A 57671-nucleotide genomic window follows, 5' to 3' on the forward strand; every position below is an offset into this window, starting at 1 on the left:
GGTGTTGGTCATGTCGATTCCTCCTGAATTAAAGGCAGGACTCAGTGTGACGAACTCCGATGTTCAGAAACAGATGCGGTTTTATTGGCACTTACTCAAGCTCGACCGCAATGGCCTGCAGTTTTTTTATCGCCATACGCTCGATAAACAATGGCAGTGGCTCGACATCGTCAAACCGCCACAGCTCACCACCTTGCCCGATATCCTCTCACCCGCCGAAGTCGGCCTGCTGATCAGCATGACCCGACAACGCCGCTACCAGATGTTCTTCTATACCCTCTATAGCCTGGGGCTGCGGCTTGGCGAAGGACTGTCGCTGACCGTGGCCGATATTGACAGCGCTCAGCAACAAGTACATATCCGCAATGCCAAGGGCGGCAAAGACCGCCTGGTCCCCTTGCCCAACAGGACATTGCGCGCCTTGCGTTCACATTGGCAATCCCACCACCATCCACGGCTGCTGTTCCCCGGCACGAGGAAAGGATCCGAGTCACCGATGGATCGGGGCGGCGTGCAAAAGGCCATGAAACAGGTCTGCCGCGACTGCGGGATCCGCAAATCCGTCAGCCCGCATACCCTGCGCCACTGCTATGCCACCCACCTGCTGCAGCAGGGGCTGGACCTGCGTTCACTGCAAACGCTGCTCGGTCATGCCAGCCTCAATACCACTGCCCGTTACACCCAGCTCACGGCGGCCAAACGGTCGTGCGCGATGACCGCGGTCAATCAATTGGCTGACACGCTGACGGTCATGTGGGAGGTGTCATGAGTACCTTTATCTCGCTGCTGCGTGCGCACCATGATGCGTTGATGACGGCCAGCCACGCGCCGGTGTCGCCCGACATGAAACGGGCGATCGCGGCGATGGAAAGCTGTCAAACCGAGGCCGCCGGCTGGTCGCAGTGGTACTGCCGGCATTGCCATCATCATGACCGGCTATGTATGAGTTAACTGTGTCTATCCGTGTATCAGCCTTAGAGTAGGCTCTTTCGTGCTTACATTAACTCCAATAAAAACAGGTTATTGCCGAATCAGACACACTGAACTAGTACATAGCCATCATGACCAATCCCCGCTCTCGTGCGGGCACCGGCTCTGCCCGCAGTGCCAGCACCGAACCAGCGCCACTTGGCTCGCCCGTCAGCAGACCAAGTTACTGCCGGTTCATTATTTCATGATCACCTTTACCTTGCCGGCCGAGCTGCGTGGCCTCGCCCGTGCGCGGCCCAAGGCGCTGTATCGCATCATGTTCTCGGTTGCCGCCTCGCTACTCAAGGACTTCGCCCAGCGTCGGCATGGTGGTCGCAGCGGCTTTACCGCGATACTGCATACCCACAGCCGACGACGGGATCTGCATCCTCATCTGCATGTCATGGTACCGGCAGGCTACTACGATCCCGCACGGCGCCAGTGGCACAAGGGCCCCAAGCGTTACCTTTACCCTGCTGCCGCACTGGCCAAGGTATGGCGGGGCCGGCTACTGGCCGCCATTCACCAGCACCCCCAGCTCTACCTGCCAGCCAGACTACCGGCGCAATGGGTGGTGGACTGCCGCCCTGTCGGCCGGGGCCTACCCGCCCTGAAATACCTGTCCCGCTACCTGTACCGTGGGGTACTGCCCGACCGGGATATTATCGGAATAGACGGTGACCAGGTGACCTTCCGCTACCGCGAGGGGAAAACCAATCACTGGCAACACCGCACCTTACCCATCGTCAGGTTCCTGGGGCTGATACTGCAACACGTCTTGCCCAAGGGGCTGCAACGAGTACGGGACTACGGGCTGCTGCACGGTAGCGCCAGGGCGGTGCGCTTGATTATCCAATTGTTATTGATGCGACTGGGATGGCGAGGGCTACCAGGGGAGCCGGTAACGATGACCAAAGCCAGCCGCAGTTGCCCGCACTGCGCACAAAGCATGGTGTGCACCGGCATCATCCGAACGAGATAGCCGAAAGGCGTGCACAATAAGGATAATGGCCTCAACAACAGCAGGAGAAGCACGACCGTCACTCACAGTTCACTGTAACTAGCTGAAGTTATTAGTCTTCTAATCGCTTAGCGGCCAGCTATGGCTGCAGAAAATAGCAGCCTCACCGCCCACCCCATGCTCAACCGAGCAATTTACTTAATAAAGGCAGCTTCGGGCTTGTTCAACACCCGGATGAAGTGTCGGCTGCGCGACACTTATCCTTATTTGTTATGACCTTTCCTTTGCGTATTCAGTGATATTTCTAATTATTCTATCTTTGCTATCTTGAGGGTACCTCGAAAGGTCATTTTCAATGGCTTGGATAGCATCTGAAATATTCCCCTCAGCTGCAAAAACATAAGCCCTATATCTATTTAACGTTCTTGATGATATATCCTTCCTCTTATTAATTCCTTGAAGTTTTGAAAAACCATCTCTGAGTAAATCAATGTCTCTATACTTAATCGCCAGATCACACATGGCCAACAATGGATAGTGATTTTCTGGCCGCATGTCTACACAGTCACGTATCTTGTCTAAAGCTGCCACCTTATCGTCATCAATTTTGGCCAAAAAGACTGCTTCTGATATATCAGCCATTTCATTAGACTGATCGGAATCGATCAGCCTCATGTTTTGTATCAGCTTTTTCAATTCTTCAGATTGTTGCCTTGCATTTACAGAGTTAACAAGACAATTGAAATAGGCTTGTGTATGAAACTGATTTCCACGATTACCTTCGTAATTGTTCTTGGCATAACCTAAAGCACGTTCATATTCTTCGAGCTGCACATAGACTTGTACTATTTCGCGTTTAGCCCTATGTCCTACATATTTTCCATCTACAATACTTTCAAATTTTTCTAGGGATTCTTTTAGGCGACCACAAAGCCTGTAATAGAATCCAAGCAAGAACGTATGTTCATCCCCTCTGATATTCTGAACTTCCCTAAGAACCCTGCGATCTTTCTTTTTTGCCAAAGCTAAACACAAATAGTAACGAATATCCTGCAGAACTCTATACTCGATAGTTTTTTCTTTTTGGAGAATAATATCAGCTAGTTGAATTATTCTATCGAGGTTTCCCTTGCTGTAATAGAGATCCTTCATGCACCGGAGATAATGGGAAGGAATCAATAATTTTTCATCGATTTCTATGTTGCTTCCAAGCGCTTCTTTTAGAGCAAATATATACTCTGACGAATCCAGCTCGAAAATGTCGTCAGATTTTACAATGCTCTCTACTTGAGCATGGATTTTGCTTGAAAAATCTTCTCTCAGCTTAATTCTATTTCGCTTGATGTAGTCGCGAACAATATCATTAAGCCTTATTATTTCACCGTCAAGGCCAATTAATTCGACTATGTGCTCAGAATACAGTTCTTCAAGAATAGGATAGTAGTCTTCTTCTGAAACTAAAGAAAAAACAAAGTCAGAGCTAATGACTTCGAATTGCGCTAAGAGCCTTATGAAATCAAGAGTTTCTTCTTGCTCATCGTACTTGCCAAGAAGAGCTGATGCTTTGTCAGTATTGAATTCAACAATTATTGGTATCTTGTCGGACACTTTCGTAGTCGGGTCTTCCTTTAGAACATCAACAGCAAACATTGCTTGGTCTGGAAATCCTGAAAGTAATGCTGATACATCTTCAAAGTTTTTCTTTTCTAAACTAATTCCATATAAATCCAAAAGTTGTTTGAAAAGCCTCTTTCTTTCATTTGGATTGAGTTCATTTAACTCTACAAAGTAAAACCTATCGTTCCTTGGCCTGTTGCTGAAATTGACATTGTATCTTGATGCAATACAGAAAATAGGAAAATCCTGCTTGCTATAAGACTCAACCGTATTTAAAAACCATTCTGATACACGCCTCTCGTAATTCACTATACAGCCATCATCAACAAGATAAACCAGCTCTTTTGAGCTGTACGCTGCATCCATTACTCTGTGTATAATCTTGATTTTTTCATCTAATGTCTTATCAGTCAGAGAAAGCAATTGATCCCCGAGGTCAATTAAGCCAAGGTCATTGATCTTTAGTATAAAATCTTCAATGGAAACATTTCTGTCAAGAAGAATAGAAGATGGTTTGCTTGCACATTCTGTAATGTTTGTCTTGTAGAGGGCCCTGTGTAGAAATGTCCTTCTTCCTACACCTGGAAAACCAGATGTGATTATTGTGATTGGTTTATCCTTATCAAAGTCGTGAACTCTTTCTTCAAAACTCTCTTGATGGGCGTTTCTTCCTACAAATATTTCATTTCGCTTTTTAAGCTGCGGATGTTTTGACCAACTTAACTCCCTTAGTTTGTTGTGTATTCTTTTAGCTGAAACCTGCGCTCGCTTAATCGGCTTTAAATTGTAATTATCTTTTAACCAATTAGGAATGCGAGAGTCTTCGTAAGTGAGCCTGTCGTCGATAATAATTGGAAAAACCTTATTCAGGCTTTCATCATCCAATCTGACCTTGGCTTCAACTATTTCTTTTTGTACCCATGGCGAAGACAATGCATGCTCAGATAAAAAAATCACAAATAGACTGGATTTGTCTAATCCTTTAATAATTTCATCTAACGGCCTCTCCCCTTCTTCAAAGGTAAACTCATCGTAGATGATGTTGTCTTTTCCCAACCAGTTAGCCACACCCCTAACATAACTATCTTTATCTTTGCTTGAGTGTGATAAGAATGCCCTGATCATTTTCATCTCCATTGTAACTTTTTGGCCGAGTCATAACGCTTTGCTCACCGGAAAATTGGGAGCGCAGCGAGTAATTTTTCCGCGTGCAGCAACTTGTTATGCTTGGCTGTACTCCAACATGTAGCGGTCTGAGTAACGACGCCATAGAATATGTAAGTTATCGAACTTAAATGTACCGTTAGGTTTTAGAATATCTAAACTCCCTAGCTTCTCTCGGTCATATGCTGTTGATTCGATATTTTTACCATGTTGAGCAAACTGGGAAGACTTTTTAGGGATGGGATACCTGCCATCCCACACAACAAATGCACTAAGGACCGTTAAGATTTTATTGTCTTCTTTATTTAAGCTAAACCCTGCTATTTTCGCAATTTCCGCTAGATCATGTGAACTCTTCAAACGATCGTTTTCAATACCTTGTGCGACACAGTGAGCCTTAAAGAGAACTTCGAAAGACATACCCATTAACATCAAATATGTTGAATGACTTGTTATTCTTGCTTGGCTGTTATTTTCCATTGCATCCCAAAGGATTTTAGCTGAAGCCCAAAGATCACATGCTTTATTGTGCCAATATGTTGATATTGTTGATTTTCTCTCGTATGCACCAGGTAACGGGCTCATTTAATTACTCCTAATTTGCTAACTAAGCATAACATTTTGATAGTACGCACGCTCATATTTCTGCCATCACACCAGTTCAAAATTCACTTATAAGCCATTGATAATAGATAAATTACCATTAATCAGCCGTGTTTAGTGATGAGCAAAAACGCGCATGCGCGATATCTACGGCCACTTGCGCACTATCCACAAGCCCCTGTCGTAACTTGCTCATATTATTAGCACCTTTGAGCCGAATTTGTTGTACACGCGCATGGGGTGTTGATAGTGAGCACAATGGCGGCAAGCTCGTCAATACGCTGTATAAAACATCAGTTTTTTCTTCATGCAGGCTACCGCAGGATCTTGTGGGCGACCGGGCCACTTTCACCTTGTGCCGGCTATGGTTAAAGCAGCTATTGTGCCTCTTCGCGTGAAAAATTCAAATGGAACCTTTGCAGAGTGGGAGTTTTGCGTCGCTTTTTGAACCAAGACCCATTTAAATAAACATCTGATTATGTTGACCGCCGAGATCAGAGGCAACACAGCCGGTATGCTTGATGAATGACAAGATAGAGGATCTATGCTTATGGCTTACCTGAAACAGACGGTGTGGATCACGCTGGCAATAATGATAGGGATGGGCAATTCGATGGCAACCGAAGAAGCCGAATACCGGGTGATACGTCAGGACAACCGCTTTGAGCTGCGCGAATATGCGCCCCACATTATTGCCGAAACCCTGGTCGGCGGAGACTTCGATGACGCCGGCAGCAAGGCGTTTGGCCGGTTGTTCAAATACATTTCCGGCAACAACACCACCAGCCAGAACATCGAGATGACCGCCCCGATCAGCCAGCAGACGGAAGGCGAAAAAATCGACATGACCTCTCCCGTGGGTCAGCAGCGGGTAAACGGCAACTGGGCGGTCAGTTTCATGATGCCCGCCTCCTATTCGCTGGAAACACTGCCCACCCCCAGAGATCCGAACATCACATTGCGGCGAGTACCCGCACGTCACATGGCGGCGGTCACCTATTCGGGGTTGTGGAACGAAAAGAATTACCGGCAAAACAAAGAGCGGCTGGACGCCTGGATCAACAAAAACGGCTTCAGTGTGATAGGTGAGCCCATCTGGGCCCGTTATAACCCGCCCTTCATGCCCTGGTTTTTGCGCCGTAACGAAATTCTGGTGCCCGTCGCCCCGCCCGAGAACCCGTAAGAATTACGGCCATGATCGACCAGCCGAACGTCTTGCTCTGCTGCCGGTATTACCTGTAAGAGGAGCCAGCTGTGACGCTTAATATCACCATCAAGGCGTTTGTGCTGTGGTTGGTTATTCTGGTGCTGGCCATCATCAATGGCGGGTTGCGAGAGGCCCTGCTCATGCAGGTGTTCGGCCACTCGCTGGCATTGCCGCTTAGCGGCATGCTGCTGTCTGTGCTTATTCTCGCCGTAACCTGCCTCGCCCTGCCCTGGTTTGGGCGTTTACCCGCAAGAGGTTATGCCGCCATTGGCATGGGATGGCTATGCCTGACGCTGGTGTTTGAATTCGGCTTCGGCTACCTCATTCAGGGCAAGTCGTGGCCCCAGCTGGTTGAAGCCTATACATTTAGGGACGGCAACCTGTGGCCCATCGTGCTGCTGGTGGTGGCCTCGGCCCCCTATGTGGCAGCAAAAATCAGACACCGGGTTTGATTCTCGACTTCAGTTTACTGATGCAACATCCAGCTTGCCTGTCGCCGCTCCAGCTCGGTGCCTTGGGGTCCCCGCCCCTGTTCGGTAATGGCCACCCTGCCCTGCTCTACACACAGCACCGTTTGTGCGCGCGTGCCGTAGTCCGGACTTTGAATGAAGATGGACGACAGCAGACTTTCCCACTCTGGTCCCACGCCGGTGTTGGGCAGTTGCTCCAGCGCGGCCCGGGTGTCGTCATCCAGCAGCCCGAAGGCCGTGCCTTCATGCACAGGCCCCAGCTCGGCCAGCCCCTGCTTGAGTCGCTCTACCTTGGGCCAGGGGGTATCGAGCATGGCGTTGGACAGGCCATAGAGCCCCGCCCCCAGCCGGCGGGCATCCGCCCCCGAACGGTTGCCGCCATACCATAGCTCGCCCCGGCTCAGATCCCCCACCAGCAGGTTGAAACCGGCATAATCACCGCCGTGGGCCAGCTTGTGACGTAAATAGGACCCGGGCTCCTGCTCGCCGGCCAGAAAATCGGCCACCAGCTCGCCGCGACTGTGCCCCCCGGAGCGGGCCCCGCCTTCCCGCACATTGGTCAGGGCCGCAAAACGCCCGGTTCGGGTCATGCCCAGCCAGGTCCCCCCGGCCTGCAGATCCCGGCCGGCCCAGATATCGGGATGATCCGGCCACCAGTGGGCCGGCGCCGTGGGGCGGGCATAGAATTCGTCCCGATTGGCCAGCAAATGCAGACGGCCCGGTTCAGGCTGCCACGAAAAGGCAATAAGACACAAAAGCGGGCTCCTCACTATGCTCTCGACAAGGCGTTACTTTACTCCCGAGCGAGCCGCCATGCCAGAGTCAGGGCCGCTCCGGCTCGTCGTTTCTCACTCGCACGAAGCTGGCAAATCGGGGCAGTCGCTGGCCGGTTTCACCCCGGTAACGGTAGGTCACCACAGCGCCCACCGCCGGCGGCGCTTGCCGCTGCCGATCGCTGAAACCGGTGCCCAGTTTAAAGCGGCGGCCATCGGCGGTTTCCACCAGCAGGGCGCCCATCATGCCCGCGTATTTACCCTGCCCGGGCAGGTGCGCCAGCACCCGGGCTTCCGCATCCTGAAATCGCTTGAGCTTGAGCAGGTCCCGGTTGCGCGTCGGCAGATAGCGGCTGTCGCGATGGCGCAGCATCAGCCCCTCGCCGCCCAGGGCTTCCACCTCGGTCAGATAGGCGGCCAGGGCGGTATTATCGGGCAGCCGTCGCTGTTCGAGTCGCTCAATATAGGGGGAGTCAAGATGCGAAAACAGGCGTTCCAATGCCGTTAACCGCGCCTCGAACGGCAGCTCGCTGGCGGGCAGGTCGAACACCATAAAGCGGATCTGTCGCCATTCGGCCTCGTCGGGCCGGTAACGGCGTACCGCGGCCGACAATTCTTCGAACCGCCCCCGGCCCAGCCAGAGTTCGCCGTCCAGCGGCGTATCGGGAAAGCCGGCCACAAACCAGTCGGGCGCCGCAAAACGATGGCCGCCGCGGGACACCAGCTCGCGCCCGTTCCACCAGGCGCGCACCCCGTCCAGCTTTTCGCTGACCCGGTAATGGGCCACATCCTGCTGTTGATAGTCCGATGCCAGCTGCAGCGGCGGCGACGCTATGCCCTCTGCGTATCCGGTACCCGGCAACAGCGCCAACGGTAGCCATAGCGGTAATCTGTTCATGCTCAACCCTCCTTGGCGGAAACACGACTGCATGAAAATCAATCGACAATCACCAAGAATAGCCCTTAGGGCAACGGTAGGCACTGCTTCAGCTGTGCAATGTGGCGAAGCCACATCTCAACACCCATGTTTCATATATCTCCGTATTACCTGACCCCGTGCACCCGTTCGGCGTCAGGCGGTTTCTCTCTCGCCTGCCGGCCGCTCCTGATCCGGTACCACGTTGGCAGGGCGAGCGGCAGACCAGCCAAACCCACATTGCGCCAGCTGCAGCGCCATCAGCAGCAACAATGCCCACTGCCAGTTGCCGCCGATATCGCGCAGCAGGCCCAGCGACACAGGCCCCAGCGCCGCCAGCAGATAACCGATGCTCTGGGCCATGGCCGACAGCGCCGTGGCCTGGGCGGTGTTGGTCGCCCGCAGCACGAAGAACGACAGGGCCAGGCTGAGCGCACCGCCGCACCCCATGCCAATCAAGGAGGCCCACAGCAGCGGGGCGGCGGTGGGTTGCCACCAGATGCCGGCGATGCCAGTAAACGACACCACAAAGGTGCCCAGTACCAGCGAGCGCTGGCTGCGCATCTTGGCCGCCATTATCGGCACCAGCAGGTTGAAGGGAATACTCACCAGGTTGATCAGCGCCGTGGCGGTACCGGCTTCATTAGCATCCAGGCCGCTCTCCAGCAGGATTTTCGGCAGCCAGGTGGCCACGGAATAAAAGAAGAACGACTGCAACCCCATGTAGAAGGTGATGGACCAGGCCAGCCGGTCTCGCCACAGGCTGACACGCACCGGATTGACGGGCCGCCCCACCCCCTTCACCCGGAGCATCGGCAGCCAGAACAGCAGGCAGAGCAGCGGCAGTAGCGCCCACAGTGCCACCGGATAGCGCCAGCTGCCAAACTGCTCCAGCAGAGGCACCGCCAGATACACCCCCATGCCCGCCCCCAGGCTCAGGGTAACGGAATACAGGCCGGTCATCAGCCCGACCTGCCGGGGGAAAAAGGCTTTCACCAGTCCCGGGATCAGCACGTTGAGCAAGGCAATGGCCAGGCCCAGCAACAGGGTACCGAGGATCACCAGCGGATAATGGTCTACCAGCCGCAGGCCCACCCCCAGGCTTATTACCAACAAGCCGGCAATCGTCAGCCACTGGGGCGCCCAGCGGCGGGTCAGCCAGGGCACACAGACGGACATGGCGCCGAAACACAGCAGAGGCAGGGTAGTCAGCAGGCTGAAGGCACTGGCGCCGATATCCAGTGCGGCGCGAATTTCCGTCACCAGTGGCCCCACCACCACCAGGCCACCACGCAGGTTGGCGGCAGCCAGCATCAGCGCCACCATGGCCAGCAAGGCAATAACGGGGCGGCCGCGGAAGGGGCCGTCGAGCGAAGTTGTTGTCATTATTATCCCTTGGGGTGCGATGGCGGCGTCGTTGAAAACAGACCGAACGGCAAGGCGCATCGACGATGATTGTTGGCATTGGTATGAAGAACGCCCATGTTAGAATTAGCGTCCGAAGAGAGCAAGTCCCACAAAAATATCAATGACTTGATTTAGCTCCTGCCCCACGCGGTGATATGGTTACTATCAACGATAAGCTGCAATGACTGGAAATATCATGCTGGATCCAAAAGATATCACCGCCGTTATTCTGGCCGGAGGCCAAGGCCGACGCATGAGGGGCGCCGACAAGGGGCTGCTGGCGTTGTGGGGCAAGCCACTGGTCGTTCATCTGCTGGAACGGCTCGGCCCTCAGGTGGGCAGGGTGCTGATCAATGCCAACCGCAATCTGGAGCGTTACCGGCAACTGGCGCCCGTGGTGCCGGATAACGACGCCGGCTATGCCGGTCCCCTGGCCGGATTCGAGGCCGGACTGTTCCATGCGCCCAGCGAATGGGTGCTGTTCGTGCCGTGCGACAGTCCGCTGGTGCCAACCGATCTGGCACCTCGTCTGTGCGCCGCCATACGACGCCACGATCAAATCGCGGTGGTGGACGATGGCACCCGGCTCCATGCCGCCACCGCCCTGGTGCACCAGTCATTGCTGCCCTCGCTGTGCAACTACCTGGATGGCGGCGACCGCAAGCTGCAACTCTGGTATGAACGCCACCAGCTGGTGCCGGTAGACTTCAGCGATCAGGCCGACGCCTTTATCAACCTCAACACCGAAGAAACCCTGCAACAGCTGGAGCAACGAGGACAGCAATAATAAGTGACGATAATCCTGCTCCTTATCCTGCCCCTTATGCTCGCCTCCGCTCGGCTTAATTCGATGTTAACAAACCGTTAAAATCACAACCAACAAACACTTCACTTTTTTATATTAAATGGTGTAATGTGTATCGCATATGTTTTGCTGTTGTTATCTTATGTCGAACGGGAGAGGGTTATGAAGAGTATATGGATATCACTGTTTGCCGCCGCCGGACTCTGGCATGGCCAGGCTACCGCCACTACCACCATGCGGGTTGCCACCTGGCTGTCGCCTACCAGTGAAATGAATACCACAGTGCTGCCGACCTGGGGAAAGTGGATTGAGGAAGCCACCGAGGGGCGGGTGACACTCAAGCTGGAACACGATCTTGGCGCGCCTCAGAGTATGATAGATCTGGTTCAAGACGGCGCGGTAGATGCTTCATGGACGTATCATGGTTACTTTCCTGGTCGTTTCAAGCTGACCACCATCGCCGAGTTGCCCAACCTGGGTGCCGGTGCCGAAGCCGCCTCGGTGGCGCACTGGAAGATCCATGAAAAATACCTGGCCAAAGCCCACGAACATGGCGAGGTGGTCGTGGCCGGCCTGTTCACCCACGGCCCGGGCGAAATCCACATGCGCGAGCCCATCAACAGCCTGAACGAGCTGGCCGGCAAGAAAATCCGCATCGGCGGTGGTGTACAAAACGCCATCGGCGAAACACTGAACATCACCGGCGTGGCCGCCCCCACCACCAAGGTCTACGAAATGCTGACCCAGGGCGTAGTGGATGGTGTATTCAACCCCATGAACACCAAGCGCAGCATGCGCTTCAAGGAAGTGGCTCCCTATACCCTGAAAATGCCCCACGGCCTGTACCTGGGCAGCTTTGGCATCTTTATCGGTGAAGACTTCTTCGACCGCATCTCCAATGAAGACCGGGAGGCCATCATGGCGGTATCCGGCGAGAAGCTCTCGGCCATGGCCGCCCGCGCCTGGGTCAAGGCCGACCGGGAAGCCGAACAGGATGCTCTGGAATACGGCAATACCATCACCCCGGCCAGCGAGCAGGATGTACAACGGTTTACCGAGCTGACCCGGAACATTGAACAGAACTGGCTGAAGGACGTGGCCGAGCGCAAGGTAGATGCTCCCCGGGCCCTGCAGGAATTCCGCCGGATTGCCCGTGACTATCAGGCCCAACTGGACTCCCAAGGATAACCATCATGATTGCCCATGTTTCCCGGCTGTGGTGCAGCAGTGCCGCCGCCTTCAAGCGGCTGCTCAACCTGCTGGCCGGCCTGATGCTGTTGCTGATGATGCTGATCACCGCCGTCGATGTGATTGGCCGTTACCTGTTCAACCAACCGCTGGTGGGGGGATCCGAGCTTATCGAGATCATGCTGGCCGCCTCCATCTTCCTGATCCTGCCCACCATCACCTGGCAGCAGGAGCATGTATCGGTAGACTTGATTGAGCCCCGATTACCCCGCTGGCTGCGTGCCGTCCGCGACAGGCTTTACCATCTGTTCATGACGGTGGGTTGTGCCTATATGGCAATGACGGTGTGGAAGCTGGCCGAGCGGGCCGCTCGCTACCAGTCGGTGAGCGAATACCTGGCCATTCCCAGCGCTTATGCCATGTACCTGATCGGCATCAGCCTGTGGCTGACCGCCCTGACCTTTCTGGTGATGACGCTGCTCGGTGATCCCGAGGCTCATCACACCTCCGTGACCAATTCCGCCCAGGAGGCACCGGCGTTATGATGGAATCCCTGCTTGGCTTCGGCATACTGCTGTCGCTGATTTTTCTGCGCGTCCCCATCGCCTTTGCCATGGCTGCCGTGGGTGTGGTGGGCTATGCGGCCCTGATGGACTTCAACTTCAATGCCGCCCTGTCGATCAGCGCCCGACGGCTGCTGGATACCGCCCAGGATTACGGCCTGAGCGTGATCCCGCTGTTTATTCTGATGGGTAACCTGATCAGCCGCTCCGGCCTGTCCAACGAGCTGTTCACTGCGTCCCATGCGCTGGTGGGCCATCGCAAGGGTGGCCTGGCCATGGCGGCCATTACCGCCTGCGGTGGCTTTTCCGCCATTTGCGGCTCCAGTCTGGCGACCGCCGCCACCATGTCGCGGGTGGCCATACCACCGATGCGCAAATACGGCTATGCCGACAGCCTGGCGTCCGCCGCCATCGCCGCCGGCGGTACCCTGGGCATACTGATCCCGCCCAGCGTGGCGCTGATCATCTACGGTATCCTTACCGAGCAGAGCATTCGCGATCTGTTCGCCGCCGGCTTCATTCCCGGCGTGCTGGGTGTGCTGCTTTATCTGGGTGCGGTACGCTATGTGGTGTGGCGCAATCCCAAGGCCGGCCCACCCGGCAAGGCCATGAGCCGCGCCGAAAAATGGCAGGCATTCAAAGGCGTAGGAGGCATTCTCGGCCTGTTCACCCTGGTGATGGGCGGTATCTACCTTGGGGTGTTCACCCCCACCGAGGCCGCCGGCATCGGTGCCGCCGGCTCTCTGGTCATCGCCCTCAAGCGCCGTCGTCTGAGCCCGCAGGACTTGAAAGAGGTACTGATAGAAACGGCTCGTACCTCGGCCATGCTGTTCTGCGTGGTCATCGGCGCCCTCATCTTCTCGAACTTCGTCAACCGCGCCGGCCTGCCCGATCATCTGGTGGAGCTGATCACCAGCTTCTCGGTATCGCCCATGACGGTGTTGCTGATGATCATCGCCATCTACCTGGTGCTGGGTGCGGTATTCGAGAGCATGTCGATGATGCTGCTCACGGTGCCGGTGTTCTATCCCGTCATCCACAGCCTGGGCATGGATCCCATCTGGTTCGGCATTATCGTGGTGGTGGCCACCGAGATCAGCCTGATCACCCCGCCGGTGGGCATGAATGTGTTCGTGCTGACCGGCATGGTCAAGGATCTCAACAGCGCCACCGTGTTCCGCGGCGTCACTCCCTTCTGGTGCGCCGACATAGTGCGCCTGGCGCTGTTGATCATGCTACCGGCCCTTACCCTCTGGCTGCCGGAGCTGCTGTACCGCTAATACCCTTCACAGGCCCGCCGTGCCGGCCGGCCTGTTTTCATTTGTTGGCCGGCTGACTCCCGGCCACTCCTGTTCACACTTTTTCATGTTTCGGGATTGTCACTATCAAGGAGCACACCATGAACTTATATCAGGATATCTGCCAGGAACTGGACGACTTTACCGCCCTGCGCCGCCACTTGCACCAGCATCCGGAGCTGGGGTTTGAAGAGCATGCCACCGCCGCCCTGGTGGCGGACAAGCTCAGGGAGTACGAGGTGGACCAGGTGCATACCGGCATTGGCGGCACCGGCGTGGTGGGTATTATCCAGGGCCGGCCGGGGGAGGAACGTATCGGTCTGCGGGCCGACATGGACTGCCTGAGCATGACCGAAGAAAACACCTTTGCCCATGCCTCCTGCCACCAGGGCAAAATGCACGGCTGTGGCCACGATGGCCATACCACCATCTTGCTGGCCGCGGCCCGGCACCTGTGCCGGCACCGGAACTTCAGCGGTCAGGTGGTGCTGATCTTTCAGCCGGCGGAAGAGGGCCTGGGCGGCGCCCGCGCCATGATCGACGACGGCTTGCTGGAGCGCTTTCCCTGCAAGCGGGTGTATGCGTTACACAATTTTCCGCGCATTCCCCAGGGGCACATTCACCTCCGCCCCGGGCCCATGATGGCCAGCTCCGACAACTTCCATATTCGCATCATCGCCCAGGGCGGGCACGGTGCCATGCCGCACCTGGCCAACGATCCCGTGGTGATCGCCGCCAACCTGATACTGTCGCTGCAGACCATTGTCAGCCGCAATATCGATCCCATTCAGCCCGCCGTGGTGTCCTGCACCATGATGCACACAGGTGAAGCCACCAATGTGATCCCCGACTCGGCCACCCTGCAGGGTACCCTGCGCGCCTTCAGCGCCGAGAACCGGGCGCTGATCAGGGAGCGAATCGAGACCCTGGCCCACCATATTGCCGCCGGTTTCGGTGCCAAGGCCGAGGTGGGTTTTAACCAGGGCAAGCAGGTCGGCTACCCGCCCCTGGTCAATGAGGAGCAGGCCACCCGCATCGCCCTGCAGGCGGCCGAAGCCGTGGTGGGCAAGGACAGGGTGCTGGATAAGGTAGCGCCGGTACCGGGCAGTGAGGATTTCAGCTATATCGCCGAGGCCGTGCCCAGCTGTTATGTGCTGCTGGGCAACGACCGGGATCACGACAGCCCTCACAACGAGGTGTTTCTGCACCACCCCAGATACGATTTCAACGACGCCATCATTCCGGTGGGTGCCAGCTATTTCGTCAAGCTGGTGGAGCTGGAGCTGGGCTAAGCGGATTTGCCCGGATAACTCCGGGCATGCCGGCCTCAGGCCTTGTATTTGGGCAGGTAGTCGGCGTGTTCAAACAGCCGGGGGCGGTGGGGCTCCACCGCCGTCAGCGGGGTGACCGGATGCAGGCTGTGCAGGCAGCGGCCCACCAGGTCGATGTAGGTCTGGGTGCCCTGGCGTTTCCATTCGATTTCGTCTTCCCTGAGCTCGCGCAGCACCCGGGCAGGAGTACCGGCCACCAGTACCCTGGCCGGTATCTGCATCTCGGCCTTGACGAAGGAATGGGCGGCAACAAAGCTGTACTCGCCCACCCGGGCGCCGTCCATCACCACCGCATTCATGCCCACCAGGGCGTTGGCTTCCACCACACAGCCGTGCAGTATGGCACCGTGGCCCACATGGCCCCAGGGCTGCACTAGGGTGTCGGCGTCGGGAAAGCCGTGCATCACGCAGTTGTCCTGCACATTGGCGTTTTCCATCACGTGAATGCGACCGAAGTCGCCCCTGAGCGAGGCCAGCGGGCCGATATAGACACCGTGCTCCACGATCACATCGCCGATCAGCACGGCAGTGGGGTGCACATAGGCCCCCTCTTCTACCACGGGGCGGATCCCGTCTATTTCATAGCAGTGCATCTTGTTACTCCATTTATGAAAGAATTATGAAAACACTGTGAGAGCGTTGTGAAGGCGCCGCGGCTAGCGTCTCAAGCCGCCAAAACGCAGATAAAAACCGGCATCGGCCGGTGGCAGCGGCCCTTCCGCGGTACGTCCCCTGCTCCAGATGTAGTCCTCCGCCGCCGGGTACACCAGGTTGTAGATATTGGCGCACAGGGTTCGGGCCGCCATGCTCGGCCAGCCCTGGGGCAGCAGCGCCGGCGGCAGCTGCGGGTCGCGCAGCTGTAGCCGACGATAATGGTGAATAAGCAGGATCCGCAATTGAAAGGCCTGTCCCGGATCCAGCGCCGGGCTGTCTTCCAGCAGCGGCAACAGCGGCCGGTAAAGGGCCAGAAATTCCTCATATCGACGGCTGATGTCTTCCAGCGGCCAGTTGACACTGACCATGCGCGGCAAGGGTGGCGGCGCGCCCAGCCCCAGATCCAGGGTGTCGGCCTGAAACACCACCACCTGCTCACCCATCTTCAGCTCGCGCAGCAACTGACGAAGCTTGCCCTGATCCAGACCCGGATAGGCCATCAGGTTGGGGGCAATACTGGCGCAGCCCAGCCACTCCAGCTCTTTCTTCAGGTGTGCCTTGGCCTCCAGATCCAGCGAGCTGAGCAGCACCAGATCCCAGCGGCCGTCCCAGCTTTTCTGTTTCATATCGTAGATGCGCGTCTCGGCCTGCCGGAAACGGTGCGCACTGCGCTCGGTTATCCGGTAGAAACTCAGCCGCCCGATGCGTTCCGAGCTCAGCCACTCGTCCTTGGCCAGGCGAAAGACAGAGGTGCGCACAAAGCGTTCGCTGAAGCCGAAGTCGGAGAGCATGTCGATCAGGCTGGCCAGGCTGATGCAACCGCCACGGTGGGCGATGGCGTCACCGAAGATGGTCATGATAAGCGAAGTGCCGCTGACGGTTTCGTAATCCAGGGCTTGCTGGATAAGCGGATTGAGTCGGGAGTCCATAGAATCTTGATTACCAAATTCGTGAGTTGTAGGCATTGTCTGTGTCGTCGGGCCCCGGCCCGACCGTGTTTCTCATTACACCCCGTTTAACCGAGTCATATCAAACAAAAAGTGGCGTTGCCGCCACTTTTATGTATCAGTCCTTTCAGGCGCTTTGGCGCAGATCCAGTACCCGCTGGGCCTTGCCGGCGGAGCGCGGCAACTGGCCTTCGGCCACTATGTCTATCTGGGTGGAAATGCCGATCATCGCCTTGATGCGGTGCTTGAGATGATGCTCGAGCGAGTGCAGATCGGCACTGGCGTGATCGGTGCGCAGCTCGACCTTGACCCGCAGCGAGTCCATATGACCGTGACGGCTGACTTCCAGCTGATAATGGGGCGTCAGCTGGGAGAACTGCAGGATCTGCTCCTCGATTTGAGAAGGGAACACGTTGACGCCACGGATGATCAGCATGTCGTCGCTGCGCCCGGTGATCTTGTCCATGCGACGCATGGTACGGGCGGTTCCCGGCAGCAACCGGGTCAGATCCCGGGTGCGATAGCGGATCACCGGCATCCCTTCCTTGGTGAGCGAGGTAAACACCAGTTCGCCCAGCTCGCCGTCGGCCTGCACCTCGCCGCTGTGGGCATCGATGATCTCGGGATAGAAGTGATCTTCCCAGATGGTGGGGCCGTCCTTGCTTTCCAGGCACTCCATGGCCACGCCCGGCCCCATGACTTCCGACAGGCCATAGATATCCAGGGCATCGATGCCCAGTCGCTGCTCGATTTCCTGGCGCATGGCGTTGGTCCAGGGTTCGGCGCCGAACACGCCGATTCGCAGCGAACAGCGGCTGGCATCACCGCCCATCTGTTTTTCCAGTTCGTCGATGATGTTCAGGCAGTAGGACGGAGTCACCATGATGGCGTCGGGCTGAAAGTCCTGGATCAACTGACCCTGCTTCTCGGTCTGGCCGCCGGACATGGGAATGACCGCCGCCCCCAGGCGTTCGGCGCCATAGTGGGCCCCCATACCGCCGGTGAACAGGCCATAGCCGTAGGAGATATGGATCTTGTCCTTGTTGCTCAGGCCGCCGGCCCGCAGCGAACGGGCCACCACGTCGGCCCAGGTGTCGATATCCTGCTGGGTGTAGCCCACCACGGTCGGCTTGCCGGTGGTGCCGGACGAGGCGTGCAGGCGCACGATTTGCTCCATGGGCACGGCAAACATGTTGAAGGGGTAATTGTCGCGCAAGTCCTGCTTGGTGGTGAACGGAAACTTGTTCAGATCCTCCAGGGTCTTGCAGTCGGACGGATGCACCCCGGCCTCGTCAAACTTGCGCTTGTACATGGGCACGTTTTCATAGGCGTGATGCAGGGTTTTCTGCAGCCGCGCCAGTTGCAGGGCCTGCAGTTCGTCTCGTGAAGCCTGTTCGATATGTTCCATTTTAGTCATGATTGCCTCCTCCCTTTGGCTTGATTCAGTCGATATTTTCCACGATCAGCGCGACACCCTGGCCAACGCCGACACACATGGTACAGAGGCCATAACGCCCCTGGGTGCGTTTCAGTTCATTCACCGCCGCCATCACCAGCCGTACCCCGCTCATGCCCAGGGGATGCCCCAGGGAAATGGCGCCGCCGTTGGGGTTGACCCGGGCATCGTCATCCTGCAGACCCAGCTCGCGCAGCACCGCCAGCGCCTGGGCGGCGAAGGCTTCGTTGAGCTCGATCACGTCCATATCATCCAGCGACAGGCCGGTTTTCTCCAGCACGGCACGTACCGCCGGCACCGGGCCTATGCCCATGTATTTGGGCTCGACCCCGGCGCTGGCCAGGGCCAGTATCCGTGCCTTCGGCGTCAGGCCATAATCGGCTACCGCCTGGCTACTTGCCAGCAGGGTACAGGCGGCGCCGTCGTTGACGCCCGAGGCATTACCCGCGGTCACAGAGCCACCGGCCCGGAACGGGGTCGACAGCCGGCTCAGATCCGCCAGTGTCGTTTCGGCGCGGGGATGTTCATCCCGGCTCACCTCGGTGACCTTACCCTTGCGGCCCGGGATCAGCACCGGCACCATGCCCTGGGCCAGAATGCCGGACTGGCGCGCCTGCTCGGTTTTCTGCTGGCTGCGCAGGGCAAACAGATCCTGATCTTCCCGGCTGATATTGAAACGCTCGGCCACGTTCTCGGCGGTTTCCGGCATCGAATCGGTGCCGTACTGCCGCTGCATCAGCGGATTGACGAAACGCCAGCCGATAGTGGTATCGAATACCGACGCCTGGCGGGAAAACGCCGTTTCCGCCTTGGGCATCACCAGCGGCGCACGGGACATGGACTCGACCCCGCCGGCCAGTACCAGGCTGGCCTCCCCGGCCTTGATGGTGCGGGCGCCGAAGCCGATGGCATCCAGGCCCGAGCCGCACAGGCGGTTGACGGTGGTGCCGGGCACCGTGGTCGGCAGACCGGCCAGCAGGGCGGCCATGCGTGCCACGTTGCGGTTGTCTTCACCGGCCTGGTTGGCACAACCCATGATCACTTCATCGATCTTGTCCCAGGGCAGCTGCGGATGGTTTTCCTTCAGCCGGCGCAGCGGGATGGCGGCCAGATCGTCGGCGCGCACCGGGCTCAGGGCGCCGCCATAGCGGCCCACCGGGGTTCTGACCATGTCACACAGATAGGCGTCAGTCATTGTTTTCTTCCTTTAAAATGCTTCCCTTGACCTGATAGGAACGCCCCCGGAACAGGGCCAGCGTTTCTCCCGCTTCGTTTTCCAGCACCACATCGTAGGTGCCGGTACGGCCGCCCCGGTGCAGCTCCCGGGCTCGGGCCCGCAGAAACTCGCCGGCAAAGGCGGGCTTGAGGTAATCGATGGTGCAGCCCTGGCCTATGGTCACCTTGTTGTAGCCGTTGCAGGCAAAGGCGAAGGCCGAATCGGCAAAGGTAAACAGGATGCCGCCCTGTATGCTGCCGTGGCCGTTGAGCATCCAGGGCTGTACCCGCATGGTCATCACCGCCTGGCCGGGGGCCACGCTTTCGATTTCCATGCCCAGATGCCTGCTGCAGGGATCGGCCGCAAACATGGCCTCGGCGCACTGGCGGGCCAGCTCGTGACTATGCTGCTCGTTCATATTGCCTCCTCGGTGATCGCCCAGTGGCGCAACTGCAGCGAGGGCCGGTACTTTTCCTCGCCGTAGACGGCCTTGAGGTGGTCGAGCAGGGTCACCAGCCGCCGGTAGCCCACCTCGGCGCCCCAGGCCACTGGACCCTTGGGATAGTTGACGCCGAAGCGCATTGCCAGGTCGATATCGTCGGCACTGGCCACCCGGTGCAGACAGGCTTCCGCCGCCTCGTTGACCAGCATGGCGATGGTGCGCAGCACCAGCATGCCCGGATGATCCGGCAGCAGTATCACCTGCTTTTCCAGGCTCTGGAAGAAGCCGACCACGGCCGCCACCTGCTGCTCGGTGCAGTATTCGGACACCCCCAGGGCAATATGGCTGGCGCCTTCGTAATCGTCGGCCCAGTCCAGCGCCATGGCGGCCTGGCCCGGATGACGCAGGGCACAGCTACGGCCATCGGTCAGCTCGAGCCGCACGCCGTCGATCAACAGCGCCGGGCTGCCGTCGCGCCGCTCAAGCTCGCCCTGATAAGCAGCCAGCAGGGCCTCGATGCCCTTGAGTTCGGACCAGTCACCGAGGACCAGCACCCGGTCAGGTGTCTGCCCGACCGGCGCCGGCAAACAGCCGAGTTCGGCCTTGCCGGCCTCATAGGAATAAAAACCCTGGCCACTCTTGCGGCCGAAGCGACCCGCGTCCACCAGCGCCTGCTGTACCAGCGACGGTCGATAGCGCGGCTCGTCATGAAAGGCGCGATACACGCTGGCACTCACCGCAAAGTTCACATCCTGACCGATGAGATCGGTCAGCTCGCAGGCCCCCATGGGGAAACCGGCGCTGCGCAGCAGGGTGTCCAGCAGTTGCGGACTGCCGCAGCCTTCCTGCAGGGCGCGCAGGGTTTCGCCGTAAAAGGGGCGGGCGATGCGGTTGACGATAAAACCGGGGGTAGAGCTGGCATGGACCGCCACCTTGCCCCAGTCCCGGGCCAGGCTCAGCAGGGTGTCACGCACATCGACGGTGGTGGCCAGACCGGAGATCACCTCCACCAGCTTCATCACCGGCGCCGGATTGAAGAAATGCAGGCCGGCCAGCCGCTCGGGACGAGACAGGGCCGCGCCGATGGCGGTAATGGAAATGGAGGAGGTATTGGACGCCAGTATGCACCGCTCGCCGCAGATGCCTTCCAGCTCGGCAAACAACTGCTGCTTGATGTCCAGCCGCTCGATAATGGCCTCGATCACCAGATCAGACTCGGCCAGCTCGCTCAGGCGCTCGGCCGGGCGGATGCGGGCCCGCAAGGCGGTGGCATCCTGTTCGCTCAGCTTGCCGCGCGCCACCCGACCGGCCAGCCGGCTGGCAAAGTCGTCCAGCGCCCGGGCGGTCTGGGCCGGGTTGGTATCATACAAACGGACCGCATGGCCGGCCTGGGCCGCCACCTGGGCGATGCCCATGCCCATGGTGCCGGCACCGATCACCGCCACCTGTTGAATAGTGAAGCTGCTGCTCATGTTAACGGCCCTTGTATTCGGGGGTGCGCTTGTTGAGGAAGGCATCCACCCCTTCCCGGTAGTCTTCACTGCGGCCGGCCAGGCGCTGCAGGTCCCGCTCCAGCTCCAGTTGTTGGTTCAGGCTGTTGTCGGCGGCACTGTTGATGGCCTGCTTGATCAACCCCAGGCCATAGGTGGGCTGACGGGACAGCTGCAGGGCCTGCTGCATGGCCTCGCTTTGCAGCTGCTCATCTTCCACCACCTGCCAGATCATGCCCATGTCCCGGGCCTGATCGGCGCTGACCTTGTCGCCGCGCAGGGTCAGCGCCATGGCGCGGGCCCGGCCCACCAGACGCGGCAGCAACCAGGTGCCACCGGAGTCGGGTACCAGCCCCAGGCGGCAGAAGGCCTGAATAAAGGAAGCACTGCGAGCGGCGATGACAATGTCGCAGGCCAGGGCGATATTGGCACCGGCACCGGCGGCCACGCCGTTGACCGCACAGACAACCGGTTTGGGCATATTGGTGAGACGCTTGATCAGCGGATTGTAGTAACGGTCGATGGACTGACCCAGATCCGGCGCGGCATCGCCGCTGTTGACGGCCCGATCGCCCAGATCCTGGCCGGCGCAGAAGCCACGGCCGTTGCCGGTCAGCAAAATGGCGCGCACCTCCGGATCCTGTTCCCAGTCCTTGAGCACGGCGGCCACTTCCTGGTGCATGGCCTCGTTAAAGCTGTTGAGCTGGGCCGGGCGGTTCAGTACCAGCACGCCGACGGCGCCTTCCCGATGGCATTCGATATGTTGATATTCCATTATTTCCCCCGATACTGCGGTGCACGTTTTTCGAGGAAGGCATTGATGCCTTCGTTTCTGTCTTCGGTGCCGGCCAGCCAGACAAAGGCCTGACGTTCCTGGCGCAGTCCCTGACTCAGGCTGGTTTCCTGGCAGGCCTTGATGGCGCCCTTGGCGGCCTGTACCGCCAGCGGCGCCTGGCCGGCAATCTGCCGGGCCAGCTGGTGCGCATATTCGTCGGTCAGTGCCGGCACACACAACTGGCTGACCAGCCCCAGCTCGTAAGCGCGCTCGGCGCTGATCGGCTCACCGGTGAGCACCATCTTCATGGCGGTCTGCTGGCCAAGCTGGCGGCTCAGTCGCTGGGTGCCGCCGGCACCGGGCATGATGCCCAGCTTGATTTCCGGCAGACCGAAAAGCGCACCCTCGCCCGCCACCACCAGGTCGCAGTGCAGCACCAGCTCCAGGCCGGCGCCCAGGGCATAGCCGTTGACGGCGGCAATCAGCGGCTTGTTGAAGTCATCGATACGCTTCCACAGCGAGGGGCGCACGTCCTGCTGCAGGCCGACCGCGTCCAGGTGGCGCATTTCTTCCAGATCGGCACCGGCGGCGAAGCAACGGAGGTTGCCACCGACAACCACGGCTCTCACCTCGGGGTTGGCGGCGGCGCCTGCCAGCACCTCGCCAATCTCGGCCAGGGTCTGGTTGCGCAGCGCATTGCGTCGCTCGGGCCGGTTAAGGCTGATGGTCAATACCCCGGCATCTACCGGGCCGACGAGAATATCCTGACAGTTCATCGTTTTTCCTTAGTCGTCGAAGCTGATGCGTACCACACCGTTTCTGGGGCGGGCCTGGCAACTCAGTACATAACCCGCATCCAGCTCGTCCTGCTCCAGGCTGTAGTTGAGCGCCATCTCGACCTCGCCTTCCACCACCTTGCATTTGCAGGTGGCACAGACGCCGCCCTTGCAGGCATAAGGCAGGTCGGCACCGGCATTGAGCGCCGCATCCAGAATGCTGTCGTCTTCCGCCCGCACCTCTATCTGCATTTCCCGGCCGTCGAGGATGATGCTGACTTCCCCCTGGCTGCGGCCGGCGCGCTCCTCCGCGCTGAGCGGACGGGCCGGGCCCGTGTTGAAGCGCTCGGTATGCACCCGCTCCCGGGCCAGGCCGTGTTCCGGCAACACCAGTTCGACCGCGTTCATCATCTCTTCCGGGCCACAGGCGAAGCAGTGATCGACCTCGGCGGACAAGAGCTTGTGCTCGAGCAGGGCGCGGATCTTGGCTTCGTCCAGACGGCCGTTGAGGATGTCGCTCTCGCCCTGCTCACGGCTGAAGATACAGACAAACTGGAAGCGGGTCGGATAGGCGTCTTTCAGATCCGCCAGCTCGTCGGCAAACATGGTCTGGCCCCAGCTGCGGTTGCCGTACACCAGGGTGAAGCTGGCATCCGGCTGGCTGGCCAGCAGGGTCTTGACGATGGACAGCAGCGGGGTAATGCCGCTGCCGGCGGCAAAGCCCAGATAACGGGCGCCACCCAGTTTTTCGGCCTGCTGGAAGAACACTCCCTGGGGCGGCATCACCTCCAGCACATCACCCGGCTTGAGGTGGTCGTTGACCCAGTTGGAGAAACGACCGTCGTGAATGCGCTTGACCGCTATGGTCAGGTCTTCGTGGCCTTCCCGGCTGCAGATGGAGTAGCAGCGGCGCAGCTCTTCACCCTCATGCTGGTGTTTGAGGGTCAGGTGCTGACCGGGCTTGAACCGGAACCGGCCCTGATTGTCACCGTCCAGCTCGAAGGCAATAGCGATGGCGTCGCGGGTCTGCGCTTGTACGGATTTAACCCGCAACGAATAAAATTGATTCATGACTCTGCTCCCTGTGCGTCGAGGGTTAAATGCACTTGAAATAATCGAACGGCTCGAGACAGTCCCGACACTGGTACTGTGCCTTGCAGGCGGTCGAGCCGAATTCGCTGATCAGTCGGGTATGGCCGCTGTCGCATTGCGGACAGGGCACCCCGTCGGAGGGGATCAGGTGCGACCCGCAGGCCGGCCCCTGGGGCGGCGCTATGCCGTATTCCCGGAGCTTGCGCTTGCCGTCGGCGCTCATCCAGTCGGTGGTCCAGGCCTCGGACAAGTCAAGCTGCACCCGGGCCGGGCCCAGTCCGGCACCGTCCAGCGCGGCGAGAATATCCGCTTCCAGCATGTCGGTGGCCGGACAGCCGCTGTAGGTCGGCGTCAGACGAATACTCAGCTTGCCGTCTTCGCCGATATCCACGCCCCGGATCATGCCCAGATCGGTGACCGACAAGGCCGGTATCTCGGGATCGGACACGGTTTTCAGCACTTCCCAGCAACGGGGAAGTCGGTGATCGGAAATCTGCACCTGAAACCTCCTTACCAGCTCATGTCGGGATAGCTGCGCTGCACGCTCTGCATTTCCGCCAGCAGGTAGCCCAGGTGCTCGGTGTGCAGGCCCTGTTTGCCGCCCTGACGATAGGCCGCCTGCTCGGGCAGGGTCAGTTCTGCCTGTTTGGCCTGCTCGGCGACCCGGCTGGCCCACTGGGGCGCCAGCTCGGCCAGGCTGGGGATAAGGCCGGCCGCGGCCAGGGTGTCTTCCACCTCGTCGGTGACGAACAGCTCGCCGGTAAAGCGCCACAGTTCGTCGATCGCCGCCTGGGTGCGTCGGGCACTTTCTTCGGTGCCCAGCCCCAGCCGCTGAACCCAGCCGCTGGAGAAGCGCAGGTGATAGTTCACCTCTTTCAGGGACTTGACCCCGAAGGCCGCCAGTTGCGGGTGGCCGGACTGGCTCAGGCCGGTGAACAGCAGCTGATGGTAGTGGTCCATGAACCACTGACGAACCAGGGTCTGAGCGAAGTCGCCGTTGGGCTGCTCGCACAGCAACAGGTTCTTGAACTCCCGCTCGCCGCGATAATAAGCCAGCCGGTCTTCATCACGGCCCTGGCCTTCCACCTCACCGGCCAGGGTCAGCACGGTGCGTGCCTGACCCAGGATGTCCAGGCCGATGTTGGCCAGGGCAATATCCAGCTCCAGCTCGGGCGCATGACCACACCATTCCGACAGGCGGTGGGACAATACCAACTGGCTGTCGCCCAGACGCAGCAGGTAGTTAAAGAGTGAATCTTGCAATGTCTTGTCCATACGGCCTCCTACATGTGGCCTATGCCATCGGGGATGGTGTAAAACGTCGGGTGGCGATACACCTTGTCGTCGGCGGGCTCGAAGAAGGCATCCTTGTCGTCCGGCTGACTGGCGGTGATCAGTTCCGACTTGATCACCCAGATGCTGATGCCTTCACGGCGACGGGTGTAGGCATCGCGGGCATTTTCCAGCGCCATGGTTTCGTCGGCGGCGCGCAGGCTGCCCACATGACGATGATGCAGACCCTGCTTGCTGCGAATAAATACTTCGAATAACGGCCATTGATTGGTTTTCATCTTCTCTCTCCTTAAGCGGCTTGCTGACGGCGGGCGGCATAGGCACTGGCGGCTTCTCGCACCCAGCGGCCTTCTTCCCAGGCCTTGCGACGGGCGGCGATTCGCTCGTGGTTGCACGGCCCCTGGCCGGCGACCACCGCATAGAATTCATCCCAGTTGATCTCGCCGAATTCGTAGTGTCCGGTTTGCTCGTTCCATTTCAGATCCGGGTCCGGCACGGTCAGGCCGAGGGCTTCCACCTGGGGAACCGTGCTGTCGACAAACTTCTGCCGCAGCTCGTCGTTGCTGAAACGCTTGATCTTCCAGGCCGTGCTCTGGGCCGAGTTGGGCGAGTTATCGTCACTGGGGCCGAACATGGTCAGCACCGGCCACCAGAAGCGGTTGACCGCATCCTGGGCCATCTGCTTCTGCGCTTCGGTGCCGTTGGCCAGCGCCATCATGGCTTCGAAGCCCTGGCGCTGATGGAAGCTCTCTTCCTTGCACACCCGCACCATGGCGCGGGCATAGGGACCATAGGAAGCGCGGCACAGCGCCACCTGGTTGACGATGGCGGCGCCGTCGACCAACCAGCCGATGGCGGGCACATCCGCCCAGCTGAGGGTGGGATAGTTGAAGATGGAGGAATACTTCATCTTGCCGTCAATCAGCTTTTCCACCATGTCATCCCGGTCGGCGCCCAGGGTTTCGGCGGCGCTGTAGAGATAGAGCGCATGGCCCGCTTCATCCTGCACCTTGGCCAGCAATACCGCCTTGCGGCGCAGGCTCGGTGCCCGGGTAATCCAGTTGCCTTCCGGCAGCATACCGACCACTTCGGAGTGGGCATGCTGACCGATCTGACGGATCAGGGTCTTGCGGTATGCCTCGGGCATCCAGTCTCTCGGCTCTATGCTGATATCCGCCGCGATAGTCTGATCAAACCTCGCCTGTCGTTCCGTGTTTGGTTCTGTGTTTAGTTGTGTGTTTTCCACCACTCCGCCTCCCATACCCATTGATGCAACATTTTCAAAACATGATTCAAACTTAATATGACACCATAATCTTTTCAAGATATTTTTTTGTGAATCATATCAATACCACCATTAAACCCATAAAAAACAGCAAGTTATCTAGATTAATAATTATATTTTACGCCAAGGCATCGCGAAACACGTTGACATTCAGGGTGAATGACAACAGATTATGTAACACCAGGTTGTTAAATAGATACGTTAACTGTGTCGCATCAAGAGGGAGAGGAACCCATGGAAAAGCTGCAAAGCTATATGTCAGGCGAATGGCAGGCGGGAGCCGGAGCAGGTCGCCCGGTCAGGCATGCCGTCACCGGCGAGTCTCTGTATGAAGTAACCAGCGAAGGCCTGGATATGGCCGCCATGCTGGATTTTGCGCGCCAGGGCGGTAAGACCCTGGCGGCCATGAGCTTTCACCAGCGGGCGCTGATGCTGAAAAATCTGGCCAGCCATCTGGCGTCGCAGAAGGAAGACTTCTATGCCTTGTCCACCGCCACCGGCGCCACCCGCAAGGACGGCTGGATCGATATCGAAGGCGGCTTCGCCACTCTCTTTACCTATTCCAGCCTGGTGCGCCGCGAACTGAGTGACGAGCGCATCCTGATCGAGGATGACTGGACGCCCCTGTCCCGCAAAGGCGGCTTCGGTGCCCGGCATATCCTCACCCCCAAGCCCGGCGTGGCGGTGCACATCAACGCCTTCAACTTCCCGGTCTGGGGCATGCTGGAAAAACTGGCTCCCACCCTGCTGGCAGGCATGCCGGCCATCATCAAGCCCGCCACCGACGGCGCCCAACTGGCCCAGGCTGTGGTCAAGTCGGCCGTCGAGTCCGGCATACTGCCTGCCGGTGCCCTGCAGATTATCTGTGGCGGGGTCAACAACCTGCTGGACCTGCTCGGCCCCCAGGACGTGGTCACCTTTACCGGCTCGGCCCAGACCGGCCAGACCCTGCGCGCCCATCCCAACTTCAACCGCCAGTCCATTCCCTTCACCATGGAAGCGGACTCGGTGAACAGCGCCATCCTCGCCGAGGGTGCCGGTGAAGACGCCATCAAGCTGTTTGTGCGGGAAGTGATGCGGGAAATGACCACCAAGGCCGGTCAGAAATGTACCGCCATCCGTCGTGCCTTCATGCCGCGCGACCTGCTACCCCGGGTAAAAGACGCCCTGTTGGCCCGCCTGGGCAAGGTGGTGCTGGGCGATCCGGCGAAGGAAGGCGTGACCATGGGGCCGCTGGCCAGCCAGCGCCAGCTGAAAGACGTATCGGAGCGGGTCGAGCAGCTGTCTGCCCAGGCAGAGATCCTGTGCGGTGGCCATCTTGCCCCCTTCGAGGTGCAGGCCGACGAGCCGGAGAAGGGCGCCTTCTATCCGCCGACCCTGCTGCTGTGTAACCAGCCGAAAGAGAGCCCGGCGGTCCATACGACCGAGGCGTTTGGCCCCGTCTGTACCCTGCTGCCCTACGACTCCGAGGACGAGCTGGTCGAGCTGGTGGCCCTGGGCGAAGGCAGCCTGGTGGCGTCGGTGGTGTTCGAGGCCGGCCAGGATGTGTCCGAGCTGGTTGGCCGTCTGGGCCCCTGGCATGGTCGCCTGCATCTGCTGGATCCGATCAGTGCCGAAGAAAGCACCGGCCACGGCTCTCCCCTGCCCCATCTGGTGCACGGCGGCCCCGGTCGCGCCGGTGGCGGTCAGGAGCTGGGCGGCCTGCGCGCGGTCAAGCACTATATGCAGCGCACCGCCATTCAGGCCTCACCTGGCGCCATGAGTCAGGTCACTCACAGCTGGAATACGGGGGCGCCTGTGATCACCGACCGGGTGCATCCGTTCCGCAAGTATTTCGACGAGCTGGCCATCGGCGAGCAACTGAAGACGGCCCGTCGCACCGTGACCGAGGCCGATCTGGTGAATTTCGGCTGCCTGAGCGGCGACCACTTCTATGCCCATATGGACAAGATTGCCGCCGCCGAATCCCTGTTCGGCGAGCGGGTGGCCCACGGTTACTTTGTGGTCTCCGCCGCCGCCGGCCTGTTTGTGGATGCGGCTCCGGGCCCGGTGATCGCCAACTACGGCATGGAAGGGCTGCGCTTTATCGAGCCGGTGAAGATTGGCGATACCATACAGGTGGAGTTCACCTGCAAGCAGAAAACCCGCAAACCACAGCGCAATCCGGAAGATCTGCCCCAGGGCGTGGTGGTGTGGGATATCAAGGTCAAGAACCAGCGCGATGAACTGGTGGCCAGCTATGACATCCTGACCCTGGTGCAAGCGAAAGACTGACGTCTGGGATAGGAATATAAAGAAGGAAACATAAAAAAGGGGTCGGCGTCATTGAATAAAATGACGCCGACCCCTTTTTGTTTTTTTACTTTATGAGCCGAAGTAGCGCACGAACTGCGCCGGATCCCGTTCGGGCAGTTTGCGCACTTCCACCTGAGCCGTACCCAGATACAGGAAACCGACGATCTGGTCCTGCTCGTCCAGGCCCAGTGCCTGATGCACATGGCGGTCGAAGGCAAACCAGCCGGTGCGCCAGATACCGTTATACCCCAGCGCCAGCGCCGCCATCTGCATCGCCATCAGGGCACAACCGGCGGAGATTTCCTGCTCCAGCGGCGGCACCTTGTCGTGCGGCTTCACCTTGGCCACCACGGTAATCACCAGGGGCGCACGCAGCGGCGCAAGCCGGGCTTTCTCGACCGTCTCGTAAGACGCGCCTTTGGCTTCGGTGGCGGCGGCCAGAATATCACCCAGTTTTTCCCGCTGCTCACCGCCGAACACGATAAATTCCCAGGGGGTCAGGGCCGCATGATCCGGCGCCCGCAGACCGGCCTTGAAAATGGTCTCCAGTTGCTCGCCCGCCGGTGCCGGCTCGATCAGCCGAGGGTTGGAGTGGCGATTGAGTAACAGTTCCAGTGCATCCATGATGTAAAACCTTCTGTAACAAGCTCGAATGTCGATGGGCGCTACCTTAGCAGTACGGGACGCAGGCATAAAGTCTTTGAGACCGTGAGGGGTGAGGGGTGATTTCAGGCACCGCGCTGGTTTGCTCCCTCCCCTTAACGCTGTTTCCCGCAGAATAACAGCGGGGTGCAACGCAAGGGGAGGGTTGGGGAGGGGTTGCTGCAAGACACCCCCTCCCCGCCTCCCCCTGGCGAATATCTGGCGTCATACCTGTACCCCGCTGCCAAGGGGGAGGTGCAATTCAGAGCCAGCCTGTAAACACGAGGTGTTTTTCTTCTCTCCTCACCCCCTCACAAACCGGTCGTCGATCGTGACATTGTGCCGCCGCTGCCGTCATAATGGATTGATTCGACAATTATTCCGATTAAGGCGTTGCTATGTGGTCTGCCATCAAGTGGTTGTTTCGTACTCTGGGCCGAGTGTTGAATGCCATTCGTCTCCTGATAACCAACCTGCTGTTTCTAACCCTACTGGTGTTCATGGTACTGATCTTCAGCGCCAAGGATGACACCCCGGCGTTGCCGGCCAGGGCCGCCCTGACCCTGACCCTCACCGGCCCCGTACTGGAGCAGGACGCCGCCGCCAGCCCCCGGCGTCTGGCCGAAAAATGGCTGTCCGGCGATACCACACCCCCGCCCATGACCCTGAGTCAGATCAAGGAAGCACTGGATCGTGCCCGCAACGACCAGCGCATCGGCGCCCTGGTGCTGCGGTTACAGAACATGACCGAGTCCAGCCTGACCAAGCTGGATGAAATCGGCGAAGCCATCGAGGGCTTCAAGACCTCCGGCAAGCCGGTGTATGCCCTCGGCGACTACTACACCCAGGGTCAGTATTATCTGGCGGCCCATGCCGACGAAGTGCTGCTGAACCCGGCCGGCGCCGTCACCATTCAGGGCCTGGGCGTCTATCGGCTGCACTACAAGTCGGCCTTCGAGCGCTTCAATATTACCCCTCATGTATTCCGGGTGGGCACCTACAAGTCGTTCGTCGAGCCCTATCTGCGCGACGACATGTCCGAAGAAAGCCGTGAAGATACCCTGCGCTGGCTCGGCCAGCTGTGGCAGCATTATCAGGACAATATCGTCAAACTTCGGGACATTCCCGCCGACCGCATCAATCCGAGCAAAGAGCAGCTGCTGAGCCGCTTTGGCGCCGTGAATGGCGACCCTGCTCGCTATGCCCTGGAGCAGGGTCTGGTCGACCGGCTTGCCAGCCGTAACGAGATGCTGCAGACCGTGGCCGAACAGGTGGGCTGGGACAGCCAGGCCAACCGCTACATGAGCGTGGAGATTCCCGCCTACCTCAGCCACAGCGGGCCGCGCAAGAATGCCGCCCCGGCGGTGGGACTGATCACCGCCAGCGGCGCCATCATGAGCGGTGACACCGGCCCAAACACCATCAATGACGAATACCTCGGCCGGCTGATCAATGAAGCCCGGCTCGACGCCGACATTCACGCCCTGGTGCTGCGTATCGACAGCCCCGGCGGCAGCGCCTTTGCCGCCGAGCAAATTCGCAGCAGCCTGCTGCGCTTCAAGGACAGCGGCAAGCCGCTGGTGGTGTCCATGGGCAGCATCGCCGCCTCCGGTGGTTACTGGATAGCCGCCGACGCCGACCGGATCTATGCCGCTCCCACCACCCTTACCGGCTCCATCGGCGTGTTCGGCCTTTTCCTCACCTTCGAAGAAGCCTTCGAGAAGCTGGGTCTGCACACCGACGGCGTCGGCACCACCGACTTTGTGGGGGCGGGCCTGACCACCGGTTTGCCGGAACACACCAAGCAACTGATCCAGATGGGCGTTGAACACACCTACGATCAGTTCGTCAGCCTGGTGGCCAAGGGCCGGAGCATGAACCCCGAGCAGGTGGAACGCGCCGCCCAGGGCCACGTCTGGACCGGACAGGACGCCAAGGAGCTGGGTCTGGTGGATGAGCTGGGCTACCTGGACGATGCCCTGGCCGGGGCCGCCGGTCTGGCCGAATTGCCCGAGTTCAGCGTCAAGCCGGTGAAACTGCCCAGCTCCGCCAAAGAGATACTGCTGGAACAGCTGTTGCTGGACTCGGGCGTGCTGAGCAACTGGGCCACCGCCGCCCTGCCGGCGGTATTGCGCCCGGCCGGTGAACAGCTCAAGAGCGAGCTGTCGGCCCTGAGCCAGTTCGACGATATTCGCGGCCAGTATGTGCTGTGTGTGGAATGCCGGGAGTTTTAATGCGCCAGAAAAAAATCTACATCGCCTACACCGGCGGTACCATCGGCATGCAGAAATCCGCCAAGGGCTATGTACCCCAGGCGGGCTTCATGACCGACTGCCTGGCCCATACGCCGGAATTTCATCGCGCCGAGATGCCGGCCTACCATATTCACGAATACGATCCCCTGATCGACTCGTCGGACATGACCCCCGCCGACTGGCAGCGCATTGCCGATGACATCAAGGCCAACTACCACGACTACGACGGCTTTGTGGTGCTGCACGGCACCGACACCATGGCGTTTACCGCCGCGGCGCTGTCGTTCATGCTGGAAGATCTGGACAAACCGGTGATCGTCACCGGCTCCCAGATCCCCCTGGCCGAGCTGCGCTCCGACGGCCGCCCCAACCTGCTCAACGCCCTCTATGTGGCCGCCTGTTATCCCATTCACGAGGTGGGCTTGTTCTTCAACAACCGCCTGTATCGGGGTAACCGCGCCAGCAAGGTGCATGCCGACGGCTTTCAGGCCTTCGACTCGCCCAACTTTCCGCCCCTGCTCAACGCCGGCATCCACATCAGCCTGGAGTCGGGCAAGCTTGGCACCGCCACCGGCAAACCGCTGATCGTCAGCCCCATCACGCCCCAGCCCATCGGCGTCGTCACGCTTTACCCGGGTATTTCCGCCGAAGTGATCGGCAATATACTGCAGCAACCGGTCAAGGCGCTGCTGCTGTTGTCCTACGGGGTGGGCAATGCGCCCCAGAACGAGGCCATGCTGGCCCTGCTGGCCGAGGCCTCGGCCCGGGGCGTGATTATCGTCAACCTGACCCAGTGCCTGCGCGGCACCGTCAACATGGACGGCTACGCCACCGGCCACGCCCTGGCCCAAGCCGGGGTGATCTCGGGTTACGACATGACCACGGAAGCGGCGCTGACCAAGCTGCACTATCTGCTGAGCAAAAACCTGCCACCGGAAGCAATACGCGAGCTGATGAAGCGAAATTTGCGCGGAGAACTGAGCCGGCCGTGAGGCGTGACAAAGCCACACCGATGGCTGGATTGAGCTGTAGGTGGTGAATGAGTGCAGCGAATTCCAACATCAGGCTGCCCGTTGAGCCATCAAGGCGCCGGTACAGGCAGCCAGAGCGGCGTATGGCCGGTGCGGGCCGTGAAGGCCTGCAGGTCGGCCTTGCTCAACAGCACGGTGGCGGTATTGCGCAACGGGTGGCAGTGAAAGTCGTCGCCGGTTTTCAGCTCCAGATCCAGCCACAGCTCTACTGCCTGCTCCCGGTCGTTGACCAGCGCCAGTACCGACACATGACCGGGCTCGACCCCCAGATAACGTTGCAACCGGTCGGCGGAGGCGAAGCCGAGCCGGGACCAGCCCACCTGACGCGACAACGCTTTAAGATCCACCTGTTTGTCGGCACGGGTCAGCAAGAGGGCATGACGACGGCCGTAATTGTCGCGCAGAAACAGGTTCTTGAGCCGGGTGCCGGGGCGCGCCACCAGCAACCGGTCGGCATCGTCACAGGTAAAAAGCGGCGGGTGCTCGATCAGCGGCGGACAAATTTGCCAGTTCGCCAGTCGTGTCATGATATCCATGTTTCTCTCCAACTTCGGTTATCTCCGACCTATGTTAAGTAATGCTGCATAACAGCTGTGGCTCTGTCGTCATTCCCGCGAAGGCGGGAATCCAGGACTTGTGGCGCAGAATTTTCAGACTGCGGTTCACCTGTAAAGACACTGGCCCCCCGCCTTCGCGAGGGTGACGACAAAGGCAAACCAATCCTTGCATCCACACCTGTTACGCAAGATTACTTATGTTATCTCCGACCTATTATTATCTCCGATCATATTATCGCCGACAGCGATTCTCTCCAACTTGGCATCGATGACCATAGACCCATGGCCATTGGCAGCGAAATATGCTGTTATCGGGTATTGTGTCAAATGCGAACCCGGTAATTACCATGACTTCACTCTCTTCCGTCAAACTCTCGATACTCGATCTGGTGCATATTCGCGCCGGCCACAATACGGCCGACGCCCTTGCCGACTCGGTGGCGGTGGCCCGCCATGCCGAACAGCTGGGATTCGAACGCTTCTGGCTGGCCGAGCACCATAACCTGGACGGCATCGCCAGCTCCGCCACCGCCGTGCTGGTGGGTCATATTGCCGGCCACACCTCGCGTATCCGGGTCGGCTCCGGCGGCATCATGCTGCCCAATCATCCGCCGCTGGTGGTGGCCGAGCAGTTTGGCACCCTGGCCACCCTGTATCCGGATCGCATCGATCTGGGGCTGGGTCGGGCGCCGGGTACCGATCAGGACACCATGCGCGCCCTGCGCCGACGGCCGGAAGACGGCGCCGACTTTCCCGAACAAGTGCAACAGCTACAGCAACTGCTGGGACCGGTTCGGCACGGTCAGAAGCTGATGGCGATTCCCGGTGCCGGCACCGAAGTGCCCATCTGGCTGCTGGGCTCCAGCCTGTTCAGCGCCCAGCTGGCGGCCCAGATGGGACTGCCCTATGCCTTTGCCTCGCACTTTGCACCCCGGATGATGCTGGAAGCCGCACAACTCTACCGGCAGCAGTTCCGTCCTTCGGCGGTGCTGAGCGAACCTTATCTGACGGTGGGTGTGCCGGCCATCGTCGCCGACACCGACGAAGAAGCCGCCTTTCTCGCCACCACACCGCAACAAAAGGTGCTGTCGCTGCTGCGAGGAGATACCCGCATGCTGCAGCCGCCGGTGACCGACATGGCCCGACTCTGGCTGCCTCATGAACAGAACGGGGTCGAGAGTTTTCTGGGCGCGGCGGTGGTCGGCTCACCCGAGCGGGTGGCCCACCAGCTGGAGGCGCTGCTGGCCCGGACCGGCGCCAACGAGCTGATGATAGTATCCGACATTTATGATCAGGGTGCCCGTCACCACAGCCTGTCACTGCTGGCCGGACTGATAACATAAACGGGATCTGCAAAACACGGTGGCGTAAACGTCATACTTGAGGGGTGTGGGGTGAGGTGTAAGGTAGAGGTATGAGGTACAAGAGACCAGGCTCACCAGCGGGCCTGGTCCGGAGCCATGTCCCGGCCCGGATTTCTCTCTTGTCGTGGTTTTCCCTGCCACGGCTTTCCGTTATGGTAAGGACATCGTGCTCCGGCACTCCGACTTTGCAGTAGAGTAATCCATGTCCTTAACTACCGATAAATTAAACACCGATAAATTAAACACCGATGAACTAAATACCGATGAGCTAAGAAGTCGCCGCCTGGCGGCTCTGATCACCCCGCACCAGCTGAATACCCAATTTCCCCTTACCGACACCATGGCCGAAACGGTGCTGACCGCCCGCGCCGAGATGGAAGCCATTCTGACCGGCGCCAGTAACAAGCTGCTGGTGATAGTCGGCCCCTGCTCCATTCACGACCCGGCTGCCGCCCTGGCCTACGCCGAACGACTGGCGCCGCTGCGCCAGCGCTATGCCGATAAATTGTGCATCGTGATGCGCACCTATTTCGAGAAGCCGCGCACCATAGTGGGCTGGAAGGGGCTGATCAACGATCCGCACCTGGACGGCAGCTTCGACGTGAACACAGGCCTGCAACTGGCTCGCAAGCTGTTGTGCGACATCAACGCCCTGGGGCTGCCCACCGCCACCGAGTTTCTGGATATGGTGACCGGGCAGTATATTGCCGACCTGATCAGCTGGGGTGCCATCGGCGCACGCACCACCGAATCTCAGGTGCACAGAGAAATGGCCTCGGCCCTGTCGTGCCCGGTCGGCTTCAAGAACGGCACCGACGGCAATATTCAGATAGCGCTGGACGCGGTGCGAGCGGCCAGTCACCCGCATATTTTCTGCTCGCCGGACAAAGACGGCCAGATGACCATCTACCAGACCAGCGGCAACCCTTACGGCCATCTGATCCTGCGCGGCGGCAAGGTGCCCAATTACGACGCCGACAGCGTGGCCGACGCCGTAAACGGGCTTGCGCAGGCAGGGCTGTCCCCCCGGCTGGTCGTGGATCTCAGCCATGGTAACAGCCTCAAGCAGCACCAACGCCAGCTGCTGGTGGCACAGGACATCTGCACGCAACTGCAAAACGGCAGCCGCCATATTGCCGGCGTGATGGCCGAGAGCTTTATCGAATCCGGCCGCCAGGAGGTAGTAGAAGGCAAGGCGGACGTATTCGGCCAGAGCATCACCGACGCCTGCCTGGGCTGGGGCGACACCGAACAACTGCTGGAGACGCTGTATCAGGCGGTGAGGGAATAGGGATTAGATTGAGCCAAAACGCGCCGGCGCAAACCTGCAGCGTAGGGTCGAATTTATTCGACCGAATTAACAATGCGTTAACACCCCCACCCCGCCTCCCCCTGGCGATAACCCACCGTCATACCTGTGTTTCCGCAGCCAAGGGGGAGGAGCAGTTCGGCGCCGAACTGTAGCCACAGCGCTGGTTTGCTCCCTCCCCTAAGCTTCAGAGTGATCAGAATAACGGCGGGGTGCAACGCAAGGGGAGGGTTGGGGAGGGGTTGCTGTAGGTCCTTTGCTTTAATCTCTGCTTTTACTCTTCCGGCAGCATGACTCGGCGACCGTCCTGCTCCAGCACCCGCACTTTGACCTCGAACACCTCGGCAATAAGCGCCGGGGTGATCACCTCGGGCGCCCCCCTCGCCGCCAGTGTGCCCCGGTGCAGGCACCAGATCTCGTCGCCATACTGGCAGGCCAGGTTGATGTCGTGAATGGAGGCCACTACCGCCAGCCCCTGCTCCGCATAACGGCGCAGCAGGCGCAGGGTGGCAAGCTGGTGATGCCAGTCCAGCCCGGCCAGGGGTTCGTCCAGCAGCAACAAACGGCCATCGGCGTTGATGAGCGGATCCACCTGCAGCAGGGTGCCGGCAATCAGCAGTCGCTGCTGCTCGCCGCCGGAAAGGGTATTCAACGGACGATCATAAAGCGGCTCCAGCCCCAGGGGCCCGGCCAGCCCGGCCATGACCCGGCACACCGCCTCGCTCATGCCGCCCAATGGCTCGGCCGACAGCGCCAGCAACTCGTAACCGCGCAGGCCGTGGGGCAGCACCGGCTGCTGAGCCAGCATGGCCCTGTGCCGGGCCAGCTCGTGCAGACTGAAACCCGACAAAACCTGGCCCGCCAGCCGTACCTGCCCCTTGCCGTCGCTGTCACTCAGGCCCGCCGCCCCGGCCAGCAGGCTGGACTTGCCGCTGCCGTTGGGGCCGATCAGCAGAGTCAGCCGACCCGCCACAAATTCGCCGCTGACGGGGCCGACCCGCCGGGCCTGGATAAAGTGCTCGAGTTCAAGCATGACGACGTACCAGCAACCAGATGAACACCGGCGCCCCCAGGCTGGCGGTCACGGCGCCAATGGGCAGCTCGCCCACCGTCAGCGCCGTGCGCGCCGCCACATCGGCCAGGGTGAGCACCAGGCCTCCGGCCAGCATGGAGGCGGGTAACAGAAAGCGCTGCTTGCCCCCGACCAGCAGACGCAGCAGGTGCGGCACCACCAGGCCAACGAAGCCGATGGGACCGGCCATGGCAACGCCGAAGGCGGTGAGCAGACACACCGCCAGCACCAGCCGGGGTTGCAACCGGCGCACATTCAGCCCCAGCAGCCGGGCCTGATGTTCACCCAGCGCCAGCACGTCGAGCCGCCGGCCCTGGCGCACCAGCCAGATCAGGGTCACCAGCGCCGGCAGCCACCACCACAGCGACAGCGGCTGGCCGTGGCCCAGGCTACCCATCATCCAGAACAGAAAGCTGCGCAGCGAGGCATCATCGGCCAGATACAGCAGCCAGGTCAGCACCGCATTGGCGAGAATACCCACCGCCACCCCGAACAACAGCAAGGTCCCCGGTCCCAGTCGGCGCCGCGACAGAGCCAGCAGCAATAGGGTGACCAGCAAAGCACCGACGAAGGCGGCCAGCGACAGACTCCAGTACGGCAGTGACCAGCCCAGATGCACCGACAGCGACAACGTCAAAACCGCCGCCAGGCTGGCCCCGCTGGAAATGCCGATCAGCCCCGGCTCGGCCAGGGGGTTGTGCAACAACACCTGCAACACGGCCCCGCACAGGGCCAGACTGGCCCCCACCAGCACCGCCAGCAGGGTACGCGGCAGCCGCAAGTGCCAGAACACCTGCTGTTCCAGCCTGGAAACCGGCTGCCACAAGGCCTCTATGCCCACGCCCACCGCACCCAGCTGCAGGCTGAGCAACATGGCCGCCACCAGTGCCAGCCCCAGCCCCACCAGCCAGTAGCGGTATTTGCGTTGTTGTTGTTCAAAGAGTGTCGCCAGCATCATGATTCCGACATTCGGCACAAAGGCGCATAGACTAGCAGGATGGTAAAAGCAGCAACAGTAAAAACCTAGGGCCGGCCGTGCTTTCGCCATACAGATGAAGTGGTTAGCTCGGGTCCCGTACAGCACAGACGCATGATGCACCAGAGCCGGCAGCATAAACCGCTTTGCTCCCGAGCAAGCCGCGGCAGAAGCCGCAAGGTCGTTTAGCCTGGCTGCCGGCTGTGGTAACGTAGCCTTGTTACCCATGAGGAGAAATGTGATGACGGATTCTGTACTGAGCCTGCTACCCGGTGACTTTCCCGATGCCGACGACAGTGCCTTGCCGAACACAGGCGTGCACCGGCTGGTGCTGGCCGGCGGCTGCTTCTGGTGCACCGAGGCGGTGTATCGCCAGCTGAACGGGGTGCTGAACGTGATCTCCGGCTATACGGGCGGCACGGCCGACACCGCCAACTACGATGCAGTGTGCAGTGGCACCACCGATCATGCGGAAGCCATCGCTATCGAGTACGACAGCGCCGTCATCGGCCCCGGTGCCCTGCTGAAGGTGTTTTTCGGCATCGCCCACGATCCGACCCAGCTCAATCGTCAGGGTCACGATCTCGGGCGCCAGTATCGCTCGACAGTGTTTTATCAAAATGACGCCGAACGCCAGCTGGTGGCAGACTACATCGCCTTACTGGAGCAAAATGGCGTGTTTCGGGCGCCCATCGTCACCACCCTGGAGCCGTTGACCACCTTTTATCCGGCAGAGACCTATCATCAGAACTATGCGGCAGCTAACCCCAACCAGCCCTATATCGCCGCCGTTGCCCAGCCCAAGGTGGCCAAGGTGCAGCATTTCTTCAAACATCAGCTGAAAAAGGAGTGGTAATCATGGCACAAACTCCCAGTCCCTATGATCTGAGCCCCCCCACCGACGAGCAGTTGCAGCAGCTGGCCGAGCCACTGAGTGCGGACGAAAAACGGATTTTGCTGAGTCAGGGAACGGAAGCCCCCTTCTGCGGCGGCCTGCTCGATAACCACCAGCAAGGCAGCTACGTCTGCAAGCTGTGCGCCCTGCCGCTGTTCTCTTCCGCCTGCAAGTTCGAGTCCGGCTCCGGCTGGCCCAGTTTTTATGCGCCCTATCATCCGGATCATATTCTGGAGCTGGCGGATGACAGCCACGGCATGCGCCGGGTAGAAATTCGCTGTCGCCGCTGCGACGGCCACATAGGCCACGTGTTTCCCGACGGTCCCGCGCCCACCGGCCTGCGCTATTGCCTGAACTCGGCCTCGCTCGACTTCTGTGCCGACGGCGAGCCCAAGCCGGACCCGCTGCGCCGCGGCGAGCGGGATTTTTTGTAAACGCTCGATTGCACCGTCGGCGCCGAACTGCTCCTCTCCCTAGGCTGCGGCGATACGGGCATAACGGCGGATGTTCGCCAGAGGGAGGCTGGGAGGGGTGTCGTCACGGCCTGGCAGAATAACCCCTCCCCAGCCCTCCCCTTGCGTTGCACTCCGCTGTTATTCTGATGATACCGAGGCCAAGGGGAGGGAGCGGTATGGCGCCGTGTTCAAAGATCGGCGCCGAGCTTGCCCCTCCCCCTTGGCTGCGGCGATACGGGCATAACGGCGGATGTTCGCCAGGGGGAGGCTGGGAGGGGGTGTCGGGAGGGAGTGCCGTAGGTTGGCGATGAGCGAAGCGAATCCCAACGTTCAACAGCCAGCCTCATGTTGGAATTCGCTGTGCTCATTCACAACCTACAGCCCTGACTTGCGTCAGGATGACGATCAGAGTGCGAGGTTGGGGTTAACAGCCTCAGCTCGCCTCGAACCGCCGCACAAAATCTGCTATCACCATGTCGTAGAGCTTGTCTTTCAAAAACACGTCCTCCACGCCGTGGTCGATATTGGGATTGTCGTTCACCTCTATTACCGCCACCCGGCCCTTGCCTTCCTTGATGTCCACCCCGTAAAGACCGTCGCCGATGGGCTTGACCGCCTTGAGCGCGGCGCCGATCACCGCCTTGGGCGCCTCGAAGGTGGGCAGGGTCACAAAACTGCCGGAGTCCGCTTCCTTGCCGCCATCATTGTGGCGGTAGATCTGCCAATGGCCTTTTACCATAAAGTACTTGCAGGCGAAGATGGGCTGATGGTTAAGCACCCCGATGCGCCAGTCGAATTCGGTAAAGAAATATTCCTGGGCCAGCACCAGTGCCGAGGCATTGCGCAAGGTGGCCAGCGTCTCTATCAGCGCCGCCCTGTCCGCCACCCGGTAAACCCCGCGAGAAAAGGCGCCATCCGGGATCTTGAGCACCAGCGGATAGCCCAGCTCCTGCTCCAGCCAGCTGACGGCTTCTTTCTCTTTCGGGTTCACCATCAGCGTCTTGGGGGTGGGCACGCCGTGCTTGGTAAAGCTCTCGGCCAGAAACACCTTGTTGGCGCAGCGCAGAATGGACGTCGGCGAGTCGATCACCACCAGCCCTTCGTGCTCGGCCTTCTGGGCGAAGCGAAAGGTATGATGATCGATGGCGGTGGTTTCCCGGATAAAGAGTCCGTCGTATTCCGCCAGCCGCTGATAATCCTTGCGGGTGATCAGCTCCACATTGACCCCGGCCCGCTCGCCGGCCTTGACGAAACGCTTGAGCGCCTTGGGATCGGAAGGCGGCAGCGCTTCGTCCGGATTGACCAACATCGCCAGATCGTAACGGTAACGTTTGGTGGCCTTGGGCTTGCGCCAGATGATGCGGGAATAGGCTTCCAGCGCCTCGGCAAAGCGGTCTTCCTCCTCGCCCTGCAGTTCCCGGGGCGACAGGGTGGCCAGCCCGGTCAGCTCCCAGCGCGCACGCTTCCTGAAGGTCAGCTCCAGCACGGGGCAAGGCAGCCGCTCGAACAGCTCGCGGCACAGCGGCTCCAGACCCGGCTCGGTCACCTGGCCGAAGTAGCTTTTCAGCCTGATCTGTTTCACCTCGTCATCGGTCACCAGAGACGCCAGCGTGTCGGCCACCCCATCAAAACCGAAGGCAAACAGCCCCTTGTTACGCAGGTTGTTGAGCGTGGCCACAGAGGGAATAACATGCTGGCCCCGGGCTTCCGCCAGCAGCGAGCAGTAATAGCCATTGGACAGATACTTGCCGGTCTTGCACAGGTTGATCACCCGGGTGCGGGGCGTATTTTTGGCCGGTGCCTGCTTGAGGTAGGTTTGAAAGTCGACCAGGTTTTCGCTGGGAAAATACGGCGCCCAGGCGCTGAGTTCATCCACCACCAGAACAAGTTGAGTCATGGGATAATCCGTTAGAGTTGCAGCCGCGAGATAAGGCTTACTCTATACGCAAATGACCGCCGGCATGGTGAAATTTTCTCGCGGCCAATATCAAATTGTCGTATGTTGAAGGCTTCCGAAATACCCTGTCGGTGACCTATGTCCGCCCCCCTCGTCCGCCCCGCCCTCAAGTCCGAACTGAACGCACTGGTGGCGCTTGAAGAACGCTGTTTCAGTCAGGACAGGATCAGCCGGCGCAGCCTGCAGCGCTTTATCGAACACCCGCAAGACAAACTGCTGGTGGCCGAGCAGAACCGGCAATTGCTGGGCTATATTCTGGTGCTGTTTCGCCGCAATACCCGCCTGGCACGGGTCTATTCCATCGCGGTGGCGCCGGACGCCCGCGGCCTGGGACTGGGCCAGGCACTGATGAACGCCGCCGAGACCTGCGCCCGGGAACAGGGCGCCGTGTTCATGCGCCTGGAGGTGCGGGCCGACAATGTGTCGGCGCAAAACCTCTATCAGCGCCTGGGTTACCGCCAGTTCGGGATCTACCACGACTATTACGACGATCACCAAATTGCCCTGCGCTACCAGAAACGGGTGCATCACTATCATCCGCACAGCGGCAGCAAGGAGGTGCCCTACTATCGCCAGACCACCGACTTTACCTGCGGCCCGGCCTCGCTGATGATGGCGGTGAGCGCCCTCAACCCGGACTACCAACCGGAAATAGACGAAGAGCTGCAACTGTGGCGCGAGGCCACCACCATTTTCATGACCAGCGGCCACGGCGGCTGCGGCCCCCACGGCCTGGCACTGGCCGCCCACCGACGCGGTTTCAGGGTGGCCCTGACCCTGAATCAGACCGGGCCGCTGTTTATCAGTGGCGTCCGCACCGCCGACAAGAAGCAGATACTGGAGCGGGTGCATCAGCAGTTTCTGGCCCAGATGAAGGAGCTGAACATTGAACCCGAATACGGCCACTTTACCCTGGCGCAGCTGGAACAGGGCCTGAGCCGGGGCGGACTGCCGCTGGTGTTGATCAGCACCTATCATCTGGACGGTCGCAAGGCGCCCCACTGGGTACTGGTATGCGCCATCGACAAGGAGTTTGTCTATATCCACGACCCGGATATCGACGAAGCCGCCGGCGAAAGCCCGGTCGACAAACAGTATCTGCCGATAGAACGCCGCCGCTTCGATCGGCTGGCCCGCTATGGCCGGCAGGGTTTGCGTACCCTGGTCTGGCTGTTCAGGGACTAAAAACCCGTCAACGGTCAAAATCTGTCGGTCACGGCGGGTCGCCTGTAAACCGGTAACAAACAAAACCAATGCTAAACAATGACTTACGTTATTTCATTCCTATCAGGCTCAAACATAACCCATCCAATATCGCTTCCCTTGTTGCAGAACCTTTGTATAGTCAGGTCAAGTTATAAACAGTCTGAGAGAGAGTCTGTATCATGTTGAAAAAACAAATTATCGCCCTTGGCCTGCTGCCGATGATGTTGGCTGCCACCCCGGCCCTGGCCGGAGAAACCCTCAGTACCATTATCGGCGGCGGGGCCGGTGGCGCGGCCGGTGCCCTGCTGGGCAAACAGATGGGCGGTGATACCGGCGCCCTGGTGGGGGCCGCCCTGGGCGGTGCTGCCGGGGGTGCCGCCACCGCCAACAGAGGCAACAAGAACGAAGCCGCCCTGGGCGGTGCCGTGGGTGCCCTGGGGGGTGCCGCGCTGGGCAAGAACCTAGCCGGTGATACAGGCCAGCTGATTGGTGCCGGCATCGGCGGCGGTGCCGGCTCGGCCCTGGGCGCCAAGTCCGGTGACGGCCACCGTGAGAAAGAAGTGCATCACTACTATCACGACAAGCGTTACAATAAGCACAAGCATAAACACAAGCGCAAGCATCGCCACGATCATGACTGGGACGATTGATCGACCCTGAATCGAACAGGCCCGCCATGCAGCGGGCCTTTTCGTTTATATCACCCGCCCCCCGCTCGCATGGGCGGTATTGAAGTGATAGTTCGTATCGGCGCTCTCCATTCGTACTGTCACCTCCCCGTCATCTCGCTGTTACCAAACTGCCATTATTGACCGCTACCCTAGGCTGCATTATTGAAGTGGTCATAATCCCATGTAAACAAAGGATAAATTATAATGAGCCAGTTTGAACGGAAGGATGAACAGAATCACCCCCGCACTCAGGTGCCCGAGTTTACCCAGATGGTTGAACAGAGCCTGAGCCGCCGCCGCTTTTTGGGCGGTGCCGCCGCCCTGGGTGCCGTGGCTTTCTTCAGCGCCTCTCCGGTCTCCCGCGCCATCGCCGCCGCCACCGGCAACAGCCCGCTGCTGGGCTTCAAGGCCGTGCCTGCCAGCACCGCAGACACCATAGTGGTGCCCGAAGGCTACCAGGTAGAACGCCTGATCTCCTGGGGTGATCCCCTGTTCTCCGGCGTGGCCGAATTCAAGGACAAGGGTGGCAACACCGCCGCCGATCAGGCCAAGCAGTTCGGCGACAACAACGACGGCATGAGCTTCTTCCCGGTTGACGACAACACCGCCATCCTGGCCATCAACAACGAATACTGCAACTACGAAATCATGTTCCCCCACCAGGGAAAAAACATGAGTGCGGAAGACGTCAAGTGCGCCCAGGCCGCCCACGGGGTGTCCGTTCTTACCATCAAAAAACAGGCCGATGGCTGGCGCGTTGAAAAAGACGGCAAGTATAACCGCCGCATCGACGCCAACACCCCCATGGCCATCAGCGGCCCGGCCAAGGGCCACCCCCTGCTGCAAACCGCCGCCGATCCCAAGGGCGAACTGGCGCTGGGCACCATAAACAACTGCGCCAACGGCATGACCCCCTGGGGCACCTACCTCACCTGTGAGGAAAACGTCAACAAGTACTTCGGAACCCGCGAGCAGATCGAGATCTCCCCGGCCCTGGCCCGCTACGGCATGGCCGCCGAAGATGCCGGCTTCCTGTGGAACAGGTTTGACCCGCGCTTCGACCTGGCCAAGAACCCCAACGAACCCAACCGCTTCGGCTGGGTGGTGGAGATAGATCCGAAAGACCCCACCTCCACCCCCATCAAGCGTACCGCCCTGGGCCGCTTCAAGCACGAAAACGCCGAGCTGGTGATCGACAAGGACGGCCATGTGGTGGTGTACCTGGGCGACGACGAGCGCGGTGAACACCTGTATCGCTTTGTCAGCAAAGGCAAATACAACCCCAACGACCAGGCGGCCAACCGCGAACTGCTGGATGAAGGCACCCTCTATGTGGCCAAGTTCCACGCAGGCCAGGACGGCGAGCTGAAAGGCAAGGGCGAGTGGATTGAGCTAAGCCATGGCAAGAACGGCCTGACCAAAGAGAACGGCTTTGCCAGCCAGGCAGAGATACTGATCCACGCCCGCCTGGCCGCCACCCAGGTGGGTGCCACCACCATGGACAGACCCGAGTGGGTAGCGGCTCATCCCCATGAGCCGGTGGTGTTCTGTACCCTCACCAACAACAAGAACCGGGGCGTGAAAGACAACCAGCCGGTGGGCGGCCCCAACCCCCGCGCCGAAAACCACTACGGCCAGATCGTGCGCTGGCGCCCGACCGGTGGCAGCCACACCGCCGCCGGTTTCGACTGGGATCTGTTTGTGCTGGCCGGTAACCCCACAGTGCACGGCGAAGGCCTGTATGCCGGCTCCGCCAATATCAATGCCGACAACATGTTCAACAGCCCGGACGGCATCGGCTTTGACCAGGGCGGCCGCCTGTGGATCCAGACCGACGGCAAGTACTCCAACGAGGGCGATTTCGCCGGCCAGGGCAACAACCAGATGCTGTGTGCCGACCCGGACAGCGGCGAAATCCGCCGCTTCCTCACCGGCCCCATCGCCTGTGAAATCACCGGCCTGGCCTTCAGCCCGGATCAGAAGACCCTGTTCGTCGGTGTGCAGCATCCGGGCGAAGATCTGGTCGGCTCCCACTTCCCCATGGGCGGCGACAGCACCCCCCGCTCCAGCGTCATGATCATCACCCGGGAAGACGGCGGCATTATCGGCGCCTGATAAATCACCGGGACTCGGGATTCGGGATTCGGGATTCGGGATTCGGGATTCGGGATTCGGAAAATTGTAGGCCGGGAGTTATCCGGCCTACAAAATACCGTCACTCCGGCGAAGGCCGGAGTCCATCTCACAAACTTCATCAAACCAACAGACCCCACCCCATTCGTAAATCGAATTCATTCGACCAATGCCGTCATTCCGGCGAAGGCCGGAGTCCCTCTCACATACATCATCAAACCAACAGACCCCTCTCCGTTCGTAAATCGAATTCATTCAACCCATGCCGTTGCACTGCGGCTGACCTGGTCCATTAAAATGGTTCCTGCAACAGGCCGCCGTGTTGGTGTCTCTGGTGAGACCGGGCCGATATGTTACCCTGAGGAAAGAAGACATAAATGACCTTAAAAGGAACCGTCATGCACTATCGCACACTCGGCCATACCGACATCAAGGTGAGCCTGATTGGCCTGGGCACCATGACCTGGGGTGAACAGAATACCGAAACCGAAGCCCACGCCCAGCTGGACATGGCGCTGGATCACGGCATCAACCTGATCGACACCGCCGAGATGTATCCCATTCCGCCCCGAGAACACACCCGGGGCGACACCGAAACCATGATTGGCAACTGGCTGACCGCTCGCGGCAAGCGTGACGACCTGATCCTGGCCACCAAGGCGGTGGGACCGTCACGCGATCCGGTGCGCCCCTCCTACTTTCGCGACGGCAAGGCCTGCCTCGACAGAGCCAACCTGATTGAAGCGGTCAACGACAGCCTGCGTCGACTCAAAACCGACTACATCGACCTCTATCAGCTGCACTGGCCGGACCGCAGCGCCAACTACTTCGGCAAGCTGGGACTGGATCGGCTGGAGCAGGAAGAAACCGTCCCCATCGAGGAAACCCTGCGCGCGCTGGAAGAACTGGTAAAAAGCGGTAAAATCCGCCAGATTGGCGTGTCCAACGAAACCCCCTGGGGCCTGCACCAGTACCTGAAACTGTCCGAACAGGCCGGTCTGCCGCGCATCGTCAGCATCCAGAATCCCTACAACCTGCTCAACCGCAGCTATGAAGTGGGCCTGTCCGAATTCAGCCTGCGCGAACAGGTGGGCCTGCTGGCCTATTCCCCGCTGGCCTTCGGCATGCTGACCGGAAAGTATGAAAACAACGCCCGCCCCGCCGGCGCCCGCCTGACCCTGTACAACCGTTTTCAGCGCTACCTCAACCCCCGCGCCCAGCAAGCCAGCGCCGGCTACGTGGCCCTGGCCCGGGAGCACAACCTCAGCCCGGCGCAACTGGCCCAGGCCTTTGTGAACAGCCGCCCCTTCGTGACCAGCAACCTGATTGGCGCCACCAACCTGACCCAGCTGAAAGAAAATATCGACAGCGTAAACCTCACCCTGAGCCCGGAACTGCTGGCTGCGATTGAAGAACTGCATTTGCAGATACCCAACCCGGCGGTTTGAGCTCATTTTCCCGATAGGAGAAGCGGTTTATCCCCGTGCGTACGGGGAACGGCCCGCCTGAACGAAGGTGGCTTCCCTGTGCACCGGTTTATCCCCGTGCGTACGGGGAACGGTGCTGCTTAGCACCACGGCGGGTAGTAGGCTGCGGTTTATCCCCGTGCGTACGGGGAACGGGGTGTGTGTGCGTGCCATGTAGGTTACCGCCAGCGGTTTATCCCCGTGCGTACGGGGAACGGGCGGTCAACTTCAGCGGTACGCTTATCATCGGCGGTTTATCCCCGTGCGTACGGGGAACGGACCGGTTTGTGCTGGCGCTTGTTGGCCTTGACCGGTTTATCCCCGTGCGTACGGGGAACGGGGCCCCGCGACCCCGAGAGACGAGGGAGAGAGCGGTTTATCCCCGTGCGTACGGGGAACGGTTACCGGCCATGCCTGCAGCTATCAAAGCAGCCGGTTTATCCCCGTGCGTACGGGGAACGGCTCTTGCAGTAGGTCAGGGGCTGGCTCTTATCCGGTTTATCCCCGTGCGTACGGGGAACGGTATCACTAACCTGGGGGTTCTTGATACTCAACCGGTTTATCCCCGTGCGTACGGGGAACGGGCAGAGTGCTCTCGCATCGTTTTATCGATGTGCGGTTTATCCCCGTGCGTACGGGGAACGGAGCTTTCGCCAGATTCTGCAGGCTGGCGGTGCCGGTTTATCCCCGTGCGTACGGGGAACGGTCTATCAACCAGTCGGCGGAGCAGCCCAGTACCGGTTTATCCCCGTGCGTACGGGGAACGGTCGATAACGTCGATCTTGTGAGCTACATCAAACGGTTTATCCCCGTGCGTACGGGGAACGGAAGTGGTAAAAGATCTGTTACCGGACGCAGATCGGTTTATCCCCGTGCGTACGGGGAACGGTTGAAGCGTTCAAGGATCGGCGATTCAAGTACCGGTTTATCCCCGTGCGTACGGGGAACGGTTCTTGGCCTGCGTCCTTAGTCTTGTGTTAGGCGGTTTATCCCCGTGCGTACGGGGAACGGCCCAGCCAGCTCGGCAATACTGAAGCTGATCGCGGTTTATCCCCGTGCGTACGGGGAACGGCTGGTTAAGCAGTTTTTCCCGCATGTGACCACCGGTTTATCCCCGTGCGTACGGGGAACGGGACTGCAACGAAATGGAAAGCCTGCGCGCCACCGGTTTATCCCCGTGCGTACGGGGAACGGCCCAGCAGCGGCACCCACATATGGTTCCCGGCCGGTTTATCCCCGTGCGTACGGGGAACGGCTGGACGGGGTGGAAATATAGGTCTGCCGCCACGGTTTATCCCCGTGCGTACGGGGAACGGGACAGTATCACCGAGCACGATCTTGCTAATGGCGGTTTATCCCCGTGCGTACGGGGAACGGAGGTCGAGCACATACCCCTTGGTGCGGCCGATCGGTTTATCCCCGTGCGTACGGGGAACGGCACTACTACATCAGTGTATGGGACGGTTGCGCCGGTTTATCCCCGTGCGTACGGGGAACGGTCAATGGCGCCTGCCGTACTACTAAATGTAACCGGTTTATCCCCGTGCGTACGGGGAACGGTAGCTGGCCGGTCTTCTGGCACCGTGCGATCACGGTTTATCCCCGTGCGTACGGGGAACGGTCACCCACTTCAACTATGGCCGGGTCTGCAATCGGTTTATCCCCGTGCGTACGGGGAACGGTTGAAGTTCTGAATCTGATTATGTGCCAGATACGGTTTATCCCCGTGCGTACGGGGAACGGAACAACGGCACCCACATATGATTTCCTGCCTTCGGTTTATCCCCGTGCGTACGGGGAACGGTTAGACAAGGTATTCCTCCCTGAACTCATGGTCGGTTTATCCCCGTGCGTACGGGGAACGGGTCTCCATGGAAGCCGGTACTGACAGTTATAACGGTTTATCCCCGTGCGTACGGGGAACGGTGATTGACCACGTTCACTAGGCCGTCTAAAAACGGTTTATCCCCGTGCGTACGGGGAACGGTTGAAGTTCTGAATCTGATTATGTGCCAGATACGGTTTATCCCCGTGCGTACGGGGAACGGCGCAACTGCTGAATCAAGCCGGTGCCGCTGGACGGTTTATCCCCGTGCGTACGGGGAACGGCTGTGACACTGCACTTGCAGTACCCCAGTCAGCGGTTTATCCCCGTGCGTACGGGGAACGGATCGTCCCAGGTCACTGAATCAGTAAAAAATGCGGTTTATCCCCGTGCGTACGGGGAACGGGATTTAATCAAGTTTCGTCAGGCAGTATGTACCGGTTTATCCCCGTGCGTACGGGGAACGGGCGCACATCCCCCGCGCCGCCCTGGCCGATTGCGGTTTATCCCCGTGCGTACGGGGAACGGACGGAACACCATGCCAGTAAGAACGCCGCGACCGGTTTATCCCCGTGCGTACGGGGAACGGTGGGACTGGACCCGCTCACCCGGATCCGAATGCGGTTTATCCCCGTGCGTACGGGGAACGGTCTTTGCGTCCCATAACAAGCTCCTTTTGTGGCGGTTTATCCCCGTGCGTACGGGGAACGGTTTGATACGCCGATATTATCCAGCGTTGCGGGCGGTTTATCCCCGTGCGTACGGGGAACGGCTCTTTGGCAGCGGTAATCGGCACGTTCTGACCGGTTTATCCCCGTGCGTACGGGGAACGGCGTGGGGGTTGTGGATGATGGCATCATTGGGCCGGTTTATCCCCGTGCGTACGGGGAACGGACCCTGATGGCCGCTAGGTTGACCGTCAACGACGGTTTATCCCCGTGCGTACGGGGAACGGGCCCCAGTCGCTCAGAATGACAGATGCGCCGCCGGTTTATCCCCGTGCGTACGGGGAACGGCCACTCTGGATGCGCGTCGATGATATTTAATGCGGTTTATCCCCGTGCGTACGGGGAACGGTACGCGAACAAGCCACGGGTTTTAATCTTGCACGGTTTATCCCCGTGCGTACGGGGAACGGATCACCTTGGCGACGATACCGACCACAGCTAGCGGTTTATCCCCGTGCGTACGGGGAACGGTTTCTTTTCTTCTTCTTCCTCGTCCTCAGACTCGGTTTATCCCCGTGCGTACGGGGAACGGTGCATCCGCCGCTTGGCTACATCGTTGTTGAGCGGTTTATCCCCGTGCGTACGGGGAACGGATTTTGGAGTTGGACGGCACACAGCGTCGGCACGGTTTATCCCCGTGCGTACGGGGAACGGTCCATAATATCAGCATCGGCGGTGTATTCGGGCGGTTTATCCCCGTGCGTACGGGGAACGGGGTATGACATACACACCCAGGCGCAATGCGGCCGGTTTATCCCCGTGCGTACGGGGAACGGTAGTGCCGCCTCGTATCGCGATCGCACTGTTTCGGTTTATCCCCGTGCGTACGGGGAACGGTTGCCAGCAGCATCACAGGTCACTTGCAGCGCCGGTTTATCCCCGTGCGTACGGGGAACGGTTGCCAGCAGCATCACAGGTCACTTGCAGCGCCGGTTTATCCCCGTGCGTACGGGGAACGGGGGCGATTGACCGCCAGCCGGGTCACTGGACGCGGTTTATCCCCGTGCGTACGGGGAACGGTCGATTAGCGGGTTATCGGAGCCTTTTCTATCCGGTTTATCCCCGTGCGTACGGGGAACGGTCAACCGTTACGCCTTTCACCTGGCGCTGGTACGGTTTATCCCCGTGCGTACGGGGAACGGTGCGTCAACTTCATTCCACTCTAAATAACGAGCGGTTTATCCCCGTGCGTACGGGGAACGGCTTTTCTTGATGACTCTTCATTTTTTCGCTCCTGGTTTATCCCCGTGCGTACGGGGAACGGTGAGCAACCTGAATCCAGATCAAATCAAGCACCGGTTTATCCCCGTGCGTACGGGGAACGGGAGCCAAGAGATTGACGACGAACAAGGTGATGCGGTTTATCCCCGTGCGTACGGGGAACGGCATGTGGGCGTATTGTCGCCTGGGGCCGTACACGGTTTATCCCCGTGCGTACGGGGAACGGCGTAGGTGGTGGCGCTCAGGTCGCCATATTGCGCGGTTTATCCCCGTGCGTACGGGGAACGGTAGATCTTGCGGGTGAGAAATAATACAAGCAACGGTTTATCCCCGTGCGTACGGGGAACGGAAAATAAACTCCAGTTTCGGCGCAAAGTCACCCGGTTTATCCCCGTGCGTACGGGGAACGGTCTTGATAGGGAGTAACACCATGAAAACCGAACGGTTTATCCCCGTGCGTACGGGGAACGGAGAAACATGGTTATGCAGCGCGACCTGATGATCGGTTTATCCCCGTGCGTACGGGGAACGGTGTTCTATCGATGCAAGAGCCATGCGCCCGCGCGGTTTATCCCCGTGCGTACGGGGAACGGAAATAATGAATGTGCTCACCTGGCCGGAAGTGCGGTTTATCCCCGTGCGTACGGGGAACGGCTTGACGGCCTTAATGTTGTCAGTGAGTGCGCCGGTTTATCCCCGTGCGTACGGGGAACGGGTACCGTTACGGGTAGCCCGTTGCACCGCCATCGGTTTATCCCCGTGCGTACGGGGAACGGACGACCCTTGGCACTGCTGAGACTACATCGTGCGGTTTATCCCCGTGCGTACGGGGAACGGGTAGCGCCGCCAACCAGCGTGTAAAACTCCGGCGGTTTATCCCCGTGCGTACGGGGAACGGTACTCGGTAGGCGACCATGGTAAGCCAGACTGCGGTTTATCCCCGTGCGTACGGGGAACGGGGCTGACTGGTGACGACGTATAAATTGACCGGCGGTTTATCCCCGTGCGTACGGGGAACGGGCCTCGAACCAGTTGACGCAGATAATGATGCTCGGTTTATCCCCGTGCGTACGGGGAACGGATCACCATGAGATCGGTGGCTTCATCCAGTACCGGTTTATCCCCGTGCGTACGGGGAACGGGACGTGCGCGCCCTGTTCAACCACGACCCCAACGGTTTATCCCCGTGCGTACGGGGAACGGGTTCAGCTACAAAACCGCCGTGAGTGATATCACGGTTTATCCCCGTGCGTACGGGGAACGGCGGCGCAGCGTGGCCTGCACATCCTTTACACCCGGTTTATCCCCGTGCGTACGGGGAACGGGGCCACCGACTGCATGGCGGCGGCGTCGGGTGACGGTTTATCCCCGTGCGTACGGGGAACGGCATCAATGTCGCTGATACCCGACTCACCCGTGCGGTTTATCCCCGTGCGTACGGGGAACGGTCTGGTGCAGACTCTAGCTCCTTCAGGGCTAACGGTTTATCCCCGTGCGTACGGGGAACGGGGTTTTATAGGGAAGTGCTGGTTGACCTGGGCCGGTTTATCCCCGTGCGTACGGGGAACGGCACTGCTATTAAAGACGCTGTTCTGGCTGACGCGGTTTATCCCCGTGCGTACGGGGAACGGTGAATGGTTCCGGCGGTAATTTCCTTCTTTTTCGGTTTATCCCCGTGCGTACGGGGAACGGGTGTTAAGCAAGATACGGTCATGGCCAAAGGGCGGTTTATCCCCGTGCGTACGGGGAACGGGCGGGTTGCCCTGGCTGGCGTGTTTATCGCTACGGTTTATCCCCGTGCGTACGGGGAACGGTTTTTGTTGCAATGTCACAAAGTGCTGACTACCGGTTTATCCCCGTGCGTACGGGGAACGGATAGCTATATCGATGCCGAGGGCGAGCAGGCGCGGTTTATCCCCGTGCGTACGGGGAACGGACGCTGATAGAAGTGCTATAACTCCCCTCAAACGGTTTATCCCCGTGCGTACGGGGAACGGGGTGCCATGTGCTCGGCGTAGCGTATGCCGTGCGGTTTATCCCCGTGCGTACGGGGAACGGTGTTGTGAGGTCTAAATAATGCCTGCACCGTACGGTTTATCCCCGTGCGTACGGGGAACGGGTTGGGCATCTTGCCGCTGCCGGTTACATCCGCGGTTTATCCCCGTGCGTACGGGGAACGGACCGAACTCCCCGCCTTGACCGAGCAAGTCAGCGGTTTATCCCCGTGCGTACGGGGAACGGATTAGTGCATCCAGTGCGTCCGCTACTGTGTGCGGTTTATCCCCGTGCGTACGGGGAACGGGGATTTTACCCTGGGCAAATCGAATTCGACACCCGGTTTATCCCCGTGCGTACGGGGAACGGATCGCCGCTATGGCAAGCTGAGCCTTGCAGAGCGGTTTATCCCCGTGCGTACGGGGAACGGGGTAACCAGGTTGTTTTTCAGCAGTCGCAATGCGGTTTATCCCCGTGCGTACGGGGAACGGCGACCCTCTTCCAGTAGCAGCTCAACCTCGGTCGGTTTATCCCCGTGCGTACGGGGAACGGACTAAACATATATAACTGATTTAATTGGCTTTTTCTACAAAAGAAAAAGCCACCAGATTTCCATTTTTTTAAAGATCGCTAACTCATTGATTTTTAACAGGGTAAAAAGACACTAAACGCAGTCCGTCCAGATCCACCGGCATGCGCCGATTTTCTCCATGAGTCTGGAACTCGAAGCCGGATTCCGTGTTGGTGGCCCAGGCCATAACGACATTGCCCTGCTCTGCCAATTTGCTTATCTGTTCCCAGATCATTTCACGAATGCGTCTGGAAACATCCCCCACATAAACACCGGCCCGAATTTCCAGTAACCACACGGCCAGCCTGCCGCGCAGCCGAGGAGGTACGTTTTCTGTTACCACGACCAGCATGCTCATAAATCAGCCACTCCTGTGTCCTGCCTCGCCCAATGACGTTGGCTCGGGAATCGCAATCGGCTGGGCATCCTCGGGCGGAGGGGGTGGTTCGATCTCGCCGGCAGCCAGTACTTCTTCGATAAGAGGGATCAACCTGGCTAAAGTGTTGCTGCTGCGAAAAATATTCCTGCAGGCAATGCGAACCGCTTTATCGGGTTGTGACGGGTTGGTGCTGGCAATTTCAAATGCCTTGGGCACCACCGTCTCGAACTTGATGATATCGGCCATGTCATAAACGAACGACAGCGGTTTTCCGGTATGAATAAAACCAATCGCAGGGGCATAACCCGCCGCCAGGATAGCGGCTTCGGTAATGCCATAAAGGCAGGCTGTGGCAGCACTGATGCACTGATTGACCTTGTCCCCCTTGGCCCAGTTCTTGGGATCATAGCGACGGCCGTTCCATTTTACGCCATATTGTTTGGCCAGCATGGCGTAAGTGGCCCTGACCCGGCTGCCTTCGATTCCCCTGAGTTGATCGACCGAGCGCCGACTCGGTGCTTCCTCGCCAAAGCGCAGCTCGAACATCTTGCGTACCACTTTCAGCCGCAGATCGTCTTCCAGTGCCAGCTTGGCCTGATATAGCAACTTGTCGGAACGGGCGCCACCGGGCTGACCAGAAGCATACAGCCGTACTCCCGCCTCCCCTACCCATACCAGCAGGGTGCCCACGGTTGCCGCCAGTTTGGCGGCGGCGTGAGAGACGCGGGTTCCCGGCTCCAGCATAATGCAGGCTACCGAGCCCACCGGGATATGGGTACGAACACCGATTTTGTCGATTAACACAAAGGCGCCGTCAATCACGTCAATTTGCCCATACTGCAAAAAAATCATGGAGACCCTGTTTTTCATCGGTATGGGTTTAAGAGGAATAAAAGCCATAACAACTCCATTGCCAATGGCAGCACGGGCTAGGTGCGTCGGATCATCAGCAGGCCACAACCAAACGCCTTGGCCCGTCCAACCCCTTGATAAAGGCTGACTAGTAGTCGCTCCGGCTCTTTAACGGTCAGGGTGCCACTCAGGTTAACCGAGCTGAACACAGCACCGGTATTTTTACCTTTAATGGCATGTTGCAGATAGCCGTCGATTTGTACCCCGCCTTCCTGCTCCAGGCAACGAATCCCCATCTGAGGACTTCGCGTCTGCCACCAGTCGAGCAGTGCCTGCTCCGAAACGGTTTTCAATGCCAAATCTATCGTTGCTCCTCTGCCCAGCCGAGAAGCCAGCGCGTCACGGTACTGCCCACTGTCCACAACCGTTTTCCAGCGAGCGATGGCTTCATCGGACGCCAAATCCAGTAACTGGTGCTTCAGTTGCTTCTTGCTACCTGCGGCCGTCAAAGAACATTGTTTTGCTTCTTCCCGCAACCATTGTTGCTGAGCATCCATCAATACATCATGACGTTTACCCTGGCGGCATACGGTGGGGTTAACCCTGATCTGAAAAGCCAATTTATCACCGGCTTTGAGCTGAGGAGAAAAAGACCGGCTTTCCACATCAAACAGTTGAGATGAGTTATCCGGCTTTTCACGAGAAAGTACGTAAAACACCGGTTCCCCCGATGGTGCCAGCCGCCCGTCGCTCTGCTCATGGCGAAACAGAAAGCCACGTTGTTGCTCCTGGCTAAAAAGACGCCACAGCAACTGATGATGGCCGTAAACCCCCTTACTCATGGCGTTGACCAGCTCGCTCCTGGCAGCCTGGCTATCGCCCAGTCTTATTCGGGATAAATACATGTTATTCCTCCACCAAGGTCAGCTGGTGCTCCTGTCGGGAGCCGAATTGCCAGGGTATCCGGCTAATGGGCTCATCCCACACCTGACCACTCTGTACACCATCGAAGCTTCCCAAATCCTCGGCCTGCCCCTGCCACAGATAGGTGACCATGGAACCTAATCCCAACCAGCGCCGATCCTGGTCGTGACTGCCGAGTAGCGGCGGAAAGCGTTGATCGAGCGCCGATTTCAGATCTGTCTCCACCACTAACGGCGCGGCGGGTGCAGCAAGCGGGCAGGCTTTTCTGCCCAGATACGGAATAAAAGCAGGTTTGGCCAATGCTCTGCTCAGATCATCCAATGTCAACTCACTCTCCTGCTGTTGCCATACCGCCACCACCCAGTAGCCATCGCTGCGATAATCCCGGCTGGACAATACCGTATTCAATTTGTCCTTTGCGATGCTCAGCTCGTCTTTACGGGTATGGAAGCTTCGCTTTCTATCCTGCGAAGGCACCTGAGCGGTGTGATAATCCCGGGTCAGGCCGCCAGATGAATAGGCCTTGATGGCCACTCCCAGGCTGGTTCGCAACATCTCCAGCCGACTCGTCTCCTCACGCTTGATACCCAGGGCCGCACCAAGCAGCCCCAATACCGCCGAACGGCCAGGAGTCAGTGCCGTCGGCCTGTCTCCGCCCACGGCCGCTTCGCCCCAGCTGGCCATGGGGCCATACAGACGAAAAACCAGATAGTGCATAACGCCTCCTCAGTCGGCGACAAACGCCTTGAGCTGCTCAAAGTTCCCTTCGCCTTCCAGGGCATTCACCGTATAGCGGTCATCGGCACAGGCCCCATACACCTTGTCGAAGTTATCGACTTGCCGTTGCAGCGCCTGCACGGCATCTTCGGCCTGATTTTCGCCGACAATCGGCTTGAGGAAAGCCACCGACAGGGAACGAGGCTGCTGCTCACCCTTTTCTGCCAGCACATAAGACGCATATGCACGGGAAGCAAAGCTGTTTTGCTTGCCCTTGGGCGAGACTTTTACCGCCGCCTCCACCAGGGCGGCAATGGCGTTATCTGCCAGCTCGAGATCTCCGTCCAGATTGGCGACCAGCAGCTCCTTATCGATGCAGATGTAGCTGTAAAACAAGGCAGCCGCAAAAGCGGCTTCACCGATATGAGCCGCGCCCAGATCACTGTCGCCCCGGTTAAGATCATCTACCGCCGTAAAGTAGTCTTCTTCGACCGCAACCCCATGCACACTGATGGCGTGCGCCACCTGGCAGGCTGCCTCGCAGTTGAACTCGGGAGAAGACGCCAGCATGCGGCCAAACATGGCGATATCCACGGCCTTGACGTTATGGCGCAACAAAAGCAATTCTTCTTTTTCCGGTGCCCTGTTTTCCTCCGCCAAGGTGTTGACCAGCTTGTCGACCGCCTGCATTTCCTCCGGGCTGATATGGGCAAGCTGCTCAATTTCCAGGCTGTCTTTCTTGTTCTTGCCGAATACGCCGGCTATTTCCGAGGCCCAGGCTTTCGCCTGTTTTTCCGCCACGCCCTGCTCACTGAGCTTGTTGAATACTTCGGTGCCCAGCCGCTTGGTGCGGGTGCCGATATGAGCGCCCAACATCTGTTCAAACACATCGGAAATACGCCAATTCCGTTTGAGGCTTTGCGAGCTGACCCTTAAACGTTCGGTGCCGCCCATGCGGGCGGTTTTGGGGCGACCCAGGTCATCCCGGTTAAGATTGGACGGGGCATAAGACGTCAGCAGGTGCAGTTGAATAAATTTACTCATGGTGATTCTCCTTGATTAGTCTTTGTTTTTTGTCAGGCCCTTCTCGGCAGCCTGGTAATAATCCATCGCCCAGCGCACGGCAATTTTCTTGTCGGCGCGTAATGGCGCATGAGCATGATGTTCATCAAACCAGTCCAGGATCCCCTTGGCCAAGGACACCACCCGGGTCTGCCCCTTGACCTGCTTGAGCAGCCGATGCAATCGCCGATAGAACTCCTCCGGCGTTCTCGCCCCCTGCAACTGCTGAAAGCGCAGCTCACTGACTCTGGGCTTGTCGGTATTGGCGTCTATTTTTCCCAGTGAGGCCGCAAAACTGCGGCTGTCATCCTGTACTCGTATATGACTCAACACCCCGGCCAAGGTAGCCCAGGCAAGCATCGACCAGGCTCTGCGTTGCCGGGCTGGTTCCGGTAAAGCCAACCACAAGGCCCTG

Annotated in this window: 48 protein-coding genes, 2 pseudogenes and 1 CRISPR repeat array (1 of these 51 running past the window's edge); of the genes and pseudogenes, 21 read left to right on the top strand and 29 right to left on the bottom strand. The window is 59.4% G+C overall.

The window, feature by feature from the left end; genetic code table 11:
- The 3 genes and pseudogenes from HNR62_RS00005 to HNR62_RS00015 all read left to right on the top strand — a co-directional run.
- Positions 1-769: tyrosine-type recombinase/integrase (locus HNR62_RS00005; RefSeq protein ID WP_204794045.1), on the top strand; the 769-nt coding region annotated here is incomplete at its 5' end.
- Positions 766-924: pseudogene (locus tag HNR62_RS16270) on the top strand (transposase zinc-binding domain-containing protein); the annotation flags it as partial. The gene HNR62_RS00005 and the pseudogene HNR62_RS16270, both read left to right, overlap by 4 nt.
- Before the next feature lie 133 nt (positions 925-1057).
- Positions 1058-1951: pseudogene (locus tag HNR62_RS00015) on the top strand (IS91 family transposase); the annotation flags it as partial.
- Between the two features lie 249 nt (positions 1952-2200).
- Here the strand turns inward: HNR62_RS00015 and HNR62_RS00020 are convergent.
- Both HNR62_RS00020 and HNR62_RS00025 read right to left on the bottom strand, forming a co-directional pair.
- The gene (locus tag HNR62_RS00020; protein ID WP_204794048.1) at positions 2201-4672 is read right to left on the bottom strand and encodes a toll/interleukin-1 receptor domain-containing protein; all 2472 of its coding nucleotides are present in this window, start codon (positions 4670-4672) and stop codon (positions 2201-2203) included.
- 96 nt (positions 4673-4768) lie between these two features.
- A complete protein-coding gene (locus tag HNR62_RS00025) occupies positions 4769-5296 on the bottom strand; it encodes a hypothetical protein (RefSeq protein ID WP_204794049.1) in 528 nt (175 codons plus the stop codon).
- 568 nt (positions 5297-5864) lie between these two features.
- Between HNR62_RS00025 and HNR62_RS00030 the strand changes: the two genes are divergently transcribed.
- Both HNR62_RS00030 and HNR62_RS00035 read left to right on the top strand, forming a co-directional pair.
- Entirely contained in the window at positions 5865-6497 is a 633-nt protein-coding gene (locus HNR62_RS00030; protein ID WP_204794050.1) for an SOUL family heme-binding protein, read from the top strand.
- A 71-nt stretch (positions 6498-6568) separates the two neighbouring features.
- Positions 6569-6973 (top strand): hypothetical protein, encoded by a 405-nt coding sequence (locus HNR62_RS00035; protein WP_204794051.1) that lies wholly within the window; start codon positions 6569-6571, stop codon positions 6971-6973.
- Between the two features lie 14 nt (positions 6974-6987).
- On the opposite strand, the gene HNR62_RS00040 is transcribed toward HNR62_RS00035, so the two are convergent.
- From HNR62_RS00040 to HNR62_RS00050, 3 genes are all read right to left on the bottom strand, one after another.
- Positions 6988-7746 carry an NRDE family protein gene (locus tag HNR62_RS00040; protein WP_204794052.1) on the bottom strand — a complete coding sequence of 253 codons (759 nt, stop codon included), beginning with the start codon at positions 7744-7746 and terminating at the stop codon, positions 6988-6990.
- A gap of 67 nt (positions 7747-7813) precedes the next feature.
- Positions 7814-8662 carry a DNA ligase gene (locus tag HNR62_RS00045; RefSeq protein WP_204794053.1) on the bottom strand — a complete coding sequence of 283 codons (849 nt, stop codon included), beginning with the start codon at positions 8660-8662 and terminating at the stop codon, positions 7814-7816.
- A gap of 174 nt (positions 8663-8836) precedes the next feature.
- Positions 8837-10066, bottom strand: a complete 1230-nt coding sequence (locus tag HNR62_RS00050) for a CynX/NimT family MFS transporter (protein ID WP_204794054.1) — start codon at positions 10064-10066, stop codon at positions 8837-8839.
- A gap of 217 nt (positions 10067-10283) precedes the next feature.
- Between HNR62_RS00050 and mobA the strand changes: the two genes are divergently transcribed.
- The 5 genes from mobA (at position 10284) to HNR62_RS00075 (ending at position 15233) form a co-directional block, all read left to right on the top strand.
- Positions 10284-10874 (top strand): molybdenum cofactor guanylyltransferase MobA, encoded by a 591-nt coding sequence (mobA, locus tag HNR62_RS00055; protein ID WP_204794055.1) that lies wholly within the window; start codon positions 10284-10286, stop codon positions 10872-10874.
- 180 nt (positions 10875-11054) lie between these two features.
- On the top strand, positions 11055-12080 hold the full coding sequence (locus HNR62_RS00060; protein ID WP_204794056.1) for a TRAP transporter substrate-binding protein: 1026 nt from the start codon (positions 11055-11057) through the stop codon (positions 12078-12080).
- Between the two features lie 5 nt (positions 12081-12085).
- Positions 12086-12625: a TRAP transporter small permease gene (locus tag HNR62_RS00065; RefSeq protein WP_204794057.1), complete on the top strand. Its 540-nt coding sequence runs from the start codon at positions 12086-12088 to the stop codon at positions 12623-12625.
- Positions 12622-13923 (top strand): TRAP transporter large permease, encoded by a 1302-nt coding sequence (locus HNR62_RS00070; RefSeq protein WP_204794058.1) that lies wholly within the window; start codon positions 12622-12624, stop codon positions 13921-13923. The genes HNR62_RS00065 and HNR62_RS00070 overlap by 4 nt, the downstream gene beginning before the upstream one ends.
- Positions 13924-14042: 119 nt before the next feature.
- The gene (locus tag HNR62_RS00075; RefSeq protein WP_204794059.1) at positions 14043-15233 is read left to right on the top strand and encodes a M20 aminoacylase family protein; all 1191 of its coding nucleotides are present in this window, start codon (positions 14043-14045) and stop codon (positions 15231-15233) included.
- 35 nt (positions 15234-15268) lie between these two features.
- Here the strand turns inward: HNR62_RS00075 and HNR62_RS00080 are convergent, their stop codons facing one another.
- The 13 genes from HNR62_RS00080 to paaA form a co-directional block, all read right to left on the bottom strand.
- Entirely contained in the window at positions 15269-15865 is a 597-nt protein-coding gene (locus HNR62_RS00080; protein WP_204794060.1) for a phenylacetic acid degradation protein PaaY, read from the bottom strand.
- A gap of 63 nt (positions 15866-15928) precedes the next feature.
- A complete protein-coding gene (gene paaX, locus HNR62_RS00085; protein ID WP_204794061.1) occupies positions 15929-16855 on the bottom strand; it encodes a phenylacetic acid degradation operon negative regulatory protein PaaX in 927 nt (308 codons plus the stop codon).
- A gap of 145 nt (positions 16856-17000) precedes the next feature.
- Positions 17001-18290, bottom strand: coding sequence for a phenylacetate--CoA ligase PaaK (gene paaK / locus HNR62_RS00090; protein ID WP_204794062.1), 1290 nt, complete (start codon positions 18288-18290; stop codon positions 17001-17003).
- A 25-nt stretch (positions 18291-18315) separates the two neighbouring features.
- On the bottom strand, positions 18316-19524 hold the full coding sequence (gene pcaF / locus HNR62_RS00095; protein WP_204794063.1) for a 3-oxoadipyl-CoA thiolase: 1209 nt from the start codon (positions 19522-19524) through the stop codon (positions 18316-18318).
- Positions 19517-19963 carry a hydroxyphenylacetyl-CoA thioesterase PaaI gene (gene paaI, locus HNR62_RS00100; protein WP_204794064.1) on the bottom strand — a complete coding sequence of 149 codons (447 nt, stop codon included), beginning with the start codon at positions 19961-19963 and terminating at the stop codon, positions 19517-19519. The genes pcaF and paaI overlap by 8 nt, the downstream gene beginning before the upstream one ends.
- Positions 19960-21459 carry a 3-hydroxyacyl-CoA dehydrogenase gene (locus HNR62_RS00105; RefSeq protein WP_204794065.1) on the bottom strand — a complete coding sequence of 500 codons (1500 nt, stop codon included), beginning with the start codon at positions 21457-21459 and terminating at the stop codon, positions 19960-19962. Before HNR62_RS00105 ends, paaI begins: the two co-directional genes overlap by 4 nt.
- A 1-nt stretch (position 21460) precedes the next feature.
- Positions 21461-22252, bottom strand: coding sequence for a 2-(1,2-epoxy-1,2-dihydrophenyl)acetyl-CoA isomerase PaaG (paaG, locus tag HNR62_RS00110; RefSeq protein WP_204794066.1), 792 nt, complete (start codon positions 22250-22252; stop codon positions 21461-21463).
- Positions 22252-23028, bottom strand: coding sequence for an enoyl-CoA hydratase-related protein (locus HNR62_RS00115; RefSeq protein ID WP_204794067.1), 777 nt, complete (start codon positions 23026-23028; stop codon positions 22252-22254). Before HNR62_RS00115 ends, paaG begins: the two co-directional genes overlap by 1 nt.
- Positions 23029-23037: 9 nt before the next feature.
- A complete protein-coding gene (gene paaE / locus HNR62_RS00120; protein ID WP_204794068.1) occupies positions 23038-24099 on the bottom strand; it encodes a 1,2-phenylacetyl-CoA epoxidase subunit PaaE in 1062 nt (353 codons plus the stop codon).
- Positions 24100-24124: 25 nt separating this feature from the next.
- Positions 24125-24619: a 1,2-phenylacetyl-CoA epoxidase subunit PaaD gene (gene paaD / locus HNR62_RS00125; protein WP_204794069.1), complete on the bottom strand. Its 495-nt coding sequence runs from the start codon at positions 24617-24619 to the stop codon at positions 24125-24127.
- 11 nt (positions 24620-24630) lie between these two features.
- Entirely contained in the window at positions 24631-25395 is a 765-nt protein-coding gene (paaC, locus tag HNR62_RS00130; protein ID WP_204794070.1) for a 1,2-phenylacetyl-CoA epoxidase subunit PaaC, read from the bottom strand.
- A gap of 8 nt (positions 25396-25403) precedes the next feature.
- Entirely contained in the window at positions 25404-25691 is a 288-nt protein-coding gene (paaB, locus tag HNR62_RS00135) for a 1,2-phenylacetyl-CoA epoxidase subunit PaaB (RefSeq protein WP_204794071.1), read from the bottom strand.
- An 11-nt stretch (positions 25692-25702) separates the two neighbouring features.
- Positions 25703-26680, bottom strand: coding sequence for a 1,2-phenylacetyl-CoA epoxidase subunit PaaA (gene paaA / locus HNR62_RS00140; protein WP_204794072.1), 978 nt, complete (start codon positions 26678-26680; stop codon positions 25703-25705).
- Between the two features lie 252 nt (positions 26681-26932).
- Between paaA and paaZ the strand changes: the two genes are divergently transcribed.
- A complete protein-coding gene (paaZ, locus tag HNR62_RS00145; protein ID WP_204794073.1) occupies positions 26933-28972 on the top strand; it encodes a phenylacetic acid degradation bifunctional protein PaaZ in 2040 nt (679 codons plus the stop codon).
- 90 nt (positions 28973-29062) lie between these two features.
- Here paaZ and HNR62_RS00150 read toward each other — a convergent pair whose 3' ends face one another.
- Positions 29063-29617 (bottom strand): NAD(P)H nitroreductase, encoded by a 555-nt coding sequence (locus HNR62_RS00150; RefSeq protein WP_204794074.1) that lies wholly within the window; start codon positions 29615-29617, stop codon positions 29063-29065.
- 416 nt (positions 29618-30033) lie between these two features.
- Here HNR62_RS00150 and sppA point away from each other — a divergent pair, with 416 nt between their 5' ends.
- Together sppA and ansA are read left to right on the top strand one after the other, a co-directional pair.
- A complete protein-coding gene (gene sppA / locus HNR62_RS00155) occupies positions 30034-31869 on the top strand; it encodes a signal peptide peptidase SppA (RefSeq protein ID WP_204794075.1) in 1836 nt (611 codons plus the stop codon).
- The gene (ansA, locus tag HNR62_RS00160) at positions 31869-32882 is read left to right on the top strand and encodes an asparaginase (protein WP_204794076.1); all 1014 of its coding nucleotides are present in this window, start codon (positions 31869-31871) and stop codon (positions 32880-32882) included. Before sppA ends, ansA begins: the two co-directional genes overlap by 1 nt.
- A gap of 89 nt (positions 32883-32971) precedes the next feature.
- On the opposite strand, the gene HNR62_RS00165 is transcribed toward ansA, so the two are convergent.
- Entirely contained in the window at positions 32972-33457 is a 486-nt protein-coding gene (locus HNR62_RS00165; RefSeq protein WP_204794077.1) for a prolyl-tRNA synthetase associated domain-containing protein, read from the bottom strand.
- A 368-nt stretch (positions 33458-33825) separates the two neighbouring features.
- Here HNR62_RS00165 and HNR62_RS00170 point away from each other — a divergent pair, with 368 nt between their 5' ends.
- Entirely contained in the window at positions 33826-34821 is a 996-nt protein-coding gene (locus tag HNR62_RS00170) for an LLM class flavin-dependent oxidoreductase (protein ID WP_204794078.1), read from the top strand.
- 223 nt (positions 34822-35044) lie between these two features.
- Positions 35045-36133 (top strand): 3-deoxy-7-phosphoheptulonate synthase, encoded by a 1089-nt coding sequence (locus HNR62_RS00175; RefSeq protein ID WP_204794079.1) that lies wholly within the window; start codon positions 35045-35047, stop codon positions 36131-36133.
- 292 nt (positions 36134-36425) lie between these two features.
- Here HNR62_RS00175 and HNR62_RS00180 read toward each other — a convergent pair whose 3' ends face one another.
- Together HNR62_RS00180 and btuC are read right to left on the bottom strand one after the other, a co-directional pair.
- Complete coding sequence (locus HNR62_RS00180; protein WP_204794080.1) at positions 36426-37184, bottom strand: vitamin B12 ABC transporter ATP-binding protein BtuD; 759 nt, start codon at positions 37182-37184, stop codon at positions 36426-36428.
- A complete protein-coding gene (gene btuC, locus HNR62_RS00185) occupies positions 37177-38178 on the bottom strand; it encodes a vitamin B12 ABC transporter permease BtuC (protein WP_204794245.1) in 1002 nt (333 codons plus the stop codon). The genes HNR62_RS00180 and btuC overlap by 8 nt, the downstream gene beginning before the upstream one ends.
- Positions 38179-38440: 262 nt before the next feature.
- Here btuC and msrA point away from each other — a divergent pair, with 262 nt between their 5' ends.
- Positions 38441-39055: a peptide-methionine (S)-S-oxide reductase MsrA gene (msrA, locus tag HNR62_RS00190; RefSeq protein WP_204794081.1), complete on the top strand. Its 615-nt coding sequence runs from the start codon at positions 38441-38443 to the stop codon at positions 39053-39055.
- A gap of 2 nt (positions 39056-39057) precedes the next feature.
- Positions 39058-39528, top strand: coding sequence for a peptide-methionine (R)-S-oxide reductase MsrB (msrB, locus tag HNR62_RS00195; protein ID WP_204794082.1), 471 nt, complete (start codon positions 39058-39060; stop codon positions 39526-39528).
- A gap of 454 nt (positions 39529-39982) precedes the next feature.
- Here msrB and HNR62_RS00200 read toward each other — a convergent pair whose 3' ends face one another.
- The gene (locus HNR62_RS00200) at positions 39983-41446 is read right to left on the bottom strand and encodes a RimK family protein (RefSeq protein ID WP_204794083.1); all 1464 of its coding nucleotides are present in this window, start codon (positions 41444-41446) and stop codon (positions 39983-39985) included.
- A gap of 138 nt (positions 41447-41584) precedes the next feature.
- On the opposite strand from HNR62_RS00200, the gene rimI reads away from it, so the two are divergent.
- From rimI to HNR62_RS00220, 4 genes are all read left to right on the top strand, one after another.
- On the top strand, positions 41585-42691 hold the full coding sequence (gene rimI, locus HNR62_RS00205) for a ribosomal protein S18-alanine N-acetyltransferase (protein ID WP_204794084.1): 1107 nt from the start codon (positions 41585-41587) through the stop codon (positions 42689-42691).
- Between the two features lie 200 nt (positions 42692-42891).
- On the top strand, positions 42892-43362 hold the full coding sequence (locus HNR62_RS00210) for a hypothetical protein (RefSeq protein ID WP_204794085.1): 471 nt from the start codon (positions 42892-42894) through the stop codon (positions 43360-43362).
- A gap of 225 nt (positions 43363-43587) precedes the next feature.
- Complete coding sequence (locus HNR62_RS00215) at positions 43588-45498, top strand: PhoX family protein (RefSeq protein WP_204794086.1); 1911 nt, start codon at positions 43588-43590, stop codon at positions 45496-45498.
- Positions 45499-45914: 416 nt separating this feature from the next.
- Positions 45915-46964, top strand: a complete 1050-nt coding sequence (locus HNR62_RS00220) for an NADP(H)-dependent aldo-keto reductase (protein WP_204794087.1) — start codon at positions 45915-45917, stop codon at positions 46962-46964.
- Between the two features lie 23 nt (positions 46965-46987).
- A CRISPR array of direct repeats spans positions 46988-53303; the repeat unit is 29 nt; unit sequence CGGTTTATCCCCGTGCGTACGGGGAACGG.
- Positions 53304-53386: 83 nt separating this feature from the next.
- Here the strand turns inward: HNR62_RS00220 and cas2e are convergent.
- The 6 genes in view from cas2e to casB are tightly spaced (at most 29 nt apart) and all read right to left on the bottom strand, a layout consistent with a single transcriptional unit that may run on beyond the window.
- On the bottom strand, positions 53387-53680 hold the full coding sequence (cas2e, locus tag HNR62_RS00225; RefSeq protein ID WP_204794088.1) for a type I-E CRISPR-associated endoribonuclease Cas2e: 294 nt from the start codon (positions 53678-53680) through the stop codon (positions 53387-53389).
- 3 nt (positions 53681-53683) lie between these two features.
- Entirely contained in the window at positions 53684-54601 is a 918-nt protein-coding gene (gene cas1e, locus HNR62_RS00230; RefSeq protein ID WP_204794089.1) for a type I-E CRISPR-associated endonuclease Cas1e, read from the bottom strand.
- A 29-nt stretch (positions 54602-54630) separates the two neighbouring features.
- Positions 54631-55458, bottom strand: a complete 828-nt coding sequence (cas6e, locus tag HNR62_RS00235) for a type I-E CRISPR-associated protein Cas6/Cse3/CasE (RefSeq protein ID WP_204794090.1) — start codon at positions 55456-55458, stop codon at positions 54631-54633.
- Between the two features lies 1 nt (position 55459).
- A complete protein-coding gene (gene cas5e / locus HNR62_RS00240) occupies positions 55460-56194 on the bottom strand; it encodes a type I-E CRISPR-associated protein Cas5/CasD (protein WP_204794091.1) in 735 nt (244 codons plus the stop codon).
- Between the two features lie 9 nt (positions 56195-56203).
- Positions 56204-57238 (bottom strand): type I-E CRISPR-associated protein Cas7/Cse4/CasC, encoded by a 1035-nt coding sequence (gene cas7e, locus HNR62_RS00245; protein ID WP_204794092.1) that lies wholly within the window; start codon positions 57236-57238, stop codon positions 56204-56206.
- A 15-nt stretch (positions 57239-57253) separates the two neighbouring features.
- Positions 57254-57671: the 3' portion of a type I-E CRISPR-associated protein Cse2/CasB gene (gene casB / locus HNR62_RS00250; protein WP_204794093.1), read on the bottom strand. It continues 194 nt past the right edge of the window; only the last 418 of its 612 coding nucleotides appear in the window; its start codon lies beyond the right edge, outside the window; the stop codon is at positions 57254-57256.

It is taken from the genome of Oceanisphaera litoralis, from assembly GCF_016907015.1.
Lineage (GTDB): Bacteria > Pseudomonadota > Gammaproteobacteria > Enterobacterales > Aeromonadaceae > Oceanimonas > Oceanimonas litoralis.

What these genes read in the sequence shown, in the direction of transcription:
- HNR62_RS00020 (WP_204794048.1), bottom strand. Translation starts at nt 4,672, where the DNA reads ATGATCAGGGCATTCTTATCACACTCAAGCAAAGATAAAGATAGTTAT.
- HNR62_RS00025 (WP_204794049.1), bottom strand. Translation starts at nt 5,296, where the DNA reads ATGAGCCCGTTACCTGGTGCATACGAGAGAAAATCAACAATATCAACA.
- HNR62_RS00030 (WP_204794050.1), top strand. Translation starts at nt 5,865, where the DNA reads ATGGCTTACCTGAAACAGACGGTGTGGATCACGCTGGCAATAATGATA.
- HNR62_RS00045 (WP_204794053.1), bottom strand. Translation starts at nt 8,662, where the DNA reads ATGAACAGATTACCGCTATGGCTACCGTTGGCGCTGTTGCCGGGTACC.
- HNR62_RS00050 (WP_204794054.1), bottom strand. Translation starts at nt 10,066, where the DNA reads ATGACAACAACTTCGCTCGACGGCCCCTTCCGCGGCCGCCCCGTTATT.
- mobA (WP_204794055.1), top strand. Translation starts at nt 10,284, where the DNA reads ATGCTGGATCCAAAAGATATCACCGCCGTTATTCTGGCCGGAGGCCAA.
- HNR62_RS00060 (WP_204794056.1), top strand. Translation starts at nt 11,055, where the DNA reads ATGAAGAGTATATGGATATCACTGTTTGCCGCCGCCGGACTCTGGCAT.
- HNR62_RS00065 (WP_204794057.1), top strand. Translation starts at nt 12,086, where the DNA reads ATGATTGCCCATGTTTCCCGGCTGTGGTGCAGCAGTGCCGCCGCCTTC.
- HNR62_RS00070 (WP_204794058.1), top strand. Translation starts at nt 12,622, where the DNA reads ATGATGGAATCCCTGCTTGGCTTCGGCATACTGCTGTCGCTGATTTTT.
- HNR62_RS00075 (WP_204794059.1), top strand. Translation starts at nt 14,043, where the DNA reads ATGAACTTATATCAGGATATCTGCCAGGAACTGGACGACTTTACCGCC.
- HNR62_RS00080 (WP_204794060.1), bottom strand. Translation starts at nt 15,865, where the DNA reads ATGCACTGCTATGAAATAGACGGGATCCGCCCCGTGGTAGAAGAGGGG.
- paaX (WP_204794061.1), bottom strand. Translation starts at nt 16,855, where the DNA reads ATGGACTCCCGACTCAATCCGCTTATCCAGCAAGCCCTGGATTACGAA.
- paaK (WP_204794062.1), bottom strand. Translation starts at nt 18,290, where the DNA reads ATGACTAAAATGGAACATATCGAACAGGCTTCACGAGACGAACTGCAG.
- pcaF (WP_204794063.1), bottom strand. Translation starts at nt 19,524, where the DNA reads ATGACTGACGCCTATCTGTGTGACATGGTCAGAACCCCGGTGGGCCGC.
- paaI (WP_204794064.1), bottom strand. Translation starts at nt 19,963, where the DNA reads ATGAACGAGCAGCATAGTCACGAGCTGGCCCGCCAGTGCGCCGAGGCC.
- HNR62_RS00105 (WP_204794065.1), bottom strand. Translation starts at nt 21,459, where the DNA reads ATGAGCAGCAGCTTCACTATTCAACAGGTGGCGGTGATCGGTGCCGGC.
- paaG (WP_204794066.1), bottom strand. Translation starts at nt 22,252, where the DNA reads ATGGAATATCAACATATCGAATGCCATCGGGAAGGCGCCGTCGGCGTG.
- HNR62_RS00115 (WP_204794067.1), bottom strand. Translation starts at nt 23,028, where the DNA reads ATGAACTGTCAGGATATTCTCGTCGGCCCGGTAGATGCCGGGGTATTG.
- paaE (WP_204794068.1), bottom strand. Translation starts at nt 24,099, where the DNA reads ATGAATCAATTTTATTCGTTGCGGGTTAAATCCGTACAAGCGCAGACC.
- paaC (WP_204794070.1), bottom strand. Translation starts at nt 25,395, where the DNA reads ATGGACAAGACATTGCAAGATTCACTCTTTAACTACCTGCTGCGTCTG.
- paaB (WP_204794071.1), bottom strand. Translation starts at nt 25,691, where the DNA reads ATGAAAACCAATCAATGGCCGTTATTCGAAGTATTTATTCGCAGCAAG.
- paaA (WP_204794072.1), bottom strand. Translation starts at nt 26,680, where the DNA reads ATGGGTATGGGAGGCGGAGTGGTGGAAAACACACAACTAAACACAGAA.
- paaZ (WP_204794073.1), top strand. Translation starts at nt 26,933, where the DNA reads ATGGAAAAGCTGCAAAGCTATATGTCAGGCGAATGGCAGGCGGGAGCC.
- HNR62_RS00150 (WP_204794074.1), bottom strand. Translation starts at nt 29,617, where the DNA reads ATGGATGCACTGGAACTGTTACTCAATCGCCACTCCAACCCTCGGCTG.
- sppA (WP_204794075.1), top strand. Translation starts at nt 30,034, where the DNA reads ATGTGGTCTGCCATCAAGTGGTTGTTTCGTACTCTGGGCCGAGTGTTG.
- ansA (WP_204794076.1), top strand. Translation starts at nt 31,869, where the DNA reads ATGCGCCAGAAAAAAATCTACATCGCCTACACCGGCGGTACCATCGGC.
- HNR62_RS00165 (WP_204794077.1), bottom strand. Translation starts at nt 33,457, where the DNA reads ATGGATATCATGACACGACTGGCGAACTGGCAAATTTGTCCGCCGCTG.
- HNR62_RS00170 (WP_204794078.1), top strand. Translation starts at nt 33,826, where the DNA reads ATGACTTCACTCTCTTCCGTCAAACTCTCGATACTCGATCTGGTGCAT.
- HNR62_RS00175 (WP_204794079.1), top strand. Translation starts at nt 35,045, where the DNA reads ATGTCCTTAACTACCGATAAATTAAACACCGATAAATTAAACACCGAT.
- HNR62_RS00180 (WP_204794080.1), bottom strand. Translation starts at nt 37,184, where the DNA reads ATGCTTGAACTCGAGCACTTTATCCAGGCCCGGCGGGTCGGCCCCGTC.
- btuC (WP_204794245.1), bottom strand. Translation starts at nt 38,178, where the DNA reads ATGCTGGCGACACTCTTTGAACAACAACAACGCAAATACCGCTACTGG.
- msrA (WP_204794081.1), top strand. Translation starts at nt 38,441, where the DNA reads ATGACGGATTCTGTACTGAGCCTGCTACCCGGTGACTTTCCCGATGCC.
- msrB (WP_204794082.1), top strand. Translation starts at nt 39,058, where the DNA reads ATGGCACAAACTCCCAGTCCCTATGATCTGAGCCCCCCCACCGACGAG.
- HNR62_RS00200 (WP_204794083.1), bottom strand. Translation starts at nt 41,446, where the DNA reads ATGACTCAACTTGTTCTGGTGGTGGATGAACTCAGCGCCTGGGCGCCG.
- rimI (WP_204794084.1), top strand. Translation starts at nt 41,585, where the DNA reads ATGTCCGCCCCCCTCGTCCGCCCCGCCCTCAAGTCCGAACTGAACGCA.
- HNR62_RS00210 (WP_204794085.1), top strand. Translation starts at nt 42,892, where the DNA reads ATGTTGAAAAAACAAATTATCGCCCTTGGCCTGCTGCCGATGATGTTG.
- HNR62_RS00215 (WP_204794086.1), top strand. Translation starts at nt 43,588, where the DNA reads ATGAGCCAGTTTGAACGGAAGGATGAACAGAATCACCCCCGCACTCAG.
- HNR62_RS00220 (WP_204794087.1), top strand. Translation starts at nt 45,915, where the DNA reads ATGCACTATCGCACACTCGGCCATACCGACATCAAGGTGAGCCTGATT.
- cas2e (WP_204794088.1), bottom strand. Translation starts at nt 53,680, where the DNA reads ATGAGCATGCTGGTCGTGGTAACAGAAAACGTACCTCCTCGGCTGCGC.
- cas1e (WP_204794089.1), bottom strand. Translation starts at nt 54,601, where the DNA reads ATGGCTTTTATTCCTCTTAAACCCATACCGATGAAAAACAGGGTCTCC.
- cas6e (WP_204794090.1), bottom strand. Translation starts at nt 55,458, where the DNA reads ATGTATTTATCCCGAATAAGACTGGGCGATAGCCAGGCTGCCAGGAGC.
- cas5e (WP_204794091.1), bottom strand. Translation starts at nt 56,194, where the DNA reads ATGCACTATCTGGTTTTTCGTCTGTATGGCCCCATGGCCAGCTGGGGC.
- cas7e (WP_204794092.1), bottom strand. Translation starts at nt 57,238, where the DNA reads ATGAGTAAATTTATTCAACTGCACCTGCTGACGTCTTATGCCCCGTCC.